The organism is Paenibacillus sp. JJ1683 (assembly GCF_053006485.1).
Map to the genome: position 1 here is coordinate 2640515 of NZ_CM129820.1, position 57671 is coordinate 2698185.

The window sequence follows — 57671 nt, forward strand, 5'->3', positions numbered from 1 at the left end:
GCTTTATTGAGCAAAACCGTCATCTATTAGAAAATCGCCCCCAAACATTTCAGCATGGGGATTATCATGTCGGTAATATGGTGGTTACCCCATCTGGTGAATTGGGGATCATTGATTTTAATAGGCTGGATTATGGTGATCCCTGGGAAGAATTCAACCGTATTACCTGGTGTGCAGGATTAAGCCCATTATTTGCTTCAGGTCGTATTCACGGTTATTTCAATAATGATGTACCGGATTTATTTTTTAGATTAATGGCACTGTATATTGCAAGCAATCAGCTTTCATCGATTCCCTGGGCCATTCCATTTGGCAAAGAAGAGGTAGACGATATGGTACAACAAGCAGAAGAGGTTTTGGAGGCATATGATTGCTTTCAAATCTATATCCCGAAATGGTATCTACCTAGTTGTCCTGACTTGTAAAATATGAAGACCGCCGCTCCTGAGAGTGACGGTCTATTTATAGTGCTTTATGATTGTTTCTTAATCTTATAGGTGAATTCCCAAACGGCTTGATGACCTGAGTATCGTCCACGATTTTCAGTAACAGTGACTCTTAACTTAACGGTAGAACCTTTGGAAGAAACCGAAGAGACCTTTACATTTTTCGTGATTTCGCCTACATCAGGAATTTTGTCTTGTTCCTCAGCGTACGCATACAGCTTAATGCTGCTACCCGACTTGGCTTTTACTTTTACGCTGTTACCTTCACTAATGGACTGACCAGCCACCTGGGCAGCGATGGCCCAATCGTTGCCTACATGGTCATTCGAGACCAGGGTTGCTTGCTGAAACGTAACGATATACGTGGATGTTGCTGAAGCTGCGAGCGCGTACGTTCCATTGAAGATTAGGGATACCACTACCAATAAAATAGCCGATGCTTTCGCCCATACTTTATTCATTTGCCTGTCCCCTTCAATTAAAATATCGAGGAAAATCCCTCTATTCTAATTATCGTTTGCAGTAAAAAGAATTGTTAATGGTTGGTAAAAAAATAGTTTAGTATTTTATTGCATTACTTATAACCTAATATGATGATGACTTAAATTTTAGTATAGAAAAGGAAGATGAAATAGGATGAGAAAAATATACAATGAACAAGAAATCATAGAAATGACCGTTAAGCTGCTCGAACAAACTTCGATGTACGAAGAACAGTATGAGCAATATGTAAGCCGACCTTTCCGTACAGGTTTTTATGATGATCTGAGTCCGCATGTGAAAGTTGGCAAACAGGGATACACGCTCCAAATGTATGAAAGAGGCGTACAGATGCTAAATAAGCTTACGAAAGATGTAGAGGATGTGATGTATTGGATCATCGAAGATACGATTCATATCATTGCTCACCTAAATCTGCTTCGTAAATATAAAGTAGATAACCGAAATACTCATCTAAAATATACCAAGGAGATCATGAAGGAGCTGACAACTGCAATAAATAAAGCATTTTATGAAATTGGAGGAATCTATCAGGAATGGCATGAAGCGAATAGAAGGGCAACGTTGGAAAATCCATTAAAGTAACTAAAACTTAAAGAAACAGTTGACAATCTTGGAGGAGAAATTTACAATTTTATATTAGTGATAATGATTATCAATATCACTAATTTTAAGTATGCTCTGCTATTACTATATTTCAAAGGAGAATTTACAACATGTATTATATGAAGAACAAGAAATTTCACATGATTTTATGTGCACTATTCGTAATGATCTTCGTTATTTCAGGATGTGGCAATGCTGGCAGTTCCTCAGATTCATCTGCTCAACCTGCATCTTCGGCGAAGGAAGAGGCAAGCAGTGAGTCTGGTACACGTACAGTATCTACGATAAAAGGAGATGTAAAGGTGCCCGCTAACCCCCAACGGGTAGTGGTGAACTGGTATATTGGCGATGTATTCACGTTGGGAATCAAGCCAGCTGCGGTATTTGGTTGGAAACAAGAAACCATGCCTTATTACGATAAGTTTAACGGGATTCCTGTTATTGAAAAATGGGAGACCGAGGAAATTATGAAGTACGATCCTGATCTCATCATTACATATGATACAAAAGATTATGATAAGCTGTCCAAAATTGCACCTGTTCTTGTAATACCTGAGGGTAAGATGACGTCTGTGGAACGGATGAAATTCCTTGGTCAGGCCACAGGACATGAAGCAGAAGCGGATAAAGTGATTTCACAGTTTGAAAGCAAGTTGAGTGAGGCCAAAGAAAAACTAAATTCCGACATATTCAAGGACAAAACGTTTAGCATTTTTGAGGACTGGGGCAGTGGCTCCTACGGAATATATTATGAAACAGGCTCACGTGGAGGAACGTTAATTTACGATTATCTAGGACTTCACAAACCGGAAAAGCTCAACACATTGGTTAAAAATTCTGGAGAGGGGAGAGGTTCTTTATCCTATGAGGTAGCTGCTGAATACTTTGGCGATTATGTCCTGTGGTTTAAGCAGGAAGGCAAAGAATCCGAATATGCGAAAACCAAAATCTGGAGCAGTATTCCAGCCGTCAAAAATGGGCACATCATCGAAATTCCAGCGAAATATGCAGGACTGTTCTACTATTCGGACGTTGCTAGTATGACAGGACAGCTAGATTATATTATTGGCAAATTACTGGAACAAACGAAGTAATGATGCATAATTGACCAACTAAGGGTGTAATCAATGTCTACTCACAAAGAACGAAATAAAAAAGGAATATTTCATTTTGTAAGCTACATGATTGTGGGCGTGTTTCTGCTCATGATAGTTTCCGCAGCATCCATCACCTTTGGTGCTGCGGAAATGAGCTTGAAGCTGGCATGGGGGGCTGTATTTCAATTTGATCCCAATATTACGGAACACCAAATTATTCATACATTGCGTTTTCCACGCACTGTGGCGGACATCATTGTTGGGTGTAGCCTAGCTGTGTGCGGGGCGATCATGCAGGGAACGACTCGCAATCCATTGGCCGACTCGGGACTCATTGGTATAAGCTCAGGCTCGACATTTGCTATTGCGCTATGTATGGCCTTTTTGCCAGGGCGCACCTATGGTGAAACCATGCTGTATTCTTGCTTGGGCGCAGCAACCACCACAGGAATTACGTACTACATCGCGTCTATAGGCAAACGGGGGATGACGCCTCAGCGCTTAGTGCTAGCAGGAATGTCCATCTCTATGCTCTTTGGTGCGTTCAGCACTTTTCTCGCAATTAAGTATGAGATTGGTCAAGCACTTGATTATTGGTCTGCTGGTGGTACAGCCAGTGCCAAGTGGAGTGAACTGGCTTTCATTTCACCACTATTTGTAGTGGGCTTGGTCTGTGCTATCGCCCTGTCTCCCTCCATTACGATCTTGAGCTTTGGAGAGGAGGTGGCATCAGGCCTAGGAATTCGAGCGAATAGAATCAAGCTATTTTCAACCTTAATCGTATTAATTTTAACGGGGTTATCGGTTATTGTAGTCGGTCCTGTTGGGTTTGTAGGTTTGATCGTGCCACATATTATACGCTATCTGGTCGGTACAGATTATCGATATATTATTCCCGCCTCAGCGTTGTATGGAGCAGTGTTTCTACTGGCAGCAGATTTGCTGGGTCGAATGATTAATCGCCCTCATGAAACGCCGCTAGGCATTATTTTTGCTTTGGTCGGCGTACCCTATTTTCTCTACCTTGTGCGCAAGCAAAGGAGGGAGTTTAGTTGAATCTGTCCCGCAATAGCAGGGGTATAAGCATTATTTTACTGTTAACCGTGTTGACACTGCTGGTTGCTGTACTCAGCATGAATGTCGGGAAAATGAATCTGTCCCCACTCGAAGTTTTCAAGGTCATCATCGGCGAAGGAACGAGCAAGCAGAATCTGATCGTATTTGAATTTCGACTGCCACGTATTGTGCTTTCCGTATTAGTGGGTATTGGCATGGGGATATCGGGTTGTATTATGCAAAGCTTGCTCAAAAACGACATGGCCAGTCCAGGGACACTAGGCATCAGCTCGGGCTCGGGGTTATTCGTGCTTTTATATATTACGCTGTTCGCTAGTGAGGGATTACTATCGCCTATTATTCTTCCAGGGCTGGCTTTTGCAGGTGGGCTCACAGCAGCATTTTTGATTTTTATGTTTGCTTTTAGGCGGGGAAGAGACATTTCACCTACAGGCCTAATTTTAACGGGTGTTGCTATGGGGAGTGGCTACAGCGCATTGTCGCTGCTACTGACGCTCCGATTAGACAAGCAACAGTATGATTTTGCTCTGCGTTGGCAGGCTGGAGATCTTTGGGGGGATGACTGGAGCTATATTATGGTGCTGCTCCCCTGGGTGCTGATCATCAGCCTTTACGTTTTTTACAGGTCTAACACACTCAATACGCTGAATTTGGGCAATCAGACAGCATCGGGGCTCGGCGTAGCCATTAAAAGGGAATTTATCGGCTTGACGATCGCAGCAGTGGCTCTGGCTTCTGGTAGCGTGGCACTTGGTGGGAATTTCTTTTTTGTGGGCATGGTTAGTCCCCATCTGGCTCGCAGGTTGGTAGGACCCAATCATAAGCTGCTGTTACCTACTACTGCATTGGTTGGCTCGCTCGTTATATTGATTGCTGATACCCTTACACGCACGATCAGTTTTGGTGCTGATATTCCAACCGGAATCATAATCACTATCTTGGTTACCCCTTATTTTCTCTATTTGTTGTCGAAGGCCAGTTAATGTTTAATGAAGGAAAAAAACGCTAACCCACTTCCACGGAAAATATGGATGGGTTAGCGGTTTGTAAATAAAGCCTAATCCTTAGCATAATTCAGACCCAAGCGATAAGCTTGATCCAGCAATATTTCATAATGATCGGAATTTGAACCCAGAGTTTCATCTAAGAATTCAACCTTGGAGTTGGAAACACCGCAATAATCTGCAATACCCACATTCAGCAAATGAGTAATCATTTCATCATATCTACGCTTTTTCAGCTGTTCTTTCGAAACGCCAGCCAAGCCAATCCACAAGATATGCTGATGATGAAGGTAATTCGAACCGTACGCAAACCCATTGTTCCATACACGGTCAATATAACCCTTCAGCATAGCTGGCAAATGCCACCACCAAAGTGGAAAAATAAATGCCAACGCATCATGCTCCTTCAACCGCCTTATTTCCATTTCTACTTCAGGGGAAAAAGACTGCTCCGCAACGGACCAATCCGGTTCATCTACTCCTTTTAAAACAGGATCAAAACCGATCCCATGCAAATCCAATATCTCATAATCGTGGCCCGCATCGACAAGACCTTGTACGAAACGACCGGCAACCTTAAAGGTCAGGGAATCTTTTCTTGGGTGTGAAACAACGACTAGTACTTTCATGTTTTCACTACCTTTCTCAATAGGCTAACTTCTAGGCATGCTCCATGCTTGCTGCTATTATAAACATTAGGAAAATAATCTGGAAGTACGCACTTTTACGTTCTATAGGATAATACAGGTGCCATAGGAACATGGAAGTGCCCTAGGTAGATTACCTAAATTGACCTGAGTCACGAATTGAAGTGATGGGTTGTTTTTAGCAAACGTAGCCTTCTAAAGGAGGATAAAGGAATGAATGAACCGACCAAAAATAGGGTTCAAAAGAAGTATCAAGTTGGAGTGGAAGCAGCTTTAGAGGTAATGGGAGGAAAATGGAAGCCTTTAATTATCTACCATCTGATGACAGGACGGAAACGATCGTCTGAGTTTCGTCGGTTAATGCCTGGCATTACTCAAAAAATGCTGACCACTCAGCTCAGAAGCCTGGAAAAGGATGAGATTGTTACACGAGAGGTTTATAATGAAATCCCACCTAAAGTGGAGTATGAGTTAACGCAGTACGGCTGGGGATTAAAACCCGCACTAGACCATTTATGCTATTGGGGAGAGAATCACCTGGATAAGATTCATGGAGACAAATCCAAGGTTTTGGAAGAATTTCAAGGCTGCGATTGATATGAAGCCCTCACAAAGCATTCAATCAGAAAAGCTTGCGAAGGCTCCACTGTCGTATGACAATATAAAAGGCCTATCTGCCGGTCATTTCGTTATCATAGCTTAATTGCCATTCAATTCCAAACTTATCTTTAAGGCTACCGTAGCATTTGCTCCAGAATGTTTCTTGAAGCTCCATGTTTACGGTCGCGCCTTCTTTTAATTTGTGAAAGTATGATCGAATTTTCTCCTCGTCCTTATTGACGATGGCGAGGCTGATGTTGTTTCCCGCAACAAAAGGCATACCAGGAAAAACGTCTGAAAACATCACATTACTTCCATCAATTTGAAGCCGCGTATGCATGACCAGATTTTTGGCTTCTTCTGGTAGAGGATAATCGGGGTTGGGCGGTGCTTCCCCGAACGTCATGATCTTTGGTTTCTCAGTCCCAAAAGCATGTGCGTAAAATTCTGCTGCCTCGCGACAGTTTCCATTAAAGTTAAGATAAACATCAACTGACATCTGCGTCATTCCCTTTTGGCTGATTTTTTACAGGCTAATTTCTTATTTTCATTATTAACCTGTGCACAAGCAAAAATACACTCTTGCTGACATGCTAACACGGAGCCGTTAAGGGGGGAGCGTCTTTTAAAGGAAAGTAACCCGCAAAAAGGATGCTTGCCCTTAAACAAACTTTTTGCGGGTTATGATTATGGATTGGCTAGATGGAAATCAAGTTTGGAGAGGCTGGATGATAGAGCAGATGACGTGAAATGTCGCCGGGATGCTGTACGAAAAGTGGTCCCCAAGCAGGATTGGTGTCGTGCATCAGCTTTAACAGCGATATCATCCGATTAAATATAACTTGCAGATCCGCTTCGCGAGAAAGACCCTCGGTGATAGCAGCAGCTACCACATGCGCAGCGTAGAAGCCGGAACGGTGCTCGTCAGTAAGCGAACCTGTAGTTTGCAGCAAGGTTCGTAAATGTGCGGCGACGCTCTCATCCTCGTTTCTCCAGTTCTGGATTTCATCCAGACTGTGGTTTTCGAGGCTTATAAGTTTAGTCTTCATTATGGATTCTGCCACAATACGTGCAGAACGTTTTGCTGTGTTAGCGTCGATAGCTCTGCCGTTAAGTTTAATATTGGACAAATCCTTGTCGGTTTCCGATTCAATGATTTCCGCCCATGCTCCAGCTTGGTCAAATTCCAACAGTGCAGTGGCGTAGGCACCCAAGTATCCCCGTAAAATATCTGCGGCGTGTGGATCACGGGCAGGTCCCTCATTTCGAAGTTGAGCCCTGCCGGAAAACGCGGCATTCATACCCCGAAAATAACCGACTAAACCAATGGCAGCTGCTGGTCCCAAATTTAGGACACCCAATACATCAGACGCGGTTTCATCAATGCGAGAAGCCCAGTAGTCCGGTAGCCCTTGTCCAATATTTTCGCTGTTTAATCTGTTTCTGACGACATTGGCCAACTCTTGAAGTAGACCCAGATCAGCATGCAAAATATCATGACCACATACTTCATGCGGGATACTGGACCAAGCCATTAGACCGTTTGTCGCATGTGCAGGAGGAAGGCTAACTATAGCTGCTTGCACTTTAAATACAGCTGTGGCGTCAGCGGGCCATGTGTATGGGCCATTTTCCGGCGCTCCCCATTTTACAAGAGCTGGAATGATGCTGAGATCTGGTTCTTTTATTCCTTGGCGATCTTCTGCGCTAAGAAAACCGTCATACAGGTCGCTCACAATTTCCTGAAAAGCATCGGTCGCGAGGACATTGTAGCCTTCTCCATTTTGCAAAATGCTCTGAGCGATATCCAGCATGAGTCCAGCAGCTCTAGTTCTGCTTGGGTCCTGAATTAAAATTTCAGTGAAGCCCTGTTGCCCGAGCTCGTCCAGTTCTTTAATAAACGGACTTGCAACCGTTTCTTGATATATTTTAGGCAGCTTGGCTTTGGCCGCGTGGAGTCTTCCCATCAGTTGATGATAGTCTGTAGGATCTGACGGTCCCTGAAGATTGGAGAGCACAGCCTTCTTCACATTTTCGATACAAAGAGACATGTTGGATACATCCGGTTTGGTAACAGTAGTGATGCGATTTCTTTCCAGCATTCCTTGCATAATTAGTTTACCTCCCAGTTTTTTTGAATTAAACTACAACAGGCTGCATCGTATTCCACAAACGCTTTACCTGGCACTTTCCATCACGAAACGTTAAAAGATAGAGATCCGGATTTGTTATCTCCTCCAGAACAAAATCTGGAGCATAGTGATGCAACAGAAGTGTTAGGATCAAGCGATGGGTGACTAACAGAAAGGTGTGTTGATCGCTTTTCAGCAATTCTTCCGTTAGGGAAGTGACCCGGGCGATAACCATTTCATCCGATTCCTCTTCGGTAACACCTCTTACTCCTTGCTCTCTAAGGCGGTTTCCAGGTGGACCAAGTTTGATTTTTAATCTTTCTTCGATGATTTCCGCAGTCTGCCAGGCTCGCGTATATGGACTGGAAATCAAGCGGTCTACATGTAAATCTTCCATTTGGGACAGAAAACCAGCTAACTGTTCCGCCTGATTAAAGCCATCTGAACTGAGTGGAGCATCTGGCTCGTTACCAGTTCCAATACCGTGGCGAGCCACATATAGCTTTACATCAGTACTCATTTAACACCCCTCTTTCTTCGGATAAAATTATCCTTTAAAGGAATTTAAGTAAACATTTTTTTCGCCCAGAGACTAACATGTGTGAGCTTTCACATGATTATGCTGTCCTTTTTTTGACACCTAATTTTTGCGAAGTTAAAATCTAAAAATCAAAAAAAATATAACTATAACAAACGATTAAAAGCTACTTATCCAGTTTTATAGTAGATCAGGACTGATATACATAAATATTTTCAATTCATTGCTTCTGTTTTCAAAACAAATGGGCATTATGTTCAAAGTAATGGTATGATAGCTTAGTTAAATCTGAACGACTAGTCATGGAGTGATTATAATATGGGTGGAAAAAGTAAGGGTGGCGGAACCGGCAGAGGTACGGGAAGTAAAGGCTGGACACGCTGGAACAAAACAGCGAAGCCAGTAAGGAGAAAAAGTGCTGCTACCGGTGCACCTGGAAATACAGCGACCGGAGCTGCAAAAGGCGCTGCTGCCAAGCCAAATGGGAATCGAGGCGGCAGAAGTAAGTAAGCCGAGCATGTATAGGGTTGTTTTCAAAGTCGAACATCTGATTATGCATATGTAATCAGATGTTTTTTTAATAAAACAATGCAGATGCACTCTCTATAGTTATCTATAAATCTGATACTACAATGTAAAGGAAGTGAATCATGCGAATTAACAAGTACATTAGTGAGACAGGATTCTGCTCACGTCGGGAAACGAACAGGCTGATTGCAGCAGGGCGGATTACAATTAATGGTAGCGTATGTGAAGCGGGTGCGGAAGTAGAGCCACAGGACATCGTGTTAATTGATGGGGAAACTATCCCAGTTAACCGTAGTAAACCCGTTTATTTGGCATTAAATAAGCCTATCGGCATTGTATGTACGGCAGCGGAGCAAGTGGAGGGCAATATTATTCGTTATATCAATTATCCTTCACGTATTTTTGCCATTGGCAGACTGGATAAGGCGTCAGAGGGACTCATTTTATTAACCAACGATGGAAGCATTGTCAACCAAATGATGCGTTCCGAGCATGGCCAAGAGAAGGAATACGTGGTGAGGGTAGACAAGCCTGTTACAGATGAATTTACACAGACCATGTCTCGCGGCGTTGAAATATTGAACGTCATTACCAAACCGTGTAAGGTTGAACATATAAGCGAATACGAGTTTCGTATTATTTTGACACAGGGATTGAATCTGCAAATTCGTAGAATGTGCAAGGCTTTGGGCTACAGGGTGCTAAAGCTGGAACGTGTTCGAATTATGAATATTACCTTGGATCATCTGGAACGTGGGCAATGGAGACATCTTGAGAAGGAGGAACTGGAGCTACTTCTTGCTAAATTGCAATAATGAGTACAACAAAAGTTTATTTGAGGACCGTATGTTTATACAGCCAACGCAACTTTAGTGATACTTTTTACGTAATTTCAACGAGCCGCCTACCTTGCCCATCAGCCATAACACAATAGGAAACACAATACCGAAAATCATGGCGTAAAAAGGCCATACTGAAAAAAACATGGTTATAAACTGCATGTTTGGCCAGATAGAATGAACCATTGCCATTGCAATTAGGATCAGAGGAATTAAGAGAGAGTTAGCGCTCCGCAGGCGAAAAGCATCTGCAAGCCCTTGCGCTGACACATATAAAAGCAGTGCGAGTCGGAAAAAAATGGTGACAAACCAAAACACGGCAACAAAAATTTCAAACCGTTGAAGAAACTCTCCGCTACTGATTGTTCGGTTAATAAAAAAAGTAGGAAACGTCAAATTAGATACAACACCTTCACTCATCACGGCGATTATTTGTAGAACCATGAAAAAATACATGCCGCCGCTAATCAAAGCACATGTTATCACTGTCTTTCTCCACTTTTTTGGATCAGGGATGTACTGTGCGAAAAAAAGATACAGAAATGCCTCAAGATAGGGAAAGGCAAACAAATTGAACGAAGCGAGAACGATAGGGTTTAAACCATACTCAAAAATAGGGAGCACATTATCTATGTTGCTCTCAGGAAGAAGGGTAATCCTGACCAAAAGATACAGAACAAGAAGGAAAAAAAACAGGATTTCCGCACAACGGCCAATTACAGCAGGGCCTGATCGAACGGCGAAATAAATGACTATTAGCATGATGAAATATATCGCGTCGGGGGGAGTTTCAGGCATAATAGCTATCGTGATAAAGTCGCCCAGATTTCGAAGCGTCATAATGAACACAAGAAAGGGAAAGAAAAAAATGAAAACGATGCTGATTGTCCCGCCCAAAAAAGGACCGAAGAGGCAACGGAGATGCTCTACGAAAGATTTTCCCTGTATTTGCCTAGCGATGGAGGCATATAAAGGTATCAATAACAGATGAAACCCTAAGGAGACTGGGATGGAGAGCCAGGCATCTTGTTTAGCGGTAGCGGTAATTGCCGCTGGGAGTACCAGATATGCGCTTCCTATTTGATATAATGCAAACCACATAATAGCTTGTCGAACGGTCAAGTTGGAATTCACCCCAATACCTCCTTAAGATAACATTTCTGTAAGTAACCGGCTTATCGGTTGAAATAGGATTTGAATGCCCGTCAGTGGAGTCGGCAGTTTAATGCTGACGATCCGTAGGATAATCAATATGACGCCTATAATCAACAATATTGAGCTGAATACAATTTCACGTACATATTGTTTCTCTTTAAATTTTTTAAACTCATACAACGATGCTAAAATGGAAGTTACGAGAATAACATAAAGCATATGTACTCACTCCTGATTGTGTATTCCCATATCAATTGGACTGGTAATGTCTCCGAACCGAACTAAACGATAATTGAGCTGAATATCCACTTTAAGAGTTTGGAATTTTTGTGGCCAATCCTCTTTCCATCTATGCCATTCATGCGGGAACTTGCGGTGAAAAGCTTCTCCAAATCCGAATATATCGGAACCCATTTGTTGTGCGTTTCGAATGCCTCCCTTCAAAGACTGTTCCAGATGCTCTTTAGCTGTTTCTTGAAGATTTCTAAATGTCTCTTCATTCTTAAGGTTGGCATTGCACGAGACCGTTCCGATATTGGATTCTGTATCCACAATAAGAGAAATGCGCGGTTCATGGTCTATTATTTGTGGGCGTATCTTTACTTTGGAACGGATTACTTCAACAACAAATTTTCCTTTGGAATTCGGACAATTGATGGAAGCTACGGTACTGGAAACACGGTTGGATATATAGGTAAAGGCTTTACTTTGCGAATCATCCATCCAATCGATAAGTCGATCGCCCTTGAAAACACCAATTCCAGTGAAAAAATATTTAACATGTTGGGGCGACTTTGTCACATTATCAATAGTTAGACCTTTTTCTAGGTTTGTCAGTCGAATACCGGTGAGAACTGGTTCAATGCCATCCTTCGTAAATTTCTGCAAAAGATCTTTTACATTGACTGCGGAAGTTGGAGCCCATGCTTTTTCAGAGTTCTTTAATGCCTTATACATATCCATTGCAGGCAAGACCTCGGTTGGAGCTACAAAAGTAACGGCCTCCTTTGCTGAGTTTTCTCTGACAACGGCCAAATAGAAATCAGGCCGAACTTCATGGTCACGGAATAGAAAGTCCAGCGGCTCCTTGATTCCTTTTTTTGCTGTTTTTTCATCAAAAATGACAAACTTTAAGTGAGACATATACATTTTTCGGGACGATTCTGTTGTTAATTTTCGAATAGCTTCAAATATGGTATCGGCGCGTTTGGAAAAAACGATCGTTGGCGTCCGTTCCATGGGGGAATTCTGAGACATTTTCGATGGGTCAACCACTTGTAAACTGACTTCATATTGGTCATCAACTGCATCAATGCCCAGAGCCATCACGACGGAAATTGCGCTCAATTCCTTACTGTTCCAGCAACCCGTAAGAAACACCATTAGCCAGATGCACATAAACATTAATAAAATGGTGGATCGGTACGAGTTCATGATGGTCTACTCCTTTAGTTTTTGCGTTGTTTTTTAGTTTTATATGGAAAACGCAATATGGCGTCCCTCTGCTCCGACGATTTGTAATTGGCAAAGGGACTCAAATACGGTACACCGAATGAATGGAGCCCATTTAGATGCACAAAGAGCATGAGAATACCAACAGTCAATCCGTACACACCAAACATAGCGGCTATGCCTATGAAAGCGAAACGTAATATCCGAATTGGAATAGCAAAGGTGTACGAGGGAATGACAAAGCTCGAAATGGCAGTTATTGCAACAACAATGACCATAACAGCCGAAACGATGTTTGCTTCTACAGCTGCCTGGCCAATCACGATGGACCCGACAATAGAAACGGCTTGACCGACCGTCCGTGGCATACGGAGACCTGCCTCCCTCAGAATTTCAAAAACCACTTCCATGATCATCGCCTCAATAAATGCTGGGAATGGAACTCCTTCACGTTGCGCAGATAAGCTTAATAATAAAACTGTTGGAATCATATCCTGATGGAATGTCGTTAATGCGACATAAATGGCCGGAGCCAACATACAGATTGTTAGGCAGATGTACCTTAATATTCGAATGATACTACCGTAAACATAGGACTGATAATAATCTTCTGCGGATTGGAGGAAATCTGCAAACACCGCAGGTGCAAGGATGGCGAAGGGAGATCCATCCACAAATATTGCAATTTTCCCCTCCATGATTCCTGCTGCAATGGAGTCTGGGCGATCAGAATTATAAAAGAGTGGAAATATCGTGAATTGCTTATCTTCATGGAGACATTCTTCCAAATATTCGCTTTCAAGCACACCTTCTACTTGCATGTTCTTTAACTTGGATATCATGTCCTGCACCTTTTTTGGGTCAGCGACTCCATGTAAATACATGACAGATATATCGGTCTTAGTTTTTTCGCCAACTTTTACCGCAGTAAGACGTACTCTTGTATCCTTCACCCTTCGACGAACCATAGTCGTATTCGTACGTAAAGTTTCTGTAAACGCTTCTTGCGGACCTCTGACCACTGGCTGTGTCTTCGAGTCCGAAATGCTGCGTTCTTCCCATCCAGGCAAAGAAATGACCAGACCTTCATCCATATCGTCCAGTAGTAGGAGAAGACCACCCGAGAGAATCTGTTCCAAGGCATCTTCAAAGTTTTGAGTAAAGCTTGCTTCACCAATGTCCAAAATTGCGTTTTTCAATAACGGTAAAGTAATCTCATCAGAGGAGACACGATCATGCAACGGGCGGATCACGTTGTCCTGTACTTTTTGCATGTCGGTCATGCCGTCCAAATAAAAAAGAGCGGCGTGTGAATGACCAGCTGTGATCTCACGAACAACAAAATCCGAACTGTTTCCCATGAAGTCACAAATGAGCTCGATATTCCGGCATAATTGTCTTGAAAATTTGGTATGTAACTTCATTGTCCCCCTCCTCAGATACGTAGTATTAACAATAATCCGAAATAATACCACAATAATCCATGATTTATTCATTTCGTTAAGATTAATAACATCTTTAACGGTGGAGGATACAATACCTGCAATAATACTATGTAAAGAGCTTAATTTATCCAAATTTCAATTCATCCAATTATTCAAACAGGCTACAGATGACTATCTTTTTTTGGAATAGTTTGCTTGTGTAGTATAATATTTTTGACGGATATTCTTTACTGTCAATTCATTTAAACATCCAGATAGAGAGGGATTTGATCATGCTATTCATTACAAAAAAATTGATCGACAAGCTAGCAGAACCTCATAGAGAATCTGACATGCTCATCTGCTATTCAACTCCACAGAGCTTTTCGGCTTATACAAGTCGAGCCATATTACTCTTAAATAATGATAGGATTATTATCCTTTTCCTCAATCTATTTTCCACAAAAGTAGTACAAAAAGTTGAATATGAAATAGCTGATTTACAGGAACAAAAATATCATTCTGGACACCTGTCTTCTGCAATATGGTCATTTAAAATCAAAGGCCAGCACAGTAGGTTCAGGATAATCAAAAAAATTCTTACGCTTGGCTCTATGCAAAGAGATTTTCTAAATTTCTTGCAACAAAATATCTTAAACTAGCGACCGAGTAGATCGGTAATTCCTGTTTGTCTAAGGCAGAGGCACTGGAAGTACTTAATAAGGATAAGTGATGAAGGTAATATTCGGTGTTTTTTTGTTATATATCATTGAAGGGAGGAATTCTACATGAATGAACTACTTATAAAAAGCGATGGAATAGAAATCTGTAGTGAGAGTTTCGGCGAGCGAGTTCACCCAGCAATATTACTGATTATGGGCGCTCAATCCTCACTGATCTGGTGGGAGGAAGAATTCTGCCAGCGTTTAGCTGATACAGGTCGTTTTGTCGTTCGTTACGATAACCGAGATGTCGGACGTTCTACAACTTATGAACCGGGTCAACCAGACTATACTTTTGAAGACATGGCAGATGATGCGATTCGAGTTTTGGATGCTTATAAGATTGAACAAGCGCATATCGTAGGGATGTCTATGGGCGGAATGCTGACTCAGATGATAGCTCTACGACATCCAGACAGAGTATTAACGGTGACTCTTTTAGCCACGTCCAATTTTGCTCCCGATCTTCCACCGATGGAGGAAAAGGTTATGGACTATTTCTCGAATATGGAAGCAATAGATTGGACAAACGAACAATCGGTGGTTGATTTTGTGGTGGGTAGATCAAGAATTCTAGTAGGTTCAAAGCATTCCTTCGATGAGAATAAGGTTTATCAATTGGCAATAGAAGAATGGAAAAGAAGCAATAATATGGCTAGTATGAATAATCACGCAATGCTGTCAGGTGGAGAATCCTATTTGGCTAGGACAGGGAAAATAAACGTTCCTACACTGGTTATACACGGTACTGAAGATCCGATTATCCCTTATGAACACGGAATACATCTTGCTAACGAAATTCCGGGTGCGTTTTTACTAGCATGGAAGGTGCCGGACATGAGATTCACTATGACGACTGGGATTTAATTATCGATTCAATTTCAAAACACACTTCGATGCCAAATTAGTTTAATCACCCGAACAATTAGATCAGATAAATTAGAGTAGAAAATGCAACTTTGTCAAAGTTGTCATTAGAAAAGTAGAGCTCTATCCTACGGGGTAGGGCTTTTTAATGGTTTCTAGTGATATATTCGCTAAATCATCATTATTGACATTACAATGGGATATTCTATTTTCAGGGAACAAAATGCATCTACGATTCTGGAATTTACACAAAATCTTATTAAAAGGGAGAAGAAGATGAATATATGAGTATCTTGGAGGATTTATACTATGGAAAATGGTACCCAAGCGAACGAACCAAACCTAAAAACCCTGAGCTTGAGCTAGTCCATCAGAAAATATCCGCTTCTATGAAAGCATTAAAAGCAAAATTGTCGGAACAAGATTACGAATTAATCGAAGAACTATCCGATTTAAATGATGTACTGATTTCTATATTATCTGCCTCAGATTATATTTCAGGGTACAAAGCAGGGGCTTTGACGATAATTGAAATAATTGATGGGATAAACTACCGAAACTAAGAGATCGAGCTTTCAATGTATCGGCTTATTTTTATAAGGTGAATCATATAACTTAAGTAAGATGTATTTTAGGAATGGACAGCAAAAGAGAAGTATTTGAATAAATATAAGTCAGAGGTCATAGGGAATAAGTCTTCTGATTCTTATAACAATTAGGAATGAAGCAGGTTTTCCATAAATTAGAATAATGGTATTATGTCCTAACGAACTCAAAATGAGGTACATTATGACAACCATTAAAGTGACACCCGAACATCTTATAGCTGTCTCTAAGAAGTTTGAGCTTGCGCTGCAAACGGTGATGCAGATGAATAGTAAGTTATCGCAGCATATCTCGTTTATGGAACGATTCTGGGAGGGCATAACGAAGGAGCAATTCTATTACAGATTTCAAACATCCCAGAAGAATATGAATGAATTTGTTACACTTACAGATTCTATCGCAAAAGAATTGCGCCATCATGCAGATAAGTTTAGATTAACTGATTTATTGGAAACAGGTAATATTGACGCCAGTTGTTTACCACCTCCACCTAATCATGTTCTGTTCCTGCTCCAGATACTCGAAATGCTTTCCAAAAATCGGCGGATAGCTTAGCAGAGCTTGGTCAGGATTTTGTAGTAGCTAATTCAGAACGATATGAGAAAAAATTTGATTCATTCTGGAGCTTCATGGATTATATGACGTACGGTATTCCAAAAGGAATGTATCAAGGGTACATGGAACGAGCAGCCAAACAAAACGATTCATGGAATGACATGCTCAATTTCGGTACATTTGGAGTAACAGGCATGATTCAGGGTGCATTCAATCCTACCAATGCGTGGTCAAAGGAACACTGGGCTAATATGATTGGTACAGCAGGATTGATGATAGGTTCTACGTCGACCAAAACACTGATTAAGCCCAAAAATCTTTTGGAGGGATCCGTTAAGTATGAAGGCGCTAAAAGTACGAGCAATATCTTAAAAGAAAGTGAACAGCGCTCTTCTATTATAAAATCAAACGATTTTAATTATGCTGAAACTGGTGCTCGTAATATTTCTCCAGGCCAATTTTTTAGAGAAGAAGCTATTGCAGAAGAGTTATATGAAAAATTTAGGAATTTAGGAAATCAAGGTGTAGAAGTTATTTCTAAAAATACCGGTTTTTCACAAAATAGAATTCAAAGAATTAAAGACCATGTTTTTAACGATATCCACATTAAAGATCATGGAATCGGGAGATTTGACCCAGACTTTGAGCTGTCACAAGCGTGGGAGAGATTAATCGATGGGAAGTATGTGGATTCTGATGTACAATTACTACATCATGAGCTTTTTGAATCGAGATTTGAAGGCATATTTCATACGAATTACAGAACAGCGCATGATAAAACTGTAGAATCTGGAAGACCATGGAATTGGGAGAAGATTTACGAGGAGTGAGAATAATGGCCGTATATATAATCATGTTAAAAGATTACGAAGACGAGGAAAGAGTCGTATATAGTTATGGACCGAGCGAGGATGTAATGGGGAAAATAGAATATGACAAAAAGAATGAGGTCATAAATCAAATTTCAGCGATAGTTTCAGAGAATTATACTGACGAATTTTTCTTTAAGAGAGCGGGACGAAGGTTGGCAAGGATGATTATTAAAGAGAATGGAAACTTCGTAGAAAAAACGACTATTGAATCGTAAGTGAATTATATAAACTATCTTTACAAAAATCGTAGAAACAAATGGCAATGCCATTTAAGCTTTTTTAAGTAGCTCTCACATTAGGAGTTACTTTTTTTATTACATAGGTGCAGTATAAGGCATGGGAAATACGTGTAGACAGATGGCTTTCTTTATAGATGAGAAAGTTTGTTTACACATTCTGTAATCCAACTTTCGAGGGATAAACTTTTATTTGATAAAGATTGGTGGGCGTAATAGTAATATTTAGCTATGAAACTAATCAAAGTAGATGTTTAGTATGCCAATAACAACTCAAATCATTTGAGTAACTAGCCGAAATACGTCTCTCATCACTTACTATAAAGTTCTTTTTAAATACATATTGCTAGGAGGATCGGTTAATGTGAGAGATGAATTCTGCAAAAATACAAAAAATACATTATCTAAAAGAGTAGGTGGTTGTTGTTCTAATCCAAATTGTAAAGGGTGGACTATATATTGAAGAACGATAAGGGCAACGTCTAAAATGGAAAAAATAATGAATGTTAGTTTGGCTTTTGAGTCAATAGATGAAGGAACAATCATAGTAGGAACAAACAAAGAATTGGATCATTTAACCTACCCAGAAATAAAAAAATCATAGGAGATAAAATTCTTATTAAAAATGCAGATCAAGTTGAGACAGTGTTAAGCGTTAGCTCGGTTCAAATTTCAACTTCAATAGCTGAGAAGAAAAATATTGGCATATGCATTGGAAATTCAGTATCTTCCGATCTCGTTAAAGTGGGGTCTTGTATTTACAGTTTCGAGGGTTAATCAATTTGTTGTATTATGAAAGATCTAGAAAGAATTAAACCATATAAATTTTCTTAATAGTATTGTTCACCGCCAACGGAAGCAGCAATCATTAATTCTTATTGAATTTTTGCGCTAGTCGCTACATGGAGGCATCTCACATAACTGAAAAAACCGGACCCTTTCGATCTACAAGGGAATCCAGTTTTGATATCGTAACTAAGAGTAAATTTTATAATCCTTTGCTAAGTCCTAATATCTGGTCATTAACTTCTACATTACTTAATCCCCCGTGATAACAAACCACCGATGCAATGTCGAGATCCAAGTACTTTTTCAATGAGAGACGAGCTTCACTTATATTAGGTGTAGTCGGAGCATGAATTCCTCTGAGAATCCCGTTTTCGCTGTACATCGAATCACCAGCAATGAGAATCTTACTTTGCTTCAAATAAAGGCTGATATGACCAGGGGTATGCCCAGGCGTATGGATGACTCGAATTGTTCCGCAAAACGGCAGTTCCTGACCATCTATTAAGGTATTGTCCACTCTGCCCTTCGGGGGATTCTCAAGGTGACCATCTTTTAAAAGAGGGAGTTCCCCTTGAATATACGGCTTATCCAGCTCATGCGCATATACTGTAATATTGTTGCCACACTCCTGCAAAATCTCAGGAAGACAACCTATATGATCCACATCTTGATGTGTCAAAATCACAGCTTTTAGTTTGCCAAACGACACGCCTACCTTTTCCATAGCCATGCGTAAATCTTCGATTTGTCCTGGAAATCCTGTATCTACTAACACTGCCATTTCTCGATCCCACAACAGAATGGGATGAATCCTGTTCCCATGAAAATCTAGTTGAAGCATTTCCACTCCCTTTGAGATTTCCATAATACCATGCCTCCGTAAAATGAAATTTTCACCCATGCGGGTTGCCGATTCCACAAATCATGGAAGGATGGCTTAAACTTGTGGGATCGGCGATTACCTGTGATACTATGTTAGATTTATGGGGCGAATCCAACTCTGTTAGATTGTTTTTCTTTAATGTCTATGGATACGGTGCGAATGGACGTAATTGGAATAACAAGCGTCTGATATTGCGTAAGGTATTTAACATACTTGTCGTCAATCTGGTCCAATACCCCGTCGCTTGCACATGTTCCGTCAATGAAATGAATAGTTACTTCCTTGCCTTGCAAACTTGCTAACATGAAATCACCTCGTATTTTTCTTGTAGTTTCTTGGCCAGAGCAGGGGATCATTAAGTCTTGTGCATACTCTACAAAGAAGTTATCACTTGATCGATGATGCCATACTCCAGTGCTTCCTGAGCAGACATGAAAAAATCCCGGTCCATATCTTTTTCGACTTTTTCAAAAGATTGCCCGGTCCGTTCAGCTGTGATACGGGTTGCCTTTTCACGAGTCCATAAAATTCGTTTTGCGCTGATCGCAATATCGCTGGCCTGGCCTTGTGCGCCGCCGTGCGGCTGATGGATCATAATTTCACTGTTCGGCAGTGCAGAACGTTTTCCTTTGGCACCAGCCAGCAAGAGGATGGCGCCAAACGAAGCAGCAAATCCCGTACATATCGTATGCACCTCGGGCTTGATGTACTGCATCGTATCATAAATGGCAAATCCTGCGGAAGTAGAGCCACCTGGGCTGTTGATATACATGTAAATATCTTTTTCCGGATCTTCTGCCGCCAGGAACAACAATTGAGCAATAATACTGTTAGCCAATTGATCGTCGATGGCTGCCCCTACAAACACAATACGATCCTTTAACAATCTGGAATAGATATCGTACGATCTTTCACCTTGAGCAGTTTGCTCCACAACATAAGGAACATAAACACTCATTTTGTATACCCCCATTTTCTTGGTTCAGTTGATTTCTCCTTGTAAACGAACCCAGACTGTAAAAAGATACGGAGTTTTTATTAGAAAAACGATTTGCGTATATGGTGTAACTTCTACAACCCCTAATTCGTTTACAATGAAGGTAGCAAATGGTTTTGCTTTAGCAGAGGGCAGAATATGACTGTGGAGGAGAAGGCCTATGAACATAGATGATTCTATACAGATGACAGACAATTCAGTGAACATCCACAACTTTGACGAATTACAGGCGGTCCTGAAGCGTTACTGTCTGTCACTTACGAAATCAAATTGGGATGCGGAAGAATTGGCTCAGAATACTTGGGTAAAAGCATTAGGAAAGTTAAACAATTTCGAACATACCAATCCCAAAGCGCTTCTGCTGCGGATTGCTAAAAACACCTGGATTGATGAGATACGGAGAAAAGCAGTCTTCACTCGGATATTGAATAGGGAACAAGCGAAAGTGACTGAACCGGATCATGGAACTTATGAAATTGAGATAGCGTTGCAGTCCTTAATGAATCATCTATCACCGCTTCAGAGAACTGTCTTCCTGCTGCGAGATGTGTTCGCATTTTCGATTAGTGAAACATCCGACATACTGGGCACAACAGAGGGAGCGGTAAAAGTTGCACTTCATCGGGCACGAAAATCGCTAGGAGCAGTTCAGGAGGAACTCTTAAAAGGCGAATTATCCTTACCAGAAAGTGAAAAATCGAAAACTTTTCTAAGGGCATTAACGGCTGCATATCAGATGGGAGATATTGCAACTTTGGTTATGCTTTCCTACCAGGATGTAATAGAACCAGAAGTTATGATCAGTATCGTCAATAATAAGTTGCTTTGGAGTCACATCTCAGCAAAACAAGCGAATTTCGATACCATAAGTATGATGGCGGCGTAGTTTTCTTATCATCGTAGTATCATAGGATAGAATCACAAAGAATATTTTGATAAGGAAGACAACAACAAGCTGTTTTAAGCGAGGATAAAGTAATGATAAAGCAAAAATTGAAAATCGAGGGCATCCCGGCAATTTTGTGGGGTGGTGAATCAGATAAGATACTTATAGCTATCTACGGTAATATGTCAAACAAGGCAGATGATGTGATCGTTATATTTGCAGAAGAAGCAACGGCACAAGGGTATCAAGTCATTAGTTTTGATTTGCCTGAACATGGTGACCGCAAAGAAGAAACCTACGTCTGTAAAGTTCAAAATTGTGTTCATGATCTTGACATCATCATGCGTTACACACAAAAGCAATGGCATGAAATTAGTATTTTCGCTTGTAGCATGGGTGGGTATTTTAGTTTGCTTGCTTATCATCATCTCCCACTAAAACAATGTCTGTTTCTTTCTCCAGTGCTAGATATGGAGAGAATAATCAAAAATATGATGACATGGTTCAGTGTAAGTGAGGATAGATTAAAAGTTGAAAAAGAAATATCTACACCCATTGGGCGAACACTTTATTGGGATTATTACTGCTATGTTAAATCGCATCCAATTGATACATGGAATAAGCCAACTGCCATACTTTATGGCTCTGAAGATGACTTGTGTGAATATGACGTCATATCTACGTTTGCAAGCCGATTTCATTGCCAGCTAAAAGTGATGGAACGTGGAAAGCATTATTTTCACACCAAAGAGCAACTACAGTTTTATAGACAGTGGTTGAAAGAACATTTAACCGCAAAATAAGCATATGGGAAGCAAGGAGTTTATCTCGCTGCTTCCCATTTAACGTACCTTCCAGCGCCGTATTTATCTTCAAAAGGTTACAAATAAGTAGCTGGTAAGTGAGTGTTTGAGATTGGAAAAAAGTTAAACCATGTGAAAGAGAATGATTTAGTATTATTGATAACGATGCAAGAAGCCATCAACTAATTTGGCATTTGTCATCTGAATTACAGACTGATCTTCCAGTTCCTCGGCCATATCATCATCTGTCATGGACACGAAAAAAATAATATCTTCTTTGGATTGGCCGAATTGAGTAAAAAGTACATCGTCGGTTTCTTTAACTACCTTGGCCATAATTTTTATCATTTCATCTTTATAGTCCAACACATTGTCGGTTGCATACAGAAATTTGCTAATATGATTGAGGTGTGTTGTATCGCCATATTGATATTCGCTTAATCCCCATCTGTAATAAATTTCATCTTCCTTGCTGTTGCACAGGTCTTCGACTTTCATGTTCGTGACATGTCTAACAAGTGATTCCTCCGTATTAACAGCTAGAAATAAGGTGACAAAATCGCTGTCTGTGCCAAACGCGCAAGCGTAAACTTTTTCATCCTTCACTTCTTCCAGTATGCTTATGAGATCTTCCAAAAATCCTGCTCTAAATCTTTCCTCAAATTCACTCAGAAAATTGCTCAACTGTTCATATACTCCTTTATGAGTTTTATGCTTGATTATACTTTACTATTATTAGCACGACTCGTGTAGCCTACCACAATTATAGGAACTTGGTTGGTACGAAACAAATAAGCCTAGAACCTTTCCAGAACTTCTTTCACAACTGGTTTAGAAATTTTGGTGTAGCATTTTGGATTGAGCTATTGATTGCTCAGCCAATAGCAAGATATGCAATGAAAAACATACATGCAAGATAGGCTAGCCAAGAGAGAGTGTAAATCCGTAACATGATACCAAAGTCATAATAAAAAACCGCATAACAATATGGTTTTTCGTAAATCGGTAAAGATACAAACCATGTAAAAAAGCGCTGGTTCCAGCCTGGGACCAGCGCTTTTTCGCGTTTCGGATTCCGAAAGGCCAAGCAGGCCGGGGTAGCGACTTATTCCTAAAATGACGCATTCCCACTGTTCGTCTTTATTCTTACTGGGCCGTTAAAATCAGTGGGCCGTCCTGTGTAACTGCGATCGTATGCTCATATTGTGCCGACAACTTGCCGTCGGCCGTTCTCGCCGTCCATTGATCGTCGTCGATCGTAATACGAAACGTACCTTCGTTGATCATCGGTTCAATGGTAAACACCATGCCTTCCTTTAACCGAATGCCTTTACCAGCTATGCCGATATGCTCGTAGCTCGGCTCCTCGTGCAGGCTCCGTCCGATCCCGTGCGCGAGCAGATCGCGTACGACCGAAAAGCCGTTTGCTTCCGCATGCTGTTGAATCGCCGACGTTATGTCGCCGAGCCGGCCCCCGGGGAGCGCACGGGCGATCCCCAAGTCCAAGCATTCCTTTGCCACCTTCATTAATTTTTGCGCCTCCGGCCCGATATTGCCCACCGCATAGCACCAGCACGAATCGCCGAACCATCCGCCGTATTCCACAACGATGTCAAGCTTCAACAAGTCGCCGTCCATAAGCGCCTGGTTCGAAGGAATGCCGTGGGCGACCACATCGTTGACCGAAATGCAGGTTTCGGCAGGGAAACCGTTGTACCCTTTCGTAAACTGCTTGCCGCCCAGCTTAGTGATGTGTCTGGCAACAAAGTCATTGATTTCCCGGGTGGTGATCCCAGGCTGGATCAGTTTGACCACCTCGCGGTAGCAGTCCGCAACGATCTGGCTCGCCGGTCTCATTTCTTCGATTTCTCTAGGTGATTTTAAAATGATCATCTTTGCTTGTTCGCTCCTTATCCATTCTATAATTTTAAAAACCGGACGATATCCCAGGCCTCTTCGTGCAGCTTTCCGCGGCGAAGCGAAAGCGAGGCGCAGCCGACCAAGGCGGCCAGCAGCATTTCCGCGCGGTGTAGTTGATACGGTGGTTCTGTCGCGTTTCCGCCTGAAGCGGCAGTCCCGTCCGCCGCACGATCGGTTTCCAGCAGCACGGCAAGCGGCGCGAGCACTTCCTGGCGAAAGGCGGTTGAGAGCGGGGCCGAGCGCGCTTCAGGCAGCGAGGCAAAGCCCTCACCGGCCAGCTTATGCAGCAGGTACAGGGCGTGGTCCCCCGCCCAAAGCTGCAGCAGCCGGACGCCAGCGGCGGCGACGGGGCCAAGCTCTGCGGCAGCGGCCGTGTCGCGGCTTCCATTTTGGGAATCCGTGGCAGCCGAGTTTCCGGTATCCGCCGCCGTAGCCAAGCCGAAATGCCCGCCGGCCGGCGTCTCCTCCGAAGCCGATGCGCGTGGGGTCTTCAGTTGAGCCTCCAGCGGAGTCTCTTGTGGGGTATTCAGCCATCCCCTGGTCCGCTCCAAGGCGTCCCATAGCAGATCATGGAGCAAATTGCCCTTATTGCTGTAATAATGGTATACCGTGCCATAGCCGAGTCCCGCCTGCACGGCCACATCACGGATTTCCAGTAAAGGCCCTTTATTCAAAAAAACATCGGCAGCCGCTTTCCGGATTTGCGCCAGACGCCGTAGCCGGATCTCTTCATTTTGTTCCTTCGTTCGTGGAGACATCTCGTCCGTTCACCTCTTTTGTTTTTGACCTACTCTTATGTCAATATAAAACATCGGCTTACGAATAACAAGAGTCGAGCAAAAAAAGCGTCCCGACAGCACCTCGTAAATGGATGAAGATCAGGTGAGCAGAGTTATGCTATACTTGCGAAGTAAAAGGGGGTGCCTACTGATGGAGAATCTATTGGGATTGTCTGTGACTTCTTACACTCATGCAAAGCCAATTATTGAGAAAGCGTTACTTTGTATGGGGCGAAACAATTTTTTAACGCTGAACAAGCTTTTTTAATATTTTTGGCTTTGCACCTTATTTTAAAAAATCAAAATAAGGAGCGAGCAAAATTGAGATATACGAATGCTACAAAAGTTTTACCTCAAAAACTAATTATGGAAATTCAAAAATATGTTCAAGGAGAGACTCTGTATATTCCTAAGCCAAAAACGGAATATATGGATTGGGGCAGTTTGAGTGGCGGGAGAAGGTTGCTTGAACAGCGAAATGCCGCGATCAGAAATGCTTTTCAAAATCGTAGCAGTATTGAGCAATTAGCTAAGGAGTTTTTTCTCTCTACCGAAACCATTAAAAAAATTGTGTATTCACATAAAAAGTAGGGGGATACGCCAGCGAATATCGATCGATACCCCATGAAGTGGACATAAAAAACACCTATTTGCAAAGTGGCGTGGTGCTATACTCGCGTCAATAAATTTAGTTTTGGCTCATAAAATGGTGAGCTTAGGGCGTGACTGGATGATCGCGGTGAAAAACCAATCCGGTCACGTTTTTTTGTTTGGCAAAAGATTGGATTGCACCTCATTTTTTCATTATTGTTTTTATGTCAAAAATGATTCTAACTCGTTGTTTTCATTTATAAAGCTTATTTTAATCTTTAAAATATGAATATAAACGACAGAAACAACGGATTTGGAACGGTGCCGATTCTGAATAAATGAAGGGAAACATGTATTGATTTATTGTCATTGAAACAAGAAAGTAGGGAAACGACTACCATGGGGGAACAAAAAAGTAGAAGTAGACATCTGATTGATCCAGAAATTATCAGTGCAGTTGATTTAATACCAACAACCGATCTTACCAAATCTACACTAATGGAAGCACGTAAAAGCCAATCTCAGATGATGCAACCATTAGATGTAACGCAGATATTCCCTGTTACATTAGAAAAAAAGATTGTGCCAAGTTGTTTTAGTGGTCCAGATATTCAAATAGAAATCATTAAGCCTAAACAATCAAAGCATAATAAGATGCCTCTGTATTATTCCATACACGGAGGCGGGATGGTCTTAGGAAGTCCAGTCGTGGATCGTCCTGCTAATGCAGCTCTTGCTGCAGAACAAGGTTTCTGTTGTGTATCTGTGTACTATCGCCTAGCGCCAGAGCATGTACAGCCAAGTCAGTTACAGGATTGTTATTCGGGACTAAAATGGTGTATTGAACATGCGGAAGAGTTAGGGATAGATACTCAGAAAGTTGCCGTCGGGGGCAGTAGCGCTGGTGGTGGTTTGGCGGCTGGCTTAGCTTTGTACATTCGCGATCAGAAGGAATTCGAAATCCATCATCTAAGATTAATGAGGCCAATGCTAGATGACCGCACAAGTATCGCACCGGAGCATCCATACGCAGGAGAGTTTATTTGGACAAAACAAAGTAATTATTTTGGCTGGAAATCTGTATTGGGGATTGAACCGGGTTCTGAGGAGGTAAGTGAGTATTATGTGCCAGCCCGTGCAAAGTCATTGGCCGGGTTACCACCGACTTATATAAATATAGGTACCGTTGATTTGTTTATTGATGAAGCCTTATCTTTTGCTAAACAACTGGTCTTTGATGGTGTCTTAGTGGAATTACATGTTTATCCCGGGTACCATCATATGTCCCCCGCTTTTCCAGATGCGCATTTTTCAAAAGAAGGGACCAGAACAAGTGAATACGCCTTACTGAAAGCTCTGAACATATTTGATATAAACGCTAATGAGTATAATGCTAAAGGCTAATAAGGTACGATTGCAGTAAACAAAGCACTGTTGGAGAATACCCATCAGTGCTTTTTCATACCTACTTATGACCTGAATAAACACTTAATTGATAGATTCGATAAAAGGTCATTATCTTTTTTCTGTTCTTCCGACTTTTACCAACCATTTAGGGTAAAATAATACCGAGCATAAAATCCAACTACGGAAGTGGTGATGCCCCATGTCAACGAGCAGCAAACCGAATAGATTAGCCAAGGAAAAGTCACCGTATCTATTGCAACATGCTTACAATCCGGTAAACTGGTTCCCTTGGTCAGATGAAGCTTTTGAAATTGCTAAGCGTGATAACAAGCCTATTTTCTTGTCGATTGGCTATTCGACTTGTCATTGGTGCCATGTAATGGAGAGAGAATCTTTCGAGGATGAAGAGGTAGCTGAGGTATTAAACCGGGATTACGTATCCATTAAAGTGGATCGAGAGGAACGTCCGGATGTGGATCATATCTATATGTCTATCTGTGAGACGATGACGGGGCATGGGGGCTGGCCGCTGACGATTTTGATGACGCCGGATCAGAGGCCTTTTTTTGCGGGTACGTATTTGCCCAAGGAGCAGAAGTTTGGGCGTGTCGGACTTCTGGAGTTGCTGGGTAAGGTGGGAATCCGCTGGAAAGAACAGCCGGATGAGCTGATGGAGCTGAGTGAGCAGGTACTTACCGAGCATGAACGACAGGACTTGCTTGCAGGTTATCGTGGTGAACTGGATGAGCAGTGCTTGAATAAAGCTTTCCATGAATACAGTCACACCTTCGATCGTGAATATGGTGGCTTCGGAGAAGCGCCGAAGTTTCCCTCTCCACATAACTTGTCTTTTCTGCTGCGATATGCACAACATACGGGGAATCAACAGGCATTGGAAATGGTAGAGAAGACGCTGGATGCGATGTCACGGGGCGGAATCTACGACCATGTAGGCATGGGATTCTCAAGGTACTCAGTGGACGAGAAATGGTTGGTGCCGCATTTTGAAAAAATGCTGTATGACAACGCTTTGTTGGCCATCACGTATACAGAGGCTTGGCAGGTGACAGGCAAGAGACTGTATCGACAAATCACTGAACAAATTTTTACATATATCGCAAGAGACATGACGGATGTAGGTGGCGCCTTTTATTCGGCAGAGGACGCGGATTCTGAAGGAGAAGAGGGTAGATTTTACGTCTGGAGCGACTCCGAGATAAAGTCTGTACTGGGCGATGAGGATGCCGCTTTTTTCAACGATTTGTACGGAATCACACCTTACGGTAATTTTGAAGGCCACAATATTCCAAACCTGATTGATATCAATCTGGAAGCCTATGCGAACAAGCATGACTTGACCGAGCCAGAGCTAGAGCAGCGGGTCAGTGAGCTACGGGCCAAGCTGTTTACTGCTAGGGAGCAGCGGGTTCATCCTCAAAAGGATGACAAGATTTTGACCTCGTGGAACGGGTTGATGATTGCTGCTTTGGCCAAGGCGGGGCAAGCTTTTGGAGATACCAGATATACTGAGCAAGCTCGAAAGGCAGAGACGTTCTTGTGGAACCATTTGAGACGGGGGGATGGACGCCTATTGGCACGGTATCGGGACGGTCAGGCAGCTTACCCCGGCTATGTAGATGATTATGCTTTTTATGTGTGGGGCTTGATCGAGTTGTACCAGACGACCTTTGATGTGCAATATCTACGGCGGGCACTGACGCTTAATCAGAATATGATTGATCTGTTTTGGGATGAAGAACGGGACGGATTATTCTTTACCGGATCAGGTAGCGAACAATTGATATCCAGACCCAAAGAAATTTATGATGGTGCGATTCCGTCGGGTAACAGCATTGCGGCCCATAATTTTGTGCGGCTTGCGCGGCTAACGGGGGAAACTCGATTGGAAGACTATGCAGCCAAGCAGTTTAAGGCTTTTGGCGGGATGGTTGCTCATTACCCCTCAGGCTACTCAGCGCTGCTCAGCGCGTTGTTGTATGCGACGGGAAAGACTAGAGAGATTGTCATTGTGGGTCAAAGGGATGATCCGCAGACTGCCCAGTTCGTTCAGGTGGTTCAAGCTGGTTTTAGGCCGGATATGGTTGTTATTTTTAAGGATAAAGGACAGCCGGAGATTGCAGAATTAGCTCCTTATATCCATGATTACGATCTTGTGAATGGCAAACCAGCCGTATATGTGTGTGAGCATTTTGCTTGTCAGGCACCGGTCACCCATATCGACGATTTTAAGGCTTTGCTGGATAGAATGGAATAAAGCGTATTTAATCCCCTTGCGGGTGTAGCATATGGTGATTTCGATCAATGAGCCTATGTGTGCCACCTTCAAGGGGATTATTTTATGTAAAGAGGTAGGTATAGTGTGGGGAAACTAACATTTTCTTAACATCTACATTGCATTTTTTTTAATAATTTTTAGGTATATTATATCAAAGAACCGGTTCCGTTCAGCCTTGTGGCGCTCAAAAATAAGTACATATACCTATTCAACTAGCGTGTTTATATCTTTTTATATCGAAGCATTTCAGCAAGAGATGTGAAAAAACGTGAGAGAGAATCTGTCAGGTGACCTGTCATCATCGATAAGACGAAGCGGTTCACCATAGGTTACAAAATTCTGGCGATGAAATGGAGATGCTTAGTAATGAAGAAGTTTTCAGAAAAAAAACGGAAGGTGTCGAGGATGCTCAGTAAAAATTTCAAAACAAAGCTAATGGTGGCCTTTATTGCATTTTTGATCATACCATCCATGATCGTGGGTGCTCTGTCGTTTGTGAGCGCTAGTCAGCAGATTCGAAACCAGATTGAAGAGAGCGCCGAGCAGGCTATAATTCGTACAAATTTTATCATTGATAGTGCCATTGAGCCCAAGATACATGATGCAGAATATTTTGCAGAAAGACTAAAAGGCAATCGGATCGAGACGGAGGAACAAGCAGCTAAACTGGAAGAGTTGTTTAAGCAATATGCTGCACTTCACCCAGAAGCAGAATCCATCTATTATGGTACGAAAGACGCTAAAATTACAACCTATCCACAAAAGCAATTACCCGATAATTATGATCCACGTATCAGACCTTGGTACGATGAAGCGATAAAGGGACCAACAAAGACAGCGATTAGTTCACCTTATCTTTCGGCAGATTCAAAGCAGATGACGGTTACGGTGTCGAGAGCAACGACAGATGGATCGGGTGTTATTGGCATTGACCTGAAAATTAGTGGTATTAAAGATACATTGAACAATATTAAAGTAGGCCATGAGGGTTATGCCATATTGCTGGATAGCAACCATACTTACATTGTTCATCCAACGAAGACAGCAGGCACCAAAATTACAGATATTGAATCACGCATGTTTCAAAGCGATACTGGTGAATACGAATATGAATATGAAGGTCAGCTCAAGTATATGAACTATGCGACCAATAAGCTGACAGGCTGGAAGATAGGCGGAACGCTTTATTTATCTGAAGTCGATGAAGCAGCTCAGCCGATTTTGATCAGCACTTTGCTTACCATTGTTGGTTGTCTTGTGATTGGTGCTATCATCGTTTATTTCCTGATCCGTTCCATCATTAAACCGATTTTAAAACTTAAAGAACAGGCGGAAAATGTGAGTGCCGGGGATCTGACACAGGACATTCAAGTCATGAGCAAAGACGAAATTGGACAATTAGGAGTAGCTTTTCAGAATATGCAGAACAACTTGCGATCTGTTATTCAGAATGTAGGAAACAGTGCAGATCACGTCGCTCTTTCTTCGAATGAGCTGACGATAAGCGCGGAACAAACCAGCGCTGCAAGTGAGCAGGTGTCCCAAGCCGTGCAAGAAATTGCTAGCGGTGCGGAGAAGCAGACTATGGGGCTGGAAAATAACTCGGTGGCACTGGATGAAATAGCACATGGAATCACTCGAATCGCTGAACGCTCGACTTCAGTAGCGGATCTGGCCAGACAATCTGCCTTGCAAGCTGAGGAAGGACGAAAATCTGTAGAGCAGACAGGCGAGCAGATGAATTCTATTCACGAGTCAGTAGAGCGTTCCAACCTGATGATTCAAACCTTGCAAGCCCGCTCTCATGAAATTGGAGAAATTACGAAGGTCATTGGCGATATCTCCAATCAGACGAACCTGTTGGCGTTGAATGCAGCTATTGAGGCAGCCAGAGCAGGTGATCATGGTAAAGGCTTTGCCATCGTCGCGGATGAGGTGCGTAAGCTGGCAGAACAGTCTCAGAGTTCTGCCACCCAGATTGCCAACTTGATTGGCGAAATTCAACATGAAACCGAAACTACGGTGGAGACGATGGATAGGGTTACGACTGAGGTGAAGGACGGGCTACAGATTTCCAAAGCGACCATTGTGAAGCTGAATCATGCGATGGAAGGCATTCGAGAGACCACGCCTCAGGTAGAGGAGGTTGCTTCGATAGCCCAGCAAATCTCAGCCAGTGTACAAGAGATTGCAGCGACAGCCAATGAGCTGGCGACGATTGCAACCGGTAATGCCGCTACATCTGAAGAAGTGGCCGCCTCCTCAGAAGAGCAATTGGCTTCCATGGAGGAAATTTCAGCCTCTGCTCAATTGCTTTCCAATATGGCTGCTGATTTGAAGGTGATGATCAGTCGTTTCAAATATTAAAATGAGCTTGAACCTTATGGAATCTATAGTACAATGAATGCTCGGGACAGTTCTTTAAGCCTAATGGCATAAGGAATCTGTCCTGAGTTTTTTTATATTTCCGATACAGCTTCTCACAACGTATGGGAGATTACAAGGAGGACGAACACTTGGTTCGAGATTTGTTGCTATATACGATCGTGATATTATTATTAGTTTTGATTTTTCAGCGTCAGCTCATTCGTCAGGCGTTCACGGGCGTCTTATACGGGCTGGCAGGAGTTCTGTTCTTATATTTTGGCATAAGTGATGGAACACTGCTGACCTGCGGGTTGGAAATAGGGATTGGTCTATTGTTCATGACTCTGTTTGGGCAGGCTCTAATCCCCACCAGGTATACAAATGGACAGCGTTCGATTGACAAAAATCATGATCTGCTAACTTTACTTCGAGTTCAACCTGGCTTTACCTTCAGGCTGGAGAAAAGGGGGGATGAATTTTATTATATGCTGCTTGATGGTGAATTGCTGGAGCGCATGGGTCTGAATCTGCAAGTCAATTTCAATAAATGGGAGCATGTGAAGCGTATCGGGGATATTTTGGAGCTTTCCTTTGAAACACTGGAGCAGCTTAACGAATACTACAAACAGGCTTGGTTCGGTGATCGGACCGTATTTGAATTGGAGTTTTGGGAATATTCAGCTTTAATTACCTTGCATCCTGTCAGGGACGAGGGGCTCACCAGATATGTCATCGGTCATGTATTGGATATTACGGAGTATAAAGCTTCCGAGCAGAAAAGAAAGGAGATGAGTGAATCTAACCATGCGAAAAGTATTTTTCTAGCTCATATGAGCCACGAAATTCGAACGCCGCTGAATGGCATCATTGGCCTCTCAAAGCTGTTGAGTAAGACTCAACTGACTGACGTTCAGAATGATTACCTCCATAAGCTGCTCGCCTCCTCGCGTACTCTTTTGTCCATGCTCAATAATGTCTTGGATTTTTCTAAAATGGAGGCCCGTAGGGTAGAACTGGAAAAGGCGGAATTTGAGCTGGAAAACATGCTTCGGCATCTCGCAGATACCGTTGGGATTTTGCTGGAACATAAAAAAGTAGAGATCGTTTTCATAGTGGACCCGAAATTACCTAAAAGGTTCAAGGGAGATCCGCTTCGAATGGAACAGGTACTTTTAAATCTTCTGACCAACGCCATTAAGTTCACGGACCAGGGACATGTATTGTTACAGGTAAAAATGGTAGGCCAGCAGGACGGACGAGTGAGTGTCTCTTTTATGGTAGAAGATACGGGCATAGGCATTTCTAAGACGGGAATGGACAAGCTATTCGTCCCTTTTATGCAAGTGAGTACATCTACCCACAGATATGGGGGTTCCGGGCTGGGTTTGGCTATTAGCAAGCAATTGGCTGAAGCAATGGGCGGTAGCGTAGAAGTGAAAAGCCGTTTAGGAGAGTATAGTCAATTTTACTTTAATGTGGAGCTTGAAATAGGGGATTTTAATGTGAGAAGCACACAGCTGGAAAAACCAGTCAACGGCAAAGCCTTAATCATTGCACAGCATGAACTGGTGAGCCACAGCCTGAGCGAACTACTGCAAGATTTGGGGCTACAAATACTCACCGTTTCATCCTTACAGGAATATTCAGACGCTTTTCAAAAGGGTGAACATTTTGATTTGGTTATGATTGATATGGGGATGGAAGACTTTAGAGAGCTTGAATCACGCAGGCATTGGCTTCATATACTGGATAAGCAAATGACTCAGGTCATTGGGCTTACAACCGTGTTCCAGTTGGAAGAAGTAGCTGCTGAAGCTACAGAGCAGGGGGTAGATGCCTTTTTGTCTAAGCCAGTAACCCGGAGCGCTCTTCTGGAGGTGCTCCGCTTGAGACCTGAGCAGGAAAAGCCAGTGTCTGTAGATAATCATAGTCTGGAAGCTGTTGCAACAATGGACCTCCAATATGAAGTTGGGGTCTCAACACAAAAATATCAAATCCTCATAGCAGAGGATAACGAGATTAGCCAAGTAGTGATCACTGAGTTTTTGGCAGAGCGTGGTTTTGAGGTAACGATAGTCACAAATGGAAGAGAAGTTATAGAATTACTGGAGCGGTGCTCATGGGATATGGTGCTGCTTGATCTGCATATGCCGGAAATGGATGGTTTTGAGACGGCCAGACATATTCGAAGAAACAGAGCTTTTAACAGACTCCCCATTATCGCTTTTACCGCGGATGCTGTGCAGCCTGAGCAGGAGGTTTGTCTACGTGCAGGCATTAATGATGTGCTGCTCAAGCCTGTACATGAATTAACCGCAACAAGAATGTTAAATAGCTGGATTCATTTAGCTTGGCTGCAAGAATTACATGGTATTCACGCGGAGAAAGCGATAGCCGGTATGGATGGCAAGGTGTATATTTTTCAATTTGCCCTACATAAATGGATACAGGAATACCAGTATCTTGATAGAAGAGTTGTGAGAAAAATGGACAATGGTCAGTTATCTTCTGCTCTTCGATTAATTCACTCGCTGAAGGGAGGAACGGGGAATCTGTGCGCGACTGAGCTGCTGGCAAAGGTGATAAAGCTGGAGAAAGCATTGAAGCGCAGCAATGAAACCTCAGGGGGAGAGCTGTATCCAGACTGGAGAGAGCAACTGAGTAGGGTTCAAAAGGAGATTAATCAAATTAAATCATCCATTCCCTGGATCTAGCTGCGTTATTGCATAAATTTGTAACCGATTCCCCAAATGGTCTTAATCAATTGCGGTTTCTTGGGGTCTTTTTCGATCTTTCTACGTAAATGGTTAATATGTACGTCCACTGCCCTCTCATTAATAAAGGAGTCTGTGCCACGGAGAGCCTGAATCAAGGCATATCTACTAAATACAATTCCTCGGTTCGTATAAAAGAGCTTCATTAGCTCAAATTCCGAATAGGTCATCTCTACCATCTGACCATTAACGGTAACCATTCTTCTCGCCAGATCCAAAGTAATGCCTGTTTCAGGTTCAGCTACAGGTGAAATGCCTCTTCCTTGCAAGCGTGTGATTTTGATCCGACGGAAAAGAGCTTCGATCCGTGCTTTGAGCTCTTGCATACTAAAAGGCTTGCAAATATAATCATCTGCTCCCAACGTAAGTGTACGAATGCGCTCTGAAATGTCGTTTTCTGTAGAAATCACGATGATTGGTACGTCCGTATGCTTGCGTATCAGTGGGCAGGGATTCACGCCATCCAAATCTGGAAGCAACAGATCTAGTAAAATAATATCGGGCTGTACCCTATCGAGTCGGGCAATACCCTCAGTCGCTTGTTCCACTCGTGTAACGTGGTAGCCTTCCCCTGTTAAATATAAGGAGAGAGTGTCACCCAGCATATTATCATCTTCAATAATCAAAACATTAGACATGATGTGTTTCCTTATCTATTTTTAAATTTAGCAAGTTCTTTTGATAGAGTAAACTCCTTTGGTCAGTCTGTCAAAAGCTCAGCTTTATTATGGAAACCCAGTCTCCGGACGATCTAGATATATATCTATTTGATATGAAAATGTACTATTTTTGAGATTTATTACTATATTACGTCATATTTCATATTTATTTAACAATATACTGCAAGGAAATGTCCTAAAATTACAATAAATTAACAAAAGATCTCAGAAACATGCATTGACTTTAATGAAAATTATGGTATTTTATTACATAGGAGTTGACATCCTCTGACAGACCTCTTAGAAAACCCCACTATTTAATCTTCTATTCATCTTACTCTCAATGTGCATCTCTGTTGTATTCTTTTGTACTCTATATGTTCTTGTGATCGTACTCAAGATTTTATGGTGTGGATATCCCATTGTGAATTCAGACTGTCTACTCATTTTAGATTACATATTTACACTTTTTTTGCTTTCCATGCTTGTATTTTTCAAAAATCAGGTCAGCGGGAGGACGAATATTTATGAACACATTCGAAACACTGGAGTCCAATGTAAGGTCTTATTGCAGGAGTTTTCCAGTTGTTTTCAACAAAGCGAAAAACGATGTTTTGTACACGGAGGCAGGAGAGGGATATATTGACTTTTTCGCCGGTGCAGGGGCTTTAAATTATGGGCACAATAATGACTTTATGAAAAACCGGTTACTAGATTATTTAACCTCCGATCGGATCATGCATGGTCTGGATATGTACACCACGGCCAAGCAAGAGTTTATAGAGTCTTTTTCCGAGCGTATTCTCCGGCCTAAGGGCTTGAATTATAAGCTTCAATTTTGCGGACCGACGGGAACCAATGCGGTGGAAGCAGCACTGAAACTTGCGCGTAAGGTAAAAAAAAGAAATGGTGTTTTTGCTTTTATGGGCGCGTTCCACGGTATGTCGCTCGGTAGCTTATCGATTACCAGCAATAACTCCATGCGAGAGAGCGCAGGAGTCCCACTGAATAATGTTACCTTTATACCTTATAACAGCACATTTAACGGAATGGATACCATTTTGTACATGGAACAGCTTTTAACAGACACTCATTCCGGTGTGGAGAAGCCTGCTGCGATTATTTTGGAAACGATACAGGCTGAAGGCGGTATTAATATTGCAGATAACGAATGGCTGCGTGATTTGCGACAGCTTTGCGATGATCATGATATCTTGCTCATTGCTGACGATATTCAGGTCGGTTGCGGCCGAGTTGGTTCGTTCTTCTCGTTTGAGCGAGCAGGCATTGTGCCTGATATGGTTGTCTTGTCCAAGTCGATCAGTGGATACGGTCTGCCAATGTCCTTGTTGCTGCTTAAGCCAGAACTGGATATTTGGAGTCCTGGTGAACATAACGGCACCTTCCGTGGAAATCAGCTAGCGTTTGTCGGAGCAAAGGCGGCGCTGGAGTTCAGAGACACGGTTGGGTTGGAAACCCAAGTGAAGGAAAAAGAAGCTTTTGTTCAGCAGTTCTTGCGTGAACATATCCAAACAATGGATCCACTTATTGAAATCCGCGGCTTGGGACTGATCTGGGGAATTGATGTGACCCATCTGGGAGAAGCTTTCGCCAAGGAGGTTGCAACTCTCTGCTTTAGTAAGGGGCTTATTATTGAGCGAGCTGGGCGTAACGATACGGTACTTAAAATTATGCCAGCGTTAACGATAAGTATGGAGAACTTGAGCAAGGGCTGCAATATTATTAAAGAAAGCATGGCTCAGGTAACCAGCAACTTGGTTACGCTGTAAATGTAATTCTATCAGCAAAGCCCCTTGGTTGGAGCCAACGTCTGCTGTAGGGCAAGCAGGTGTGGGCACCTTCCAAGGGGTATTTTGTGTAAATTAAGAAATAACCGCCTGCACGTATTTTTGTGCAGATTGCTCCAACTGCTCATCTGTCAAAACTCCGGCACCATACTGCACGAAATAAGGGAGCAATTTGACACCAATCAGAAGGCCTGTAGCTTCAAAAGGTCTCAACAGCTCTTCGATCGTATATCTGTTTCTTCCGTCATGTTGATAGTTTTCCTCCACGCTGGCAGCAGACAAGGCGATCAACAACTCTTTGCCCTGTAGCTTGTCACCTTCGCTTCCATAAGCCCAGCCGTAGGTTAAAACCTTATCCAGCCATTTTTTCAGCAGGGGAGGACTGCTATACCAGTAAAAAGGGAATTGCAGAACGATACGATCATGCTGCTCTAGCAGTTTTTGCTCATGGGCAACGTTGATTTGCTCATCCGGATATACTTCATACAGGTTGTGAACGGTCACACTGGATTGCTTTTTGAGTTCTTGCATCCATCTTTTATTAATGCGAGACTCCGCAAGATCAGGGTGAACAACAATAACGAGTGTTGACATGTAAAACCATCTCCTTAAAGCTTATTTTTCGTAAGTAAATAACCATTCCGCGTGTAACCATTTTAGTTTGCAATCCATAAAATTGTCAACTCTTCTCAATTTTAAGTTTCTACATACAAAAAAACTCCGACAACTATATGCCGGAGTTGCATTAAATGCATTTTTACATTAAGCGATATGGTTAAGAGCAACAATTTTATTTTTACCGGAGCGCTTGGCTTGATACAAATAGTCGTCTGTCTCCTGGAAAAATACATCTTTGTCTTTGTTCATATCCTCGGTATAGCTTTTTAATCCAATGCTTACGGTTACAGAAACGATTTGCATTTTCTCCTGAAAGGTCATTTTCTCCACTTCACGCCGAATGTTCTCTACAATCTGATAAGCTTCCTCAAAAGTATGCTCGAACATCAAAATAGCAAACTCCTCACCGCCATAGCGGGCCGGAATGTCATTTGCTGTAATCTGCTCTGTAATAATTTGCGAGATGCCTTCCAAAATTTTATCTCCAAACTGATGCCCGTAAGTGTCATTGATCTTCTTGAAATTATCAATATCCACTAACGCCAGATGGATGATCGCGCCTTGTTCGGCATATTCCAGTGCTTTTTCATAAAAGTTTTGGAAAGACAAATGATTGTATAGCTTCGTTAAACCATCAGTCATGGACATTTTACTAATAATCGCGTTACTGATCATTAATTCCTGCTGAGCACGCTTTGTTTTGTATAAATCCACTAACAAATCGCGGCCGCTGGCCTGAATAATGAGGGCAATAAAGGTGGACATAATCAAAAATGTCGGAATCGCCACGATATCAAAGTCTGACAAATAGCTGCGGAATGATCCATCTATTGCTAGCAATAGAAAGAAGACGATCACTTGCAATACAAAAGAAAGCCATATTAAGCGACGATTGAAGAACAAGATTGAAGAGAAAATAGGCAACAAGCACAACGCTGGAATAATCCGGATGTCATAGTTAAGGCGAATAATCATCCAACAAATAACGGTGCTTGCCATAAACAGAATTGCAAAAGAATACCTGTTAAATTTAAAATGTGCCAGTTCTGCAAGTAAGTTGGATCCACTCATGATTAGTGTGGGAACAATAAGGACCCCAACGTAAAATTCATAAGGCGAAGCGGAATAATCAAGGAATAAGTAGCTGCCCAGCTGGACGATAAAATGTACGGTTATAATCATCCAGTAAAGTAATAACATTTTGCGCACCCAGCGGGCTTGCTTTGTTCTGTAATCCATGGTTTGAGTAAGCCGTTTTGTCTTGTTCATGATGTCACCACACTTAATGTATCTATAGCCATTCTCGTATTATAAGATACTATGTGGTGAAGTTGAAGCTAATTTTTTTGAAGGGCACGAACTCGTTAGCCCAGTAACACTTTTACCTGGTGAATAGTTCCATCTCCTGCAACCGGCAGAATATTATTCGTTAGAACAGTGCCATCTACGGTAACTGTAGCTACACCTTTGGAGACGTGCTGTGGATTCGTGATATGAATCACATAGGTGTCGCCTCGGAAGACACGGGTGACTGTGAATTCTCCCCAGGATTTGGGGATGCACGGATCAATACGCAGACCCTCCCATTCCGGCTGAATACCGAGGATGGATTGAGTAATAGCTATAAAATTCCAAGCCGCAGTACCCGTTAGCCAGGAATTTTTGGCTTCACCTTCACGAACCGCATCCTTGCCCGCAATCATTTGAGCATACACATATGGCTCGGTACGATGAATGTCGCTGATGTCCTCTAGATAAGCGGGAGCAATTTTGCTATACAGCTCGAAAGCGCGATCACCGCGTCCTATGACAGCTTCTGCCATCATAATCCAGGGGTTATTGTGACAGAAAATACCTGCATTTTCCTTATATCCAGGAGGGTAAGAAGAGATTTCACCCAGATTAATATAGTAGCGGGAATAAGGCGGATGTTGTAGTACAATGCCGTAGGGAGTTTCCAGCCGATCACGTGTAGAGTCGAGAGCTTTATGAGCCAGGCCTTCTTCAATGCCAATTCCTGCCATTACACAGAAGCCTTGAGGCTCTATGAAAATTTGCCCTTCCTCACAATCCTTGCTCCCTATTTTGTTACCATAATGGTCGTACGCACGCAAGAACCATTCCCCGTCAAACCCATGCTCCAATGTGGCTGTCCGCATACGATCCACATGTCCTTGAGCGGTGACTGCTTCTTCATTCAAACCTCTGCGCTTGCAAAGCTCAATAAAATCCGGTCCAGTATACACGAATAGTCCGGCGATAAACACAGATTCGGCTATGCGGCCCTCCAAATTCTGTGTCGTCTGATAGGACTCATCTGGTGTAGCAGAAAAACAGTTGAGATTCAGACAGTCGTTCCAGTCAGCCCGACCAATGAGCGGAAGACCATGCGGACCGAGATTGTCTACAACATGATAAAAAGAACGCTTCAAATGTTCAAACAGCGAAGCGGCACGATCTATATTCCCGTCAAAGGGAACTTGTTCCTCCAGTATGCCAAAGTCTCCGGTTTCTTTGATATATGCTGAGGTACCGACAATAAGCCACAGCGGATCGTCGTTAAAGCCACCGCCAACCTCGTGATTTCCTTTTTTGGTTAACGGTTGGTACTGATGATATGCCCCGCCATTTTCAAATTGAGTAGAAGCGATGTCGATAATCCGTTCCCTTGCCCGCTCCGGTATTTGGTGGACGAAGCCGAGCAAGTCTTGATTTGAATCCCGAAAACCCATACCACGTCCAATACCGGATTCAAAATACGAAGCCGAACGTGACATATTGAATGTAACCATACATTGATACGGGTTCCATATGTTCACCATTCGGTTCAGCTTGTCATCGTGACTTTGAAGGGTGTACTTAGACAGCAGATTGTTCCAATAACTTCGCAGCTCACTTAACGCACGGTCCACATCGGTTTCATCCGCAAATTGCGCGATCATAGCATGAGCCTGTTTTTTGTTAATAATACCGGGGGACTCCCATTTTTCTTCCTCTGGGTTTTCCACATATCCGAGTACAAAGTTACAGCTTGTTTCTTCGCCCGGCTCCAGTGTAATCTCAATGCAATGCGATCCGATAGGGGACCAGCCGCTGGCTATCGAGTTAGACGCTTGCCCTGCGGTGATGGTGTGGGGCTGATCCAGTCCGTTGTAGAGACCCAAAAAAGCTTCACGGTCTGTGTCATAGCCCGCCAGCGGACGATTCGCAGAGAAAAAAGCATAATGATTGCGGCGCTCACGGTATTCTGTCTTGTGATAAATGACAGAGTCCTGTATTTCAACTTCGCCTGTGTTCAAGTTACGCTGAAAATTGGTCATATCGTCATAGGCGTTCCACAGGCAGAATTCGACGAATGAAAAGAGTTTGATCTTTTTAGTTTGTAACGATGTGTTCTGAAGCTTGACCTGGTGGACCTCGCCGTCAAAGGATAGGGGCACAAAAGCTAGTTGCGTAGCCCGAATCCCTCTGCGTTCCCCCATAATTGAGGTATATCCAAGTCCATGACGGCATTCATACTGCTCCAGGTCCCTTTTAACCGGCATCCAGCCCGGAGTCCAATAATCTCCATCAGCATAAATATAAAAATAGCGACCACCGTTATCGACAGGAATATTGTTGTACCGGTAACGTGTTAAGCGACGTAAGCGAGCATCTCGATAAAATGCATAGCCGCCGCCTGTATTGGAGATGAGTCCAAAAAATCGTTCATTACCTAAATAATTAATCCAGGGATACGGAGTTTGAGGGGTGGTGATGACATATTCTTGGTTGGCATCATCAAAGAAACCATACTTCATGGCGCAGGACTCCTCTCAAATTGGAAAAATAAAAGACCCAACACATGATTATATTCAAACATACAGCAGTTCTTCCTTAAGAAATACATTTCCTGCTTTATGCAAAATGTGCTTGAATTCGTCAACCCTCTTTTTCGAATTTGCAAAATATTTGAAATGGGTAAATATACCTTTTTATGCTAAAATAAAAAAGTTAGAATTCCGCAACACAGGAGGTTGCAAGAATGGCACCTATCACATTATTTTTCATCCCATATGCAGGCGGATCGGCATCAGTCAGCTTCAAATGGAAAAAGCTGCTGCTTCCACAGATTAAACTTGTCCCTTTGGAATTGGCGGGCAGAGGTATTCGTTCGGGGGAACCGCTTAAGGATAGTATTGAGGAGATGAGCGAGGATCTGCTGCATCAAATCAGCCATGAGTTAGTCCCTGGTGATCCTTATGCCATATACGGTCACAGCATGGGAACGATGATTGCATTCGAGCTGTATTATAAGCTGGTGGCTGGAGGATATGGGCAGCCGGCTCATCTATTTGTTTCGGGTGGACGGGCACCGCATATCCCAAGAAATCTCCCGTGGTTACATGATCTGCCTGCAGATCAGTTCAGAACGCATTTGCAGAGGTATGGTCAACTTTCGGAAGCCATTTTTGACAATCAGGAATTGTATGACTATTTTATGCCAGTATTAAGAGCAGATTTCAAAGCAGTCGAGATGTATAAGTATATGAGCAAAGCCACGCCTTTACATTGCCCTATCACCGCCTTGACAGGACTGACTGATAACACGGTGGCCCTACAAGATGCAGAGGCGTGGGCACAGCATACGGATCAGCAATTTCGTGTGTTTACCTTTGAGGGAGGACACTTCTTTATTCATGATGAAGTAGAACGAATTACAGAAATCATCAATGAGTCCTTGGAGCTGAGTACGGCGATTAGTAGAATACAAAAATAAAAAGAGGTGATTTTTAGTGACAGTAGGTGTATTGGCACATTTGTTTGGCAAGTTGCCTTATCGCGAGTTGGCTGCAAAGGTAGGTGAAGCGGGCTTTACTCATGTTCAGCTCGCTCCGTGGAGAGCGATCAGTGATGTCGATTTTAATAAACCTGGCAAGTTCAATCCTGGATTGGCATTGTCTATCGCTGAGGAATTTCGTAAGCACGGAGTATCCATATCAGTGCTCGGGTGCTATTTGCATTTTTTTGTACAGGATGAGGAATTGTTACGTGAAAATGTAGAGCGTTTCAAAGAGCTGATCCGATACGCAAGTCTGTTAGGAGCACCAATGGTTGCAGCTGAAGTCGGACGCAATGAGGATGGGACCCCTTATTCGGAGCGAGACTGGAGAGTTGTAAAAGAAGTTGTGCGAGAATTAGCAGATGAGGCGGAGAAGTGGGGCGTATTTGTAGGATTAGAGGCTGCTAACGATCATTTGGTCGGAACAGCAGCAGAGCTAGCTACCTTTCTGGAGGAAGTACCGTCTTCACACATTGGTGTTGTGATTGATCCGGGTAATTTGCTAAAAACGGAAAACCTGGCGCGACAGGATGAGATCATCCGCGAAGCTTTTCAGCTGCTAGGACCTCGGATTATCGCAGCACATGCCAAAGACCGACGTTTGTCATCATCAGGTGAGATCGAGACCGTACCGCCGGGTTTTGGTGACATGAACTATGCTCTATATATGGAACTGCTGGAGCAGTACAAGCCAGGGGTCCATATTATTATGGAAGCTGCTCAGGAGCATGAAATGGCTCAATCCAAACGCTATATCGAAGGTCATCGGATCGCGGCTCAGAAAGCACAGCAAGTGTAAACGAAATCATAGACGCGTTCATCTTCATCAATAAATCGGCCATGATACAGGAGACTTGGAAGCGCCTACTTTTCCAAGTCTCTGTTTATTTGTTTAGCCTTGTATTACCGCCACAATCACAATGGCCCAACTTGCCAAAAAAGCCAGCCCGCCAATCGGGGTGACGGCTCCAAGCTTTTTCACACCAGACACACTAAGAACATACAGACTGCCGGAAAACAGAAGAATGCCCACCAGCATAACCCAACCTGCGGTTACAATAAGAGAAGAATGGGCAAGGTTGCCTGCAAGAACTCCCAGCAGCAACAAACCCAAACCGTGAGCAATTTGATATTGAATTCCTGTCTGGAATATGCTCATCATGTCTGCGGAAAGTCTTTTTTTCAACGCATGCGCCCCGAATGCTCCCAGAGCTACAGCTAAAAACATCACAATACAGCCAAGCAACAGCAACACTTTCATGTTTTAACGCCTCCTTGTGAAATAGTACCGATTCCTATCGATTTCGTCAATTTTCCTTGTGCAACTCTAAACATATAGAATTTTTCGACTCTCATTTGGCGACTAGTGTGGTATATTCTTGCCAGGGCCAATGTGAAGCATTTGGAGCTATGGACAGCGTGTCCTCCACCTTTATAACGGGAAAGTGAGGTGATGGCGCTGTCTTTTTGTGCTGTCTTTTTTCGGAACCAAATTTTGAGTAAAGCCAATATTGATAATGGAGAGGATGAATGCAAAAGTGATCAGTAGAAAATCTGTGTTCAGAAAATCTGTCTCTATGGTCATGTCAGCCATTTTGGTACTTCCGTTAAGCTTGGGTTTATTTCAGGCCGAACCCGACCGTGCATCAGCCGCAACCCCTGAATCAACACGCTTTTTGCAAATGTATAAACAACTGAAGGACCCAGCTAGCGGTTACTTTTCTAAAGAAGGTATCCCTTATCATTCCGTTGAAACACTTATGAGTGAGGCGCCTGACTATGGACACTTAACGACCTCGGAAGCATACAGCTATTGGATGTGGCTGGAAGTTCTCTATGGTCATTATACCGGGGATTGGGGTCATTTGGAATCGGCATGGGACAACATGGAGAAATATATCATTCCTGTTAATGAGGGTGACGGTAAGGAAGAGCAACCTACAATGAGTAACTATAATCCGAACAGCCCTGCCACTTATGCCGCAGAATATCCGCAGCCGGATCAGTACCCAAGCCGTCTGAGTGGTCAGTACGGTGCTGGCAAGGACCCACTGGACTCTGAGCTGAAGGCAACCTATGGCAACAATCAGACCTACCTGATGCATTGGCTGCTGGATGTAGACAATTGGTACGGTTTTGGCAATCTGCTGAATCCGTCACATACGGCGACCTATGTGAACACCTTCCAGCGCGGGGAACAGGAATCGGTCTGGGAGGCCGTACCGCATCCATCGCAGGATAATCACAAGTTTGGCAAGCCTAATGAAGGCTTCATGAGCCTGTTCACCAAGGAAAATAATGCTCCTGCACAGCAATGGCGCTACACGAATGCCACGGATGCGGACGCACGGGCGGTTCAAGCCATGTACTGGGCAAAAGAACTCGGTTATGACAACCAGGTATATTTGGACAAAGCGAAAAAGATGGGAGACTTCTTGCGTTACGGCATGTACGATAAATACTTCCAGAAAGTAGGAAGCGCTTCCAATGGAAGTCCGATTGCTGGCACGGGCAAGGATGCCAGTCTTTATCTAATGGCATGGTATACGGCTTGGGGCGGCGGACTGGGCCAAAGCGGCAACTGGGCTTGGCGGATTGGTGCCAGCCATGCGCATCAGGGCTACCAGAATGTCGTTGCTGCATATGCATTATCCGATAAGGATAGCGGATTGATCCCAAATTCACCTACGGCAGGACAGGATTGGGCGACCTCGCTCAAGCGCCAATTGGAATTTTACACTTGGCTGCAATCTGATGAGGGGGCCATTGCAGGTGGAGCAACGAATAGCTGGGATGGTGCCTACAAGGCGTATCCATCTGGTACGAGCACTTTTTATGGCATGGCTTATACAGGGGCTCCTGTATATCAAGATCCACCGTCCAACAACTGGTTTGGCATGCAGGCTTGGCCTGTCGAGCGGATTGCGGAGCTGTACTATATTTTGGCCAAGAAAGGTGACACTTCGTCTGAGCAGTTTAAAATGGCTAAACAAGTGACGGAAAACTGGATCGCTTGGTCCAAGAGCTATGTATTTGCCAACGAACGGCCTGTAACTGATGCGCAGGGTTACTATTTGGATGCACAAGGCAAGCGTATTCTGGGTGGCAAAAATCCGAAGGTAGCCACTACAGCGGCTAAAGGTGAGTTCTGGCTGCCGAGCAATCTGGAATGGAGTGGAAAGCCTGAAACCTGGAGCGGATTTGCCAATCATAAAGGAAATGCCAATCTTCATGTCGTAACCAAAAATCCAGGACAGGATGCAGGAGTGCTGGGCAGTTATGTGAAGGCGCTTACCTTCTTTGCTGCCGGAACAAAAGCTGAAAAAGGAGACTACACCGAGTTAGGCAAGGAAGCCAAAGATCTGTCCAAAGCCTTGCTTGATGCAGCATGGGGCTATAACGACGGCATAGGAATTACAACGAAGGAAGCACGTGAGGATTATTATCGTTATTTTACTAAAGAAGTATATATCCCGAGCGGATGGAGTGGTAAGACTGGGCAAGGCAACACGATCCCAGGCACAGACGCTACACCGTCTGATCCGTCCAAGGGAGGGAATGGTACGTATTCCAGCTATAGCGACATCCGCCCTAATATCACTAAAGATCCGCAATGGTCCTATCTTAAAGACAAATACACGACTTCATGGAACAAACAGACCAAAAAATGGGATAAAGGTGCGCCAGAATTTACGTATCACCGTTTCTGGTCCCAAGTAGATATGGCAACTGCTTATGCAGAGTATGACCGTCTGATTAATGGTAGTGGACCAGCCGAACCTACAGCTCCCAAAGCTCCGGCAAATGTAAAGGCGAGTGCAGGAGATGCACAAGTTACACTAACCTGGAGCAAAGCGACAGGTGCTGATAGCTACACGGTTAAGCGCTCCACAACCAGTGGTGGCCCGTATACCACGGTAGCAACGGTAACTGACGCCACTTACAAGGATACAGGGGTGGTGAATGAAACCACTTATTATTATGTAACAAGTGCAACAAATTCCTTAGGAACCAGCCCGGATTCTGCTGAGGTCAGCGCCAAGCCAACAGCAGCCCCGATTCCGGCGAAGGGAGATGTAATTGCCCAATACCGTGTGGGCGACACCAACCCGGGAGATAACCAGATTCGACCACTCTTCCGTGTCGTAAACAAGGGTAAAGAGGCTCTTGATCTGAAAAACGTCAAGCTGAGATACTACTATACTGTAGATGGCGATAAGGGGCAGGAGTTTCACTGTGATTATGCACAATTGGGCAGCGGCAATGTTCAGGGACGGTTTGTGAAACTGGATAAGGCCGTAACTGGGGCAGATTATTATTTGGAGATCTCCTTTGGAGCCGGTGCGGGAAGTCTGGCAGCAGGGGAAAACACGGGGGATATTCAGATTCGCATGAACAAGACGGATTGGAGCAACTATAACGAAAGTGACGATTTTTCCTATGATGCAACCAAGACCTCTTATACAGATTGGGACAAAACACCTTTGTATATAAACGACAAACGTGTCTGGGGTCTGGAACCTTGATTGTGAACTAAATGTTGAGCAAGGCGGGCGGAACGTGAGTGTGTCTGAATTCACTTCCGTCCGTTTTTTTGTGATCAAATTCATGGTACACTAAGAACGTTACATCATTACATATCTGACCGAGGTGACCTAAGACATGAATGACAATTTGGCACAGGCTCTGAATGAGCAAATGAACTTTGAATTTTACTCCGCTCACGTATATCTCGCGATGGCTGCATATTGCTCTAGTGAAAGTCTGGATGGGTTTGCAAACTTCTTCCTGGTACAAGCAGAGGAGGAACGGTTTCATGCCATGAAACTGTATAGATACATTAACGACCGTCGAGGACGCGCTACATTGGCAGCATTACCGGAGCCCAAAAATAGCTACGATTCCATGCTGGACGTATTTGAGCATGGCTACAAGCATGAGCAGCAAAACACACAAAAATTTTATCATTTGGCTGACTTGGCCCTCGATGCACGAGAGCATGCAACGATCCATTTCTTGAAATGGTTTATTGATGAGCAAGTCGAAGAGGAAGCTCTGTTCGATAGTGTTATCCAGAAGCTTAAGCGCATTGAAAGAGACAGCAATGCCTTTTATATGCTGGACAGCGAGTTTGCCAAACGCAGCTTTGTTGCCCCTGCGGAATAACACAGCGTACAGGTTGGTTTGAATGCCCCAGAGACAGGGACAGCATTCTATTGGTCTTAGAAAGTAAAGGAGCCCGGCTTTCGGGCTTTTTTGCTTTTATTTGAATTCCGGACTTTCCAACCCTCAAGGGATATTGTTATTTTAAATGAAGGTATAGAAAAAATTAATTTGTCGCTGAATGGTGAGCATGCTACAGTTATGTTAACTTTCATTTCTGATTAAAAATATAGGATTAGTTGAAAAAAATTATGCACATTATTACAATACTATAGGGAGGCGGGGAACTATGAGCGAGATCTATCGTCTGGCACGTCAAGAGGATGCAGAAAGATTGCAGTATATAACGTATGAGGCGTATGAAACAATTCGGCAGTTGGAGCTTAAATGGCCTGCCGCTCAGGCAGACGTCGCTCTCATTCAAGAAAACATTAAAAATAATGATTGCTATGTGCTGGAAGTCGATGGTGTCATCCAGGCTACCGTTAGTCATCTAAAAAATAGAGCCCTTAATTTTATAACCGATCTTCCGTTTGTGATGTGGTTTGCCGTAGATCCGGCTGCTCAGGGCAAAGGATATGGAAAAAAACTGCTGAACTGGGTAGAACAAACGATTATTCGTGATCAGGTTGGAGCTCCTGCAGTGACATTAGCCACTGCGGAAAAACATCCCTATTTATTATCCATGTACGAGCGTTGGGGATATGAACGTATCCATGCTTTTGACCATGGAACAGGGGACGGGACGATGCATTTACTGCGTAAAGTAGTGAATCCTGAATTATTCTCCACCTACATCCATGAAAAGAATGAAGCCGAGACTGCTAACCGAAATTAGACACGATCACTGGAGAAGCCTGAGTTCACAGTAGAAATTCCAAAATATCGTCAGGCAGGCTGTGCTTGCAGAGGAACTTGGCTTTAATGCGTACGGTACAGAAGAACGATAACAGATATGACCTTCTCTCAAGAAAGCAACCGAAGCAGCGGTGTTTTCGAGTCATTGTGACGGAGAGAGGGTTCTTTGAGTTTTGGACAAATTGACAGAGATACATAAAAAGAGTAACGTAATTGTATATTTAAATTCATATAAAATTAATCGGATTAATTGAATGTGAAGTTGTACAAATCTGACAATATTAAGGAGGGATTTATTTGAGCAACTCGCAATCTGGCACAACCAAACGCCGTATAACAGCTGAGGATTTATATCGATTTCACTGGGTTAGCGATCCAGCTGTTCATCCCACGAGTGGCGAAATTGCTTACGTAGAGCAGTGTATTAATAAAGAACGGACAGACTACAACTCGGCTATTTGGCTGTTGCCGTTCGAAGGTAAAGCTCCAATACCCTTTACATATGGAACGAAAGATGAAACACCTGTCTGGTCACCGGACGGATCACAACTTGCTTTTCTCCGTTCGGCAGACGGCAAGCGCCAGGTATGGATTATTCCAGCACGCGGGGGAGAAGCCCGACAACTTACGCACGTAGGGAACAATGTTCGTTCATTAGCCTGGTCGCCGGATGGAGCCTGCATATCGTTTGTAGCTAAAACTGCTGAGAACCAGTCAAGTCCTACATGCGACGCAGGAAAGCAGGAGACACAGCTTGAGGGACGAGTGGTTAATCGAACAAAAGCTAAATTCGACGGCTATGGGCTGTGGGATGATACTCGTGATCACTTGTATGTAACTGATGTGACTTCAGGGCACACGGTTCAACTGACATCCGGCGCTTATGATGTCGCGGAGCCTGTCTGGTCACCGAATGGCCAACAGATTTTATTTGTGGCTAGAATAGCGGAGCATTCCAAAGAGGATACGGATTTACGCAAGCAAAATGATTTGTTTACGGTAGCTCCTGCGACTTCTAATAGCAATGCGGCAGTACCGTTTAAGCTGACTCATTCCGAGCTTCAAATCGAGAGCGCTGCATTCTCTCCCGATGGTACATTGATTGCCTTTTACGGTCATGATCGTCATGCCAAAGGCGCTACTCAGACTCGACTGTATACGGTTCCCTCCAGTGGCGGGACGGCAGTATGCGTTAGTGAGACACTTGATGCTCACCTCGGTAATGCGGGTATGAGCGACATGCGTTCACATCTTCATGTAGGACCACCACGCTTCAGTGCGGACAGTCAATCCCTGTATACGCTGGTAACCATTGAAGGAAATGTGCACGTATATCAGTTTGCGCTTGATGGAACTTTTAAAATTTTAACCCAAGGAGAACGGGAAATTTACCAATTCGAGCTTACTTCGGATGAGCAGCATATCATTGCTGCTTCCACCAATGTCGCTTTACCAGGCGATTTGTTTCGGATTGCGATCCATTCAGGGACCGAGGAACGGCTAACACGAGTGAATGATGCTCTGCTTGATGAGATTGAGATCAGTGCGCCTGAGAGCTTCTGGACGGAGGTCGAGGATGGTCGACGCGTGCAGGGATGGGTGATGAAGCCTGCTGGTTTTAAGGAGGGGGAGGCTTATCCTGCCATTTTGGAAATTCACGGCGGTCCCCATGCCATGTATTCCAATTCCTTTTTTCATGAGTTTCAGTTGCTGGCGGCTCGGGGGTATGTAGTCATCTATACGAACCCGGGAGGAAGTCGAGGGTATGGACAGTCTTTTACCAATGTTGTCCTTGGAGATTACGGCGGACGTGATTACACCGATCTACTGAGCGCCGTGGACGAGGCTATACGCAAATTCCCATTCATCGATCCAGAAAGACTGGGTGTCACGGGAGGCAGCTATGGTGGCTTTATGACAAACTGGATTGTCGGGCATACGGATCGTTTCCGCGCAGCTGTGACCCAGCGTTCCATATCTAACTGGCTGTCAATGTATGGGGTGAGTGACATAGGATACTCGTTTACGGAAGATGAAGTTGGCGGGAATCCATGGGATGATTTCGAGCTTTTGTGGAGGCAGTCCCCGTTGGCTTATGTACAGCAAATCAATACACCGCTGCTCATATTACATGGAGAACAGGATCTACGTTGCCCTATTGAGCAGGGAGAGCAGTTGTTTACAGCATTGCGTCGTTTGGGAAAGCCCACCCAATTTGTCCGTTTCCCAGCTTCGAGTCACGAGCTTTCACGTAAAGGGCACCCACAGCTTCGCGTGGAACGACTGCAACGCATTACCGACTGGTTTGTCCAACACAAAATATAAGTCTCATTCGATTTGTAGTGTTTATGGAAAAATGTCAGGTCCTAATCTTAGGACTTGGCATTTTTTAATGTGTCTTATATCCATTCTCTTAACCCCATTTAGTGCTGGTGCTGGGTCACGATTTATGGTTATCATATACGAAGATATTGTTCGTTCATCGCTTCTTGCTTACATTCATATTTAAAAGGAGATATACAATGGCTGAACCCTTAAAAAATATGTACACGGAGGAATTCCTTCGTCTATTCGGTGAAAGAGTACAGGCTGCATACAGTCCGTTCGACATTGACGGATTTATCCATCAAGTTATGGATAAAAAATGGGGAGAACTGGAGCTAAAAGAACGAATACGGCGTATTTCGTTAACATTAGGGGCGTTTTTGCCCAGTAGTTATGAAGAAGCTCTTTCTATATTATTTGCCATTGATGAGTACTGTAGCGGATTTCCGTACTTGTTTTTCCCTGATTTCGTAGAGGTATATGGGCAGGGAGAAGAGCATTGGGACCTGTCCATGAATGCACTGGAGCGATTTACATCAAAATCCTCTGCGGAGTTCGCTGTGAGACCCTTCCTCCTGCGTGAACCAGAACGGATGATGCGGCAGATGATGACCTGGGCGGGACACCCCAGTGAACACGTCCGCCGTCTTGCCAGCGAAGGTTGTCGTCCACGGCTGCCTTGGGGACAGGCGCTGCCTGTCTTCAAACGTGATCCTGCTCCGGTATTGGCTGTATTAGAACTGCTGAAGGCCGATCCATCATTGTATGTACGTAAAAGTGTAGCCAACAACCTGAACGATATTGCCAAGGATCATCCCGATATTGTCATCGCAACGGCTCAACGGTGGAAGGGCGCACATCCTGATACCGACTGGATTGTGCGTCATGGCTGTCGATCCCTGATTCGCAAATCCATCCCTGAAGTGATGGCCATGTTCGGCTATGCGGATGATACGGATGGGGTGCCGCTGGTCACAGCAGCCTCTTTCACCACAGACCCTGCCGTATTAAAGATCGGGGATCACAGTGAACTGAGCTATGTGCTTCAGCTTCGAGAAGGTGAACCTGTACGAGTTCGCATCGAATATGGCATCGACTTTGTAAAGGCGAGAGGACAAGTTTCACGCAAACTGTTTTTGCTTTCTGACAAAACGGTTCCTGGAGGAACCCGTCTAACGGGTACACGAACACACCGGTTCGCAGACCTGACAACTCGTCGTCATTATGCGGGAGCGCACCGAATTGTGCTGCTCGTAAACGGGCAGGAAGCGGCTTCTACAGTGGTAGACATTGAGTTGTAGATTACAATAATTGTAAAGAAAAGAGTCTGTATTCAGGCTCTTTCTTTTTGTCGTTTGTTTTACAAATTTTATTTTTTTCCAAATAAATTAATTCTGGTATTAGAACCTGGTACTAAGACGTGTTATACTACATAAAGGAAGTTGCTCTTATCTTATGTATAAAGGGGAAGGTATAACTTGACTGATCAGCAACAATGGCTTGCGCCTGAATATTACAATATGACTTCGGAAATGGAACACCATGAGGCTGGTAAGACCGCACTCAAGTGGTTAAGTGAGACAGGGGAATACGAAGAAATCACCTACGGAGAGCTGTTGAAAAAGGCAAATCGGCTGGCTGGTGGACTTGCAAGTCTGGGATTTAACAAAGGAGATAGAGTTCTGGTCGTAGTACCACGGCGTATTATTGCATATGTCATTTATCTGGCATGCTTGAAGCTGGGGCTTGCTGTCATCCCATCTTCAGAAATGCTGCGGGCCAAGGATATTGCATATCGCCTTCGCCATTCGGAAGCGCGTGCAGTCATTGCCTGGACCGGAGTAACAGGTGAAGTAGATAAAATAAGTGATGATTTGCCTGCTTTGGCTCACCGCATTGTAGTCCCCGGGGACCACACAGCAAATGCACCTGGTTGGCTTGTGCTGGATGAGCTGATGGAAGGACAAGAAGATATTTTTGAAGCTGTGAAGACACACCGTGACGACATGGCCATTCTGGCCTATACTTCGGGTACCACAGGAAATCCTAAAGCTGTTGTACATAGCCATGGCTGGGGATATGCCCATCTGCGGATAACATCACCATGGTTGGACATTCAAGCTTCAGACATAGTATGGGCCACAGCCGCACCTGGCTGGCAAAAATGGATTTGGAGTCCGTTTTTATCGGTACTGGGAAATGGGGCGACTGGATTCGTATATAATGGTTCGTTCCGTCCGGGTCGTTATTTGCAGTTGCTGCAGCAATACGGAGTCCAAGTGTTATGTTGTACGCCAACTGAATATCGAATTATGGCAAAAATGGATGGTTTGGATCAATACGATCTATCCCTATTGCGCAGCGCAGTTTCTGCGGGGGAGCCGCTCAATCAGGAGGTTATCAACAAGTTTCAGAAGCAGTTCAACATTACGATTCGTGATGGCTACGGCCAAACCGAGAGTACGCTAATTATTGGAAATCTAAGAGACACACCTCTGCGCACAGGCTCGATGGGCAAATCCATTGCACCGGGACTTGTTGAGGTCGTAGACGAGGATGGTATTCCGCTGGCTCCAGGGCAAGTGGGCGATATTGCAGTGCGTGCTGATCTGCCGGCATTGTTTCATACGTATTATCATGATCCAGAACGCAAATTAGCTAGTGTGCATGGAGATTATTTTGTTACAGGAGACCGGGCTCGAAAGGACGAGGATGGATATTTTTGGTTTGAAGGACGCGGTGATGATATCATTATCAGTTCTGGCTATACCATTGGTCCTTTTGAAGTAGAAGAAGCGCTGATGAAGCATGATTCTGTGCAGGAATGTGCAGCGGTAGCCAGTCCGGATGAAATCCGTGGACATGTTGTAAAAGCCTTCATCGTGCTCAAAGCCGGAGTAGAAGGATCACCGGAGTTAGTGAAGGAACTGCAACATCATGTGAAAACATGGACGGCACCTTACAAATATCCACGAAAAATAGAGTTTATCCAGGAACTCCCTAAAACCAGCTCAGGCAAAATACGGAGAGTAGAGCTGCGTGATTTGGAGAAGCAATCCGTACTATAGTGATGAAATCATTTAGTGTAATCAAAACGGAATAGGAGCGTGGAAAAATGAGTACATTTGAATCATTGTTGGAGCAATACGCAGAACTGGTCGTAAGAGTAGGGGTCAACATTCAGCCAGGACAGGCGTTGTTGGTAACTGCACCACTGGAAACTGTTGAGTTTACACGCCTGATTGTCAGCAAAGCCTATGAAGCAGGCGCTAAATATGTACAGGTAGAGTTTGAGGACGATTCCATTACACGCAGTCGTTTTGAACATGGTGACGAAGCCAGCTTTGATTACTATCCTGCTTGGAAAGCAGACATGATGGAGAAATTCGCCGAAGAGGGTGGAGCTACGCTAACGATTAAAGTGCCGAACCCGGATTTATATCAAGGTATTGACCCGGAACACGTTTCACGCGCAACAAAGGCGGCGGCTACGGCGAGAGAAGGCTATGCTCACTATACGCGGAATGCTAAGATTAGCTGGTGCCTGATTAAAGCGCCGACGAAGGCTTGGGCAGATAAAGTATTTGCCGATATAGCAGAAGAGGACCGAATTCGTGTCATGTGGGATACGATTTTCCAAATGAATCGTGTAGACGGCTTCGATCCAATTCAAAATTGGCAGGGACATTTAAACAATCTCGAACAGCTACAAAACAAGCTGAATCATAAAAACTATAAAAGCCTCCATTATCGTGCACCAGGAACAGATTTGAAAATTGAATTGGCCGAAAGACATATTTGGCGTGGTGGTGGCGGCGAAAACGCCCAAGGAATTTATACTGTGGCAAATATGCCGACAGAAGAAGTGTTCACAATGCCTAAGCGTACAGGTGTCAATGGCCACATCACAAGTACCATGCCACTTAATTTAAATGGGCAACTGGTAGATCGCATTACGTTTACCTTTAAGGACGGTAAGGTCACCGAATATACAGCAGAATCCGGCGAGCAGCATCTCACTCATTTGCTCGCTACAGATGAAGGGGCCTGCTATCTGGGAGAAGTTGCCCTGGTGCCGCACGATTCACCGATTTCCAATCTCAATCGCATCTTTTATAATACAGGTATCGACGAAAATGCCTCCTGTCACTTGGCCCTAGGCAGTGCGTATCCATTTAATATCGAAAATGGGACACAAATGAACCGGGAGGAGTTACTCCAGAACGGTGCCAATGTCAGCCTGACTCATGTTGACTTTATGATCGGCTCAGCCGAGCTGGATATTGATGGTGAACTGCAAGACGGAAGCACAGAGGCTGTGTTCCGCAAAGGAAATTGGGCAATTTAGTTTAGTCTTTTCTTAATCTCACTTCACTCAACCCGCAAACGATCTGATTCGTTTTGCGGGTTTTTTCATAGCCTAATTCTCATATCTTTACTTGTTTTGTGAAATGTAAAGTGCTAAGCTAAGTTCAAACAATAATTTAAACAGTGTTTTAAATATCGTTTTAATTTTTGCTTAAATTGTTGTTTTGCTTAAAGTAGTCCGTTTCATTTGTCCTTTAGGATTAAACTAAACAGGAGGAGGAAAAAGATGAGTCACCCAGACAAAAAACAACAGACCAAAGAAAAAATTCTACAGTCTACGCTGGAGTTTATCCAAGAGAAAGGTTTCGAGGCGGTTACAATCCGAAAAATTGCTGACCTGTCTGGTACTAATATTTCTCTAGTTAATTATTATTTTGGCTCCAAAGAAAATTTGCTCAGCGAAGCTATCGAAGTGATCCTAAACAGCTTTCAGCACACATTTTCTGTTTTGGACAATACAGCGATGCCCCCGCAAGATAGACTGAAACAATTTTTACTTAACTATTTACAGGTCATTCGCCAATATCCAGAGCTACTATCACGAATTATTGTGATGGGCAGCACGCCCTTTACATCTCAACAGGAATACGGAAGATTTTTAAACATAATGGGGTTTCTAAAGGTCCAGAACACAATCAAGGAGCTAACAGGTGAGCAACAGCCAGAGCGGTTGTTAGCTATGATGCTGCAAATATTCGGAGCCATTTTTCTGCCTGCACTGATGAGTCCAATTCTTGAATCTGGAGCAGTTGTGGAAATGCCTACAATAGAGGAACAATTAAACCTGCTGTTTGAAAGATATTTTGATCAAAAATAAATCTCAGGGGTGAATACCATGGAATTTTTGAGAAAATATTGGCAAGATGCAGGAGGCATCATTGGAGTGGCTGTATGTATTGTTTTGCTTATGAATTCAGCCATCTTATCGGATCTATCAGGCATACTGTGGTTAAGCTTTGTGGCTATTTTGTTTCACCAATTTGAAGAATACCGCTGGCCCGGATATTTTGCGGGTTTATTTAACAATGTTTTGTTTAAAAGTGAAGCCCCGGATCATTACCCCTTGAACACTCAATCAGCGATGATCATTAATGTGGCAATTGCCTATGTATTTTATCTACTCCCCGTCTGGTTTCCCCACGTAATCTGGCTTGGACTCGCACCTGTTTTGATGGGATTTTTTCAGGTCATCTGGCACGGAATTGTTGTCAATCTCAAAGCAAAAACTGTATATAATCCCGGTTTGTGTACGGCAGTTCTCCTGCATGTCCCTGTCGGAATCTGGTATATCCATGAAATTGTAAAGCGAGACATTCCTACGGCAATAGACTGGATTGCAGGCACAATCTACTTTGTTTTTGCTATATACATTTTTATTGTGAAAGGGAATATATGGTTGAAGAAGAGTGACTCCCCTTACGCCTTTTCTAAACAACAGCTAGGCGCTTACGATCGCAGGTAGGATGTATTAGAAATTTATAACGCTATTGTTTACAAGTTGGATACAAGTAGAGGTATTCTCGAAACGAGGTTCGGTTACACTTGGTTTGTACTCAAGAACAAGGAAAGAGTGATCTATAATGAAACCTATACATCAATCTCGCAATCGTAAAAAGTTAGCTTGCAAGCTAGTTACTACCAGCGCTTTATTAGCAATCGGTTTTGCTGTAATGACAGGATGCGGCAATAGTGGAGAAGCAAGCTCAATTGCTCCATCTACAACAAAATCAGCCACACCATCTGCCAGTAATTCAACAGATCAGAACACAGACATCAATACAAATGAGCAAGATACTCCCAATAACAAGACGAATACAGATATCAGTAAGCCTAGTGCGGATGCAGAAAATTCCAAGAAACCTGGAAAAAAGTCTGATCAAGGTTTAACCTCGACACAGCAGAAACCTGCTAGTAGTACAGCCACACCTGACAGTAAACACGGCTCCGCGACTGCTATAATGAGCGCAGCCAAGCAGGGGACGTTGCCTCATCTGCCTAAAGGTCTTGGTCTAGGAACGAGCAGCGATCTGTTGTTCGAGCTATGGGGGAAATCCGATTCTGGTTCTACAGGCCCTATGAGAAGTTACGCCAAATATCATACAGATCTCATACTGGATGGAAGTGACAAAGTTACAGAAATTACTTCTTTCGACCCACAATATAAAAAGTTGCTTATTAATCAAGTTATTAGCGAACTAGGCCAGCCCACAGAAACAATTGACACCTCTAAAGACACATCCGGCACAGCAGAAGCTAATTATACGATCAACAACACGTCAGATCTTAGTTATTATTTAGTATTTTCTTATCAAATCAAAACGCAAAAGGTCAATTATGTTCGGTTATACTTTAACACGATGACGCCATAATGGAGTGTGCCAAAGGAGTCGTTTCCATCATGATTAGGGAGGCGACTTTTTTGGTCGATTGCATTTTTAGAGTGTGACATTTATACTAATTAGTAATTGATTAATCACTACTAGGAAAATGTAACAAACAAAGGATGAGAAAATATGGCTAAAGCTACATCAACATCAATAAATCGCCAAAAGGAAATCATATCTGCTGCTATCGAAGTCTTTGCAGAGATGGGCTACTATCGAGCTACAACGGCCAAAGTTGCGGAACGGGCCAATATTTCTCAGCCCTATGTT

51 protein-coding genes and 2 pseudogenes (2 of these 53 running past the window's edge) are annotated in these 57671 nt (G+C 43.3%); 33 read left to right on the forward strand and 20 right to left on the reverse strand.

All coding sequences use genetic code 11. From position 1 onward, the window contains the following. Positions 1-425, forward strand: partial view of an aminoglycoside phosphotransferase family protein gene (locus ACUC6J_RS11460; RefSeq protein ID WP_447250221.1) — the 3' end only. Its footprint begins 496 nt before the window's first position; the window shows 425 of its 921 coding nt (coding positions 497-921); its start codon lies beyond the left edge, outside the window; it ends in the stop codon at positions 423-425. Between the two features lie 47 nt (positions 426-472). Here the strand turns inward: ACUC6J_RS11460 and ACUC6J_RS11465 are convergent, their stop codons facing one another. Further along, on the reverse strand, positions 473-907 hold the full coding sequence (locus tag ACUC6J_RS11465; RefSeq protein ID WP_017428527.1) for a hypothetical protein: 435 nt from the start codon (positions 905-907) through the stop codon (positions 473-475). A gap of 175 nt (positions 908-1082) precedes the next feature. Between ACUC6J_RS11465 and ACUC6J_RS11470 the strand changes: the two genes are divergently transcribed. The 4 genes from ACUC6J_RS11470 to ACUC6J_RS11485 all read left to right on the forward strand — a co-directional run bounded on the left by ACUC6J_RS11470 (position 1083) and on the right by ACUC6J_RS11485 (position 4710). After that, positions 1083-1532, forward strand: a complete 450-nt coding sequence (locus ACUC6J_RS11470; RefSeq protein ID WP_016818990.1) for an immunity 63 family protein — start codon at positions 1083-1085, stop codon at positions 1530-1532. A 131-nt stretch (positions 1533-1663) separates the two neighbouring features. Next, a complete protein-coding gene (locus ACUC6J_RS11475) occupies positions 1664-2647 on the forward strand; it encodes an ABC transporter substrate-binding protein (RefSeq protein WP_016818991.1) in 984 nt (327 codons plus the stop codon). A gap of 33 nt (positions 2648-2680) precedes the next feature. Beyond that, complete coding sequence (locus tag ACUC6J_RS11480; protein ID WP_019687175.1) at positions 2681-3706, forward strand: FecCD family ABC transporter permease; 1026 nt, start codon at positions 2681-2683, stop codon at positions 3704-3706. Further along, positions 3703-4710 (forward strand): FecCD family ABC transporter permease, encoded by a 1008-nt coding sequence (locus tag ACUC6J_RS11485; protein ID WP_016818993.1) that lies wholly within the window; start codon positions 3703-3705, stop codon positions 4708-4710. Before ACUC6J_RS11480 ends, ACUC6J_RS11485 begins: the two co-directional genes overlap by 4 nt. 74 nt (positions 4711-4784) lie before the next feature. Here the strand turns inward: ACUC6J_RS11485 and ACUC6J_RS11490 are convergent, their stop codons facing one another. Further along, positions 4785-5360, reverse strand: coding sequence for an NAD(P)H oxidoreductase (locus ACUC6J_RS11490; RefSeq protein WP_031463477.1), 576 nt, complete (start codon positions 5358-5360; stop codon positions 4785-4787). 231 nt (positions 5361-5591) lie between these two features. Here ACUC6J_RS11490 and ACUC6J_RS11495 point away from each other — a divergent pair, with 231 nt between their 5' ends. Continuing rightward, positions 5592-5975, forward strand: coding sequence for a winged helix-turn-helix transcriptional regulator (locus tag ACUC6J_RS11495; RefSeq protein WP_016818995.1), 384 nt, complete (start codon positions 5592-5594; stop codon positions 5973-5975). A 73-nt stretch (positions 5976-6048) separates the two neighbouring features. Here the strand turns inward: ACUC6J_RS11495 and ACUC6J_RS11500 are convergent, their stop codons facing one another. From ACUC6J_RS11500 to ACUC6J_RS11510, 3 genes are all read right to left on the reverse strand, one after another. Further along, positions 6049-6477: a VOC family protein gene (locus ACUC6J_RS11500; protein ID WP_031463479.1), complete on the reverse strand. Its 429-nt coding sequence runs from the start codon at positions 6475-6477 to the stop codon at positions 6049-6051. Positions 6478-6676: 199 nt separating this feature from the next. Beyond that, on the reverse strand, positions 6677-8089 hold the full coding sequence (locus ACUC6J_RS11505; RefSeq protein ID WP_031463480.1) for a hypothetical protein: 1413 nt from the start codon (positions 8087-8089) through the stop codon (positions 6677-6679). Between the two features lie 28 nt (positions 8090-8117). After that, a complete protein-coding gene (locus ACUC6J_RS11510) occupies positions 8118-8630 on the reverse strand; it encodes a histidine phosphatase family protein (RefSeq protein ID WP_016818998.1) in 513 nt (170 codons plus the stop codon). Positions 8631-8966: 336 nt separating this feature from the next. On the opposite strand from ACUC6J_RS11510, the gene ACUC6J_RS11515 reads away from it, so the two are divergent. After that, a complete protein-coding gene (locus ACUC6J_RS11515; protein WP_016818999.1) occupies positions 8967-9158 on the forward strand; it encodes a DUF3934 family protein in 192 nt (63 codons plus the stop codon). A 140-nt stretch (positions 9159-9298) separates the two neighbouring features. Beyond that, the gene (locus tag ACUC6J_RS11520; protein ID WP_447250222.1) at positions 9299-9991 is read left to right on the forward strand and encodes a pseudouridine synthase; all 693 of its coding nucleotides are present in this window, start codon (positions 9299-9301) and stop codon (positions 9989-9991) included. Positions 9992-10045: 54 nt separating this feature from the next. Here the strand turns inward: ACUC6J_RS11520 and ACUC6J_RS11525 are convergent, their stop codons facing one another. From ACUC6J_RS11525 to ACUC6J_RS11540, 4 genes are read right to left on the reverse strand one after another with little or no spacing between them, the layout of a single operon-like run. Further along, on the reverse strand, positions 10046-11149 hold the full coding sequence (locus ACUC6J_RS11525) for a GerAB/ArcD/ProY family transporter (RefSeq protein WP_019687181.1): 1104 nt from the start codon (positions 11147-11149) through the stop codon (positions 10046-10048). A gap of 12 nt (positions 11150-11161) precedes the next feature. Continuing rightward, entirely contained in the window at positions 11162-11389 is a 228-nt protein-coding gene (locus ACUC6J_RS11530) for a hypothetical protein (RefSeq protein ID WP_016819002.1), read from the reverse strand. Positions 11390-11395: 6 nt separating this feature from the next. Next, positions 11396-12604, reverse strand: a complete 1209-nt coding sequence (locus ACUC6J_RS11535; RefSeq protein WP_031463482.1) for a Ger(x)C family spore germination protein — start codon at positions 12602-12604, stop codon at positions 11396-11398. Between the two features lie 14 nt (positions 12605-12618). Further along, the gene (locus ACUC6J_RS11540) at positions 12619-14046 is read right to left on the reverse strand and encodes a spore germination protein (protein ID WP_340864674.1); all 1428 of its coding nucleotides are present in this window, start codon (positions 14044-14046) and stop codon (positions 12619-12621) included. 788 nt (positions 14047-14834) lie between these two features. On the opposite strand from ACUC6J_RS11540, the pseudogene ACUC6J_RS11545 reads away from it, so the two are divergent. The 4 genes and pseudogenes from ACUC6J_RS11545 to ACUC6J_RS11560 all read left to right on the forward strand — a co-directional run bounded on the left by ACUC6J_RS11545 (position 14835) and on the right by ACUC6J_RS11560 (position 17883). Then, positions 14835-15676 (forward strand): annotated as a pseudogene (locus tag ACUC6J_RS11545) (alpha/beta fold hydrolase). A gap of 243 nt (positions 15677-15919) precedes the next feature. After that, positions 15920-16198 carry a DUF6809 family protein gene (locus ACUC6J_RS11550; protein WP_017428544.1) on the forward strand — a complete coding sequence of 93 codons (279 nt, stop codon included), beginning with the start codon at positions 15920-15922 and terminating at the stop codon, positions 16196-16198. Positions 16199-16424: 226 nt separating this feature from the next. Next, a pseudogene (locus tag ACUC6J_RS11555) lies at positions 16425-17626 on the forward strand (WXG100 family type VII secretion target). A gap of 5 nt (positions 17627-17631) precedes the next feature. Next, positions 17632-17883, forward strand: a complete 252-nt coding sequence (locus tag ACUC6J_RS11560; protein ID WP_016819008.1) for a hypothetical protein — start codon at positions 17632-17634, stop codon at positions 17881-17883. Between the two features lie 1009 nt (positions 17884-18892). On the opposite strand, the gene ACUC6J_RS11565 is transcribed toward ACUC6J_RS11560, so the two are convergent. The 3 genes from ACUC6J_RS11565 to clpP form a co-directional block, all read right to left on the reverse strand. Further along, positions 18893-19558, reverse strand: coding sequence for an MBL fold metallo-hydrolase (locus ACUC6J_RS11565; protein WP_031463487.1), 666 nt, complete (start codon positions 19556-19558; stop codon positions 18893-18895). Between the two features lie 116 nt (positions 19559-19674). Then, positions 19675-19881, reverse strand: a complete 207-nt coding sequence (locus ACUC6J_RS11570) for a hypothetical protein (RefSeq protein WP_016819010.1) — start codon at positions 19879-19881, stop codon at positions 19675-19677. A 68-nt stretch (positions 19882-19949) separates the two neighbouring features. Beyond that, positions 19950-20534, reverse strand: coding sequence for an ATP-dependent Clp endopeptidase proteolytic subunit ClpP (clpP, locus tag ACUC6J_RS11575; protein WP_151255594.1), 585 nt, complete (start codon positions 20532-20534; stop codon positions 19950-19952). A gap of 199 nt (positions 20535-20733) precedes the next feature. On the opposite strand from clpP, the gene ACUC6J_RS11580 reads away from it, so the two are divergent. Both ACUC6J_RS11580 and ACUC6J_RS11585 read left to right on the forward strand, forming a co-directional pair. Beyond that, a complete protein-coding gene (locus tag ACUC6J_RS11580) occupies positions 20734-21459 on the forward strand; it encodes an RNA polymerase sigma factor (RefSeq protein WP_019687194.1) in 726 nt (241 codons plus the stop codon). A 92-nt stretch (positions 21460-21551) separates the two neighbouring features. After that, a complete protein-coding gene (locus ACUC6J_RS11585) occupies positions 21552-22262 on the forward strand; it encodes an alpha/beta hydrolase (RefSeq protein ID WP_447250223.1) in 711 nt (236 codons plus the stop codon). A 153-nt stretch (positions 22263-22415) separates the two neighbouring features. On the opposite strand, the gene ACUC6J_RS11590 is transcribed toward ACUC6J_RS11585, so the two are convergent. The 3 genes from ACUC6J_RS11590 to ACUC6J_RS11600 all read right to left on the reverse strand — a co-directional run bounded on the left by ACUC6J_RS11590 (position 22416) and on the right by ACUC6J_RS11600 (position 24940). After that, the gene (locus ACUC6J_RS11590) at positions 22416-22946 is read right to left on the reverse strand and encodes a DUF4303 domain-containing protein (RefSeq protein ID WP_447250224.1); all 531 of its coding nucleotides are present in this window, start codon (positions 22944-22946) and stop codon (positions 22416-22418) included. Between the two features lie 462 nt (positions 22947-23408). Then, complete coding sequence (map, locus tag ACUC6J_RS11595; RefSeq protein ID WP_447250225.1) at positions 23409-24155, reverse strand: type I methionyl aminopeptidase; 747 nt, start codon at positions 24153-24155, stop codon at positions 23409-23411. 26 nt (positions 24156-24181) lie between these two features. Continuing rightward, positions 24182-24940, reverse strand: a complete 759-nt coding sequence (locus ACUC6J_RS11600; protein ID WP_447250226.1) for a TetR family transcriptional regulator — start codon at positions 24938-24940, stop codon at positions 24182-24184. 342 nt (positions 24941-25282) lie between these two features. Here ACUC6J_RS11600 and ACUC6J_RS11605 point away from each other — a divergent pair, with 342 nt between their 5' ends. From ACUC6J_RS11605 to ACUC6J_RS11625, 5 genes are all read left to right on the forward strand, one after another. Then, positions 25283-25552 (forward strand): CD3324 family protein, encoded by a 270-nt coding sequence (locus ACUC6J_RS11605; protein WP_025364821.1) that lies wholly within the window; start codon positions 25283-25285, stop codon positions 25550-25552. Positions 25553-25951: 399 nt separating this feature from the next. Further along, positions 25952-26956, forward strand: a complete 1005-nt coding sequence (locus ACUC6J_RS11610; protein ID WP_447250227.1) for an alpha/beta hydrolase — start codon at positions 25952-25954, stop codon at positions 26954-26956. Between the two features lie 202 nt (positions 26957-27158). Further along, positions 27159-29234, forward strand: coding sequence for a thioredoxin domain-containing protein (locus ACUC6J_RS11615; RefSeq protein ID WP_447250228.1), 2076 nt, complete (start codon positions 27159-27161; stop codon positions 29232-29234). 387 nt (positions 29235-29621) lie between these two features. Beyond that, positions 29622-31622 carry a methyl-accepting chemotaxis protein gene (locus ACUC6J_RS11620; RefSeq protein WP_447250229.1) on the forward strand — a complete coding sequence of 667 codons (2001 nt, stop codon included), beginning with the start codon at positions 29622-29624 and terminating at the stop codon, positions 31620-31622. Between the two features lie 149 nt (positions 31623-31771). Continuing rightward, the gene (locus ACUC6J_RS11625) at positions 31772-34336 is read left to right on the forward strand and encodes a response regulator (RefSeq protein WP_447250230.1); all 2565 of its coding nucleotides are present in this window, start codon (positions 31772-31774) and stop codon (positions 34334-34336) included. Positions 34337-34341: 5 nt separating this feature from the next. Here ACUC6J_RS11625 and ACUC6J_RS11630 read toward each other — a convergent pair whose 3' ends face one another. Beyond that, entirely contained in the window at positions 34342-35034 is a 693-nt protein-coding gene (locus ACUC6J_RS11630; protein WP_016819022.1) for a response regulator transcription factor, read from the reverse strand. A 548-nt stretch (positions 35035-35582) separates the two neighbouring features. On the opposite strand from ACUC6J_RS11630, the gene ectB reads away from it, so the two are divergent. Next, positions 35583-36845: a diaminobutyrate--2-oxoglutarate transaminase gene (gene ectB, locus ACUC6J_RS11635; protein ID WP_016819023.1), complete on the forward strand. Its 1263-nt coding sequence runs from the start codon at positions 35583-35585 to the stop codon at positions 36843-36845. 93 nt (positions 36846-36938) lie between these two features. Here the strand turns inward: ectB and ACUC6J_RS11640 are convergent, their stop codons facing one another. The 3 genes from ACUC6J_RS11640 to ACUC6J_RS11650 all read right to left on the reverse strand — a co-directional run bounded on the left by ACUC6J_RS11640 (position 36939) and on the right by ACUC6J_RS11650 (position 41281). Beyond that, positions 36939-37457, reverse strand: coding sequence for an NAD(P)H-dependent oxidoreductase (locus ACUC6J_RS11640; RefSeq protein WP_090891156.1), 519 nt, complete (start codon positions 37455-37457; stop codon positions 36939-36941). Between the two features lie 168 nt (positions 37458-37625). Next, positions 37626-38750, reverse strand: a complete 1125-nt coding sequence (locus ACUC6J_RS11645) for a GGDEF domain-containing protein (RefSeq protein WP_090891154.1) — start codon at positions 38748-38750, stop codon at positions 37626-37628. 95 nt (positions 38751-38845) lie between these two features. Further along, entirely contained in the window at positions 38846-41281 is a 2436-nt protein-coding gene (locus ACUC6J_RS11650; RefSeq protein WP_447250231.1) for a GH36-type glycosyl hydrolase domain-containing protein, read from the reverse strand. 224 nt (positions 41282-41505) lie between these two features. Between ACUC6J_RS11650 and ACUC6J_RS11655 the strand changes: the two genes are divergently transcribed. Both ACUC6J_RS11655 and ACUC6J_RS11660 read left to right on the forward strand, forming a co-directional pair. Continuing rightward, positions 41506-42240: a thioesterase II family protein gene (locus tag ACUC6J_RS11655; RefSeq protein WP_277510972.1), complete on the forward strand. Its 735-nt coding sequence runs from the start codon at positions 41506-41508 to the stop codon at positions 42238-42240. A gap of 16 nt (positions 42241-42256) precedes the next feature. Next, the gene (locus ACUC6J_RS11660; protein ID WP_044786508.1) at positions 42257-43102 is read left to right on the forward strand and encodes a sugar phosphate isomerase/epimerase family protein; all 846 of its coding nucleotides are present in this window, start codon (positions 42257-42259) and stop codon (positions 43100-43102) included. A gap of 93 nt (positions 43103-43195) precedes the next feature. Here the strand turns inward: ACUC6J_RS11660 and ACUC6J_RS11665 are convergent, their stop codons facing one another. Beyond that, a complete protein-coding gene (locus ACUC6J_RS11665) occupies positions 43196-43564 on the reverse strand; it encodes a DUF423 domain-containing protein (protein ID WP_447250232.1) in 369 nt (122 codons plus the stop codon). Positions 43565-43841: 277 nt separating this feature from the next. Between ACUC6J_RS11665 and ACUC6J_RS11670 the strand changes: the two genes are divergently transcribed. From ACUC6J_RS11670 to ACUC6J_RS11720, 11 genes are all read left to right on the forward strand, one after another. Next, positions 43842-46829: a glycoside hydrolase family 48 protein gene (locus ACUC6J_RS11670; protein ID WP_447250233.1), complete on the forward strand. Its 2988-nt coding sequence runs from the start codon at positions 43842-43844 to the stop codon at positions 46827-46829. Positions 46830-46965: 136 nt separating this feature from the next. Then, positions 46966-47469: a ferritin gene (locus ACUC6J_RS11675; RefSeq protein ID WP_013371107.1), complete on the forward strand. Its 504-nt coding sequence runs from the start codon at positions 46966-46968 to the stop codon at positions 47467-47469. A 286-nt stretch (positions 47470-47755) separates the two neighbouring features. Continuing rightward, the gene (locus tag ACUC6J_RS11680) at positions 47756-48304 is read left to right on the forward strand and encodes a GNAT family N-acetyltransferase (protein WP_031463500.1); all 549 of its coding nucleotides are present in this window, start codon (positions 47756-47758) and stop codon (positions 48302-48304) included. 317 nt (positions 48305-48621) lie between these two features. Beyond that, positions 48622-50649 carry a S9 family peptidase gene (locus ACUC6J_RS11685; protein WP_222822290.1) on the forward strand — a complete coding sequence of 676 codons (2028 nt, stop codon included), beginning with the start codon at positions 48622-48624 and terminating at the stop codon, positions 50647-50649. Positions 50650-50846: 197 nt separating this feature from the next. Further along, positions 50847-51950, forward strand: a complete 1104-nt coding sequence (locus tag ACUC6J_RS11690; RefSeq protein ID WP_019687211.1) for a hypothetical protein — start codon at positions 50847-50849, stop codon at positions 51948-51950. A 177-nt stretch (positions 51951-52127) separates the two neighbouring features. Then, positions 52128-53717 (forward strand): acyl-CoA synthetase, encoded by a 1590-nt coding sequence (locus ACUC6J_RS11695; RefSeq protein ID WP_123797188.1) that lies wholly within the window; start codon positions 52128-52130, stop codon positions 53715-53717. A 47-nt stretch (positions 53718-53764) separates the two neighbouring features. Then, positions 53765-54997 (forward strand): aminopeptidase, encoded by a 1233-nt coding sequence (locus ACUC6J_RS11700; protein ID WP_447250234.1) that lies wholly within the window; start codon positions 53765-53767, stop codon positions 54995-54997. Positions 54998-55243: 246 nt separating this feature from the next. Further along, a complete protein-coding gene (locus ACUC6J_RS11705) occupies positions 55244-55834 on the forward strand; it encodes a TetR/AcrR family transcriptional regulator (RefSeq protein ID WP_447250235.1) in 591 nt (196 codons plus the stop codon). A gap of 18 nt (positions 55835-55852) precedes the next feature. Continuing rightward, positions 55853-56479, forward strand: coding sequence for an HXXEE domain-containing protein (locus tag ACUC6J_RS11710; protein WP_025364834.1), 627 nt, complete (start codon positions 55853-55855; stop codon positions 56477-56479). A 118-nt stretch (positions 56480-56597) separates the two neighbouring features. Continuing rightward, positions 56598-57386, forward strand: a complete 789-nt coding sequence (locus ACUC6J_RS11715) for a DUF4309 domain-containing protein (protein ID WP_107735052.1) — start codon at positions 56598-56600, stop codon at positions 57384-57386. A gap of 144 nt (positions 57387-57530) precedes the next feature. Beyond that, positions 57531-57671 carry the 5' portion of a TetR/AcrR family transcriptional regulator gene (locus tag ACUC6J_RS11720; RefSeq protein WP_025364836.1) on the forward strand. Its footprint extends 387 nt past the window's final position, so only the first 141 of its 528 coding nucleotides appear in the window; the start codon lies at positions 57531-57533; its stop codon lies beyond the right edge, outside the window.

What these genes read in the sequence shown, in the direction of transcription:
- ACUC6J_RS11620 (WP_447250229.1), top strand. Translation starts at nt 29,622, where the DNA reads ATGAAGAAGTTTTCAGAAAAAAAACGGAAGGTGTCGAGGATGCTCAGT.
- ACUC6J_RS11680 (WP_031463500.1), top strand. Translation starts at nt 47,756, where the DNA reads ATGAGCGAGATCTATCGTCTGGCACGTCAAGAGGATGCAGAAAGATTG.
- ACUC6J_RS11475 (WP_016818991.1), top strand. Translation starts at nt 1,664, where the DNA reads ATGTATTATATGAAGAACAAGAAATTTCACATGATTTTATGTGCACTA.
- ACUC6J_RS11480 (WP_019687175.1), top strand. Translation starts at nt 2,681, where the DNA reads ATGTCTACTCACAAAGAACGAAATAAAAAAGGAATATTTCATTTTGTA.
- map (WP_447250225.1), bottom strand. Translation starts at nt 24,155, where the DNA reads ATGATCATTTTAAAATCACCTAGAGAAATCGAAGAAATGAGACCGGCG.
- ACUC6J_RS11490 (WP_031463477.1), bottom strand. Translation starts at nt 5,360, where the DNA reads ATGAAAGTACTAGTCGTTGTTTCACACCCAAGAAAAGATTCCCTGACC.
- ACUC6J_RS11510 (WP_016818998.1), bottom strand. Translation starts at nt 8,630, where the DNA reads ATGAGTACTGATGTAAAGCTATATGTGGCTCGCCACGGTATTGGAACT.
- ACUC6J_RS11690 (WP_019687211.1), top strand. Translation starts at nt 50,847, where the DNA reads ATGGCTGAACCCTTAAAAAATATGTACACGGAGGAATTCCTTCGTCTA.
- ACUC6J_RS11640 (WP_090891156.1), bottom strand. Translation starts at nt 37,457, where the DNA reads ATGTCAACACTCGTTATTGTTGTTCACCCTGATCTTGCGGAGTCTCGC.
- ACUC6J_RS11520 (WP_447250222.1), top strand. Translation starts at nt 9,299, where the DNA reads ATGCGAATTAACAAGTACATTAGTGAGACAGGATTCTGCTCACGTCGG.
- ACUC6J_RS11580 (WP_019687194.1), top strand. Translation starts at nt 20,734, where the DNA reads ATGAACATAGATGATTCTATACAGATGACAGACAATTCAGTGAACATC.
- ACUC6J_RS11570 (WP_016819010.1), bottom strand. Translation starts at nt 19,881, where the DNA reads ATGTTAGCAAGTTTGCAAGGCAAGGAAGTAACTATTCATTTCATTGAC.
- ACUC6J_RS11505 (WP_031463480.1), bottom strand. Translation starts at nt 8,089, where the DNA reads ATGCAAGGAATGCTGGAAAGAAATCGCATCACTACTGTTACCAAACCG.
- ACUC6J_RS11540 (WP_340864674.1), bottom strand. Translation starts at nt 14,046, where the DNA reads ATGAAGTTACATACCAAATTTTCAAGACAATTATGCCGGAATATCGAG.
- ACUC6J_RS11535 (WP_031463482.1), bottom strand. Translation starts at nt 12,604, where the DNA reads ATGAACTCGTACCGATCCACCATTTTATTAATGTTTATGTGCATCTGG.
- ACUC6J_RS11550 (WP_017428544.1), top strand. Translation starts at nt 15,920, where the DNA reads ATGAGTATCTTGGAGGATTTATACTATGGAAAATGGTACCCAAGCGAA.
- ACUC6J_RS11630 (WP_016819022.1), bottom strand. Translation starts at nt 35,034, where the DNA reads ATGTCTAATGTTTTGATTATTGAAGATGATAATATGCTGGGTGACACT.
- ACUC6J_RS11585 (WP_447250223.1), top strand. Translation starts at nt 21,552, where the DNA reads ATGATAAAGCAAAAATTGAAAATCGAGGGCATCCCGGCAATTTTGTGG.
- ACUC6J_RS11500 (WP_031463479.1), bottom strand. Translation starts at nt 6,477, where the DNA reads ATGTCAGTTGATGTTTATCTTAACTTTAATGGAAACTGTCGCGAGGCA.
- ACUC6J_RS11610 (WP_447250227.1), top strand. Translation starts at nt 25,952, where the DNA reads ATGGGGGAACAAAAAAGTAGAAGTAGACATCTGATTGATCCAGAAATT.
- ACUC6J_RS11560 (WP_016819008.1), top strand. Translation starts at nt 17,632, where the DNA reads ATGGCCGTATATATAATCATGTTAAAAGATTACGAAGACGAGGAAAGA.
- ACUC6J_RS11650 (WP_447250231.1), bottom strand. Translation starts at nt 41,281, where the DNA reads ATGAAGTATGGTTTCTTTGATGATGCCAACCAAGAATATGTCATCACC.
- ACUC6J_RS11655 (WP_277510972.1), top strand. Translation starts at nt 41,506, where the DNA reads ATGGCACCTATCACATTATTTTTCATCCCATATGCAGGCGGATCGGCA.
- ACUC6J_RS11715 (WP_107735052.1), top strand. Translation starts at nt 56,598, where the DNA reads ATGAAACCTATACATCAATCTCGCAATCGTAAAAAGTTAGCTTGCAAG.
- ACUC6J_RS11495 (WP_016818995.1), top strand. Translation starts at nt 5,592, where the DNA reads ATGAATGAACCGACCAAAAATAGGGTTCAAAAGAAGTATCAAGTTGGA.
- ACUC6J_RS11565 (WP_031463487.1), bottom strand. Translation starts at nt 19,558, where the DNA reads ATGGAAATCTCAAAGGGAGTGGAAATGCTTCAACTAGATTTTCATGGG.
- ACUC6J_RS11675 (WP_013371107.1), top strand. Translation starts at nt 46,966, where the DNA reads ATGAATGACAATTTGGCACAGGCTCTGAATGAGCAAATGAACTTTGAA.
- ACUC6J_RS11465 (WP_017428527.1), bottom strand. Translation starts at nt 907, where the DNA reads ATGAATAAAGTATGGGCGAAAGCATCGGCTATTTTATTGGTAGTGGTA.
- ACUC6J_RS11515 (WP_016818999.1), top strand. Translation starts at nt 8,967, where the DNA reads ATGGGTGGAAAAAGTAAGGGTGGCGGAACCGGCAGAGGTACGGGAAGT.
- ACUC6J_RS11700 (WP_447250234.1), top strand. Translation starts at nt 53,765, where the DNA reads ATGAGTACATTTGAATCATTGTTGGAGCAATACGCAGAACTGGTCGTA.
- ACUC6J_RS11470 (WP_016818990.1), top strand. Translation starts at nt 1,083, where the DNA reads ATGAGAAAAATATACAATGAACAAGAAATCATAGAAATGACCGTTAAG.
- ACUC6J_RS11645 (WP_090891154.1), bottom strand. Translation starts at nt 38,750, where the DNA reads ATGAACAAGACAAAACGGCTTACTCAAACCATGGATTACAGAACAAAG.
- ACUC6J_RS11615 (WP_447250228.1), top strand. Translation starts at nt 27,159, where the DNA reads ATGTCAACGAGCAGCAAACCGAATAGATTAGCCAAGGAAAAGTCACCG.
- ACUC6J_RS11530 (WP_016819002.1), bottom strand. Translation starts at nt 11,389, where the DNA reads ATGCTTTATGTTATTCTCGTAACTTCCATTTTAGCATCGTTGTATGAG.
- ectB (WP_016819023.1), top strand. Translation starts at nt 35,583, where the DNA reads ATGAACACATTCGAAACACTGGAGTCCAATGTAAGGTCTTATTGCAGG.
- ACUC6J_RS11600 (WP_447250226.1), bottom strand. Translation starts at nt 24,940, where the DNA reads ATGTCTCCACGAACGAAGGAACAAAATGAAGAGATCCGGCTACGGCGT.
- ACUC6J_RS11710 (WP_025364834.1), top strand. Translation starts at nt 55,853, where the DNA reads ATGGAATTTTTGAGAAAATATTGGCAAGATGCAGGAGGCATCATTGGA.
- ACUC6J_RS11665 (WP_447250232.1), bottom strand. Translation starts at nt 43,564, where the DNA reads ATGAAAGTGTTGCTGTTGCTTGGCTGTATTGTGATGTTTTTAGCTGTA.
- clpP (WP_151255594.1), bottom strand. Translation starts at nt 20,534, where the DNA reads ATGAGTGTTTATGTTCCTTATGTTGTGGAGCAAACTGCTCAAGGTGAA.
- ACUC6J_RS11705 (WP_447250235.1), top strand. Translation starts at nt 55,244, where the DNA reads ATGAGTCACCCAGACAAAAAACAACAGACCAAAGAAAAAATTCTACAG.